Raw genomic sequence first — 57,671 nt, 5'->3', positions numbered from 1 at the left:
TTATTCACTACTTGTAAGTACGGCATGATCATCCTGCTCGGAGCTGTGCTTCTATTCATCACGTTATTTCCCAATACAGCCAGAGCAGCAACCAGTGTATACACGATCTCGGCTTTTACCAATACGAGCGAATCCAATCTGTATATCTACGAATCCTACAATGCGACGAATTACGGTTTGCTTAAAGGGCCTGCCTATACACCCCCGGCCAATCTGATCCGTGATCCCAGCATCATGAAGCATACGGATGGGCTGTATTATGTCGTTTATACTACGAACTGGTCAGGCAATACGATCGGCATTGCATCCAGCCCGGATAAGGTGAACTGGACGTTTGTCCGGAATATTACGCTATCTGCACCCACCACGATTGCACATACCTGGGCACCGGAATGGTTCAAAGACAGTAATGGCAGTCTGAACATCATCGTGTCCATCTCCCCAGGCAACTATGAGAACTTCAAACCTTATGTCATCACGGCCACCAATGCAACGCTGTCTTCCACAACGTGGTCTGCTGCCACAGAGCTTGCAGGCATTGCACCCAACTACATCGATACCTTCATCGTTAAGACCGGCTCAACTTATCACGCATTTACGAAGAATGAGACAACCAAATATATCGAATATGCTACAGCTACTTCTCTCACCGGACCTTACACGTTCAAAGGGACAGGCGATTGGGCCGGCTGGGGCTCATGGGTAGAGGGACCTGCGCTCGTCCAGCTGGATAACGGTTCCTGGCGAATCTATTTTGATGCTTATTCCACGCAAAAATATTATTACAGCGACTCTGCCGACGGGTTCCAGACCTGGAGTACAAAGCAGGAGCTTGCCGGTCTGACCGGATTGGTTCGGCACATGACTGTGTTGAAGGAGACAGGACAGCCAGGCGATATTCGAAGGTTGGAATCGTACAATGTGCCCGGCAGCTATATCCGCCATTACAACTATCAGGCCCAAATTGACACCAATGTCAGCCCCGCGGTGGATTCACAGTTTCGCATCGTTCCTGGATTGGCTGATTCATCAGGGGTATCGTTCGAGTCCATCAATTATCCGGGCTACTTCTTGAGGCATTACAACTATGACATTGTACTTGTGAAAAATGATGGCAGTGCAACCTTCAAAAGTGATGCCACGTTCAAGCGTGTTCATGGTCTTGCCAACTCTTCCTGGACTTCTTATGCATCCTTGAATTACCCTGACCGTTACTTGAGACATGTGAACAGCGTGCTTCGATTGGAACCGATCGTAACGGCAGTTGACAAGTCGGACGCCACCTTCAGGGAGATTGCACAGTAAAGCGTGAAAAGGTTCAATTAAACTCATTTTACTTCTGAAGGAGTGAATCGAATGAAATGGTTGAAACGAATGGCGGCTCTGTTGATGACAGGCAGTTTGCTCACAGGAAGTCTGGGCTTGGGTACGGAAGCATCCGCTGCGGGTTCTTATACAGCCACGGCTGATCCCTCGAAGCAATATCAGACGATCGAAGGTTGGGGAACGTCCCTTGCCTGGTGGGGGAAGGTGGTTGGAGAGTACTCCAATCGGGATGAATATGCGGAAAAGATGTTTAGCCCTACCAACGGGCTCGGTCTGAATGTTCTTCGTTATAACATTGGAGGCGGCGATAATCCTTCATCGAATGTTCTGGAATATCGCAAAGCCGTGCCGGGATATCAGCCTTCCCCGGGCGTGTATGACTGGAATGCAGATGCCAATCAGAGGTATATGCTGCAAGCAGCCAAATCATATGGAGTTAACGTCGTTGAAGCCTTTGCGAATTCTGCACCCTACTGGATGACGATTAGCGGAAGTGTATCCGGTTCGGCGAATGGTGGCAATAATCTCAAGTCGGATTATTATGATGATTTTGCTGATTATCTCACAGAGGTCGTGAAGCATTTCCGGGATAACTGGGGCATCACGTTCGATACGGTAACCCCGCTTAATGAACCGATCTCCACTTGGTGGAAGCTGGGCAATAATCAGGAGGGCATGCACTTTGATCGAGCAGATCAGAACACGATTCTGAGCCAGGTGCAATCTTCACTCACAGCAAAGGGACTGTCAACAAAGCTGAGCGCACCGGAAGAATACAGTCTGGATGACACAACTACTTCCTTCAACAGTTACAGCAGTGCTGTGAAGTCTGCGATCAGTCAGATTAACACACATACCTATGGGGGCAGCAATCGTGCATCGTTGCGGAATACAGCGACTTCAACGGGAAAACATCTCTGGACCTCAGAATATGGAGACGGGGATGCCAGCGGACTAACGATGTCACGCACGATCCTTAAGGATATACGCAACATGGGAGCCAGTGCGTGGGTGTACTGGCAGGCTGTAGATAGTGCGGATGGTTGGGGATTTTTCAAAAACGTACTGAATAACACGCAAACGACCAGCTACACCGTGAATCAGAAATATTATGTCATGGGCAACTACAGCAAGTTTATTCGTCCCGGAACCAAGATCATCGGCATGAGTGATGCCAATACACTTGCCGCCTATGATGCTTCTTCCGGCAAAGTGGTACTGGTGACTACCAATTCGGATTCGAGTGATACAGCGGTGACGTATGATTTGAGTCAGTTTACAAGTGTTGGATCGTCTGCTCAAGTGTATCGGACATCCTCTACGGAGAAGTTGCAGCAATTGACCAACATCAACATTCAGAATAAAAAGTTTACAGCGACCGCCAAGGCGGGCTCGGTTACGACCTATGTCATATCCGGCGCGACGTATAATGGCAGCACAGGATATGAATCCGGGGCGATCTACAAGCTGATCAACCGGAACAGCGGTCTCGCTCTGGATGTCAATGGGGCTTCCACTGTCGGGGGTGCAACGATTATCCAGTGGAACGATAATGGCGCAGCGAACCAGCAATGGAAGTTGGAGTCTGCGGGCAACGGTTATTATAAAATCCGTAACGTAGGCAGTGGTCTGCTGCTGGATGTAAATCAGAGTTCCACGCAGGGTGGAGCTGCATTGATCCAGTGGCAGGATAACGGCGGCAACAATCAGCAGTGGCTGCCCGTGGACGTTGGGGGTTATCTTGTTCTTGTGAACCGCAACAGTGGTCTAACAGTAGATATCAATCAAGGGTCCATGAGTGCGGGAGCTTCAACAATCCAATGGGCTGACAATGGCGGGGCCAATCAGCAATGGAGCCTCGTTAAGGTCAATTAGCTTCTGTCCATGTTTGGAGCAGCGTCAGGAGGTGAGGGAGGGGAGAGGCATCAGCTGAAGCTATGAAAAAGCCGCGGTGCTCCGCGGCTGCATGAAGGCCAATCATGATCCGCCCTGTGTATGAGCAGGCTAACCAGAATGTGCTGGTTAGCCTGCTTCGGTATGTTTGACCTGACTGGTCGACTTGACCGACTTGGTGTGAGCATCCTTCCGTCATCTTCATTCTTCGTTTAATCCGGCTTCCAGCGCCTTACCAATGGCTTCCAGTCTGGACGTGACGCCAAGCTTGCTGTATATGCGATTGATATGCGTTTTTATGGTGCCTGTCCCGATATTCATGCGGCTCGCGATTTCACGGTTTGCATGTCCATGGGACATATGGATCAGTACCAGCCGCTCTTTCGGGGTGAGTGAACCGACGGTTTCCATCAGGTGGGGAGCCGTGGAATCCTGCCCGAAAAGAGGGCGGGGGTTGAAGGCCTCAAGCACCTGCTTCACATAAGAGGTGGACGGTTTATTTCTGATGCTCCATTCATGGCTAGGCTTCAGCTGCATATAGGACTGGATCAACCCGGCTGAGGCGGCGCTCTCCTGCAAAAACAGGGTAATAAAATCTTCGGCTTCTGCCAGATGAAGCGCTTGGCCTATATAGATCAGTGCGGCATCCATTCGTCCCGAGCCGGAGAATGCCAGTGCATGAAGTAGATTAGTTTCAATAGCTTCGATGGGGCGTTTCTCCTGTTCAGTCAGTTGATCAAGCCGTTCAATCAGCGGCAGGGCCTGCTCTGTTTTGCCCATTAGGATGAGAAAGCGTGCCAATTGCAAATAGATATGCAAATGATAGATGGAGATGGGATCTGTGGCAGCAAGTTTCCACCGACCAATCCAGTCGATGGCCTGTCTGGTATCACCATTCATCAGGAGCATGCGAGCGAGCTCTGCCTGCACGTGAATGACGGCATCATCCATCTGCTGCTCTTCCAGTTCAGCCACTGCTTCGTTCAGGTATTGCACCGCTTCTTGATGCCGTTGCTGAAGAGTTAGGCTGCGCGCCATGTAGATCCAGCCGGGAAGGCGGATGCTTGCGCGATGTTGTGTATCTTCAAACAGATCAGCGGCTTCCATGCCCAGTTGAATATAATGCTGTGCTTGGTCCATTTCATTCCAGTGATAGTGCAGCTCGCCGAATCCAATATAGAGCCAAGCCAGCACAGGCTGATTCAGATTGCGCATCAGTTCGATAATGTGCAGCAGAAAGGGCTCTGCGATAGGCTTGGCAAGCTGTCCGAATTGACCGCGGAATGCACCAAGCATGGTAGGATGGGCAGGCCCGTCAAACATACCAAGAATAAAGTTGCCCATATGGGGCAGATGCTCCTGGAACTGCTGAAGATTGTTCAGTGCAGCCAGATTGTTCTGTTCGTTGAACGTCGAGTAGAGCGAACGCATTAGCACCAGATTGCCGGATACCGATTGGCGCTCAGTTTCAGTCCAGTTCGCCCCGTCTGAGGCAAGCCTGCGTTCCATTTTGCGCAGTTCGGATTCAAAGCGTATACTTTGGCGTCCGAATAGGAGCGAGAGCAGATAGGAGAAGTGCAGGGTGGGCCGGGCAAGCAGCACGTATTCAGGCAAAGCCCCCAGCCAGCGGCCAATCGTCGACCATTCACGCATGAGGGTACGATCCGCCATGTTCTCCAGCAGATCGGCCACCTGATCATAGTTGCCTGCGGCTAGCCATTGCTCTATGGCTTCTTCGGGCATGTGCTGCGACATGCACCACTCGGCAGCCCTGCGTCGTCGTTCATTCTCCCTGCCGGGATATAACTTCATGAGCTGAGCGAGCAAAAACGCGGAGAACAGGGGGTGAAAACGATACCAGCCTCCTGCATCATGTAGCGGAATCAGAAACAGGCCTGATTTCTCGGCTTCATCCAGCATAAGTCCGGGCTGTGGGTGCTGGCTGACGGCTCCGCACAGAGCGGCGTTGAAGCGTGGCAACACACTGCAGTCCATCAGAAATTGCTGCATTGCCGGAGCAAGGTCGCGGAATACTTCCTCCAGCAAGTAGGATTCAAACAAGCGAGGGTTACTCGTAAGCTCTTTGAGCACGTGGTATGTGCTATGCTTTTCCATCGCGAGAGCAGCAAGCTTCAATGCAGCAATCCAACCTTCGGTACGATCCACGAAGGAACGTGAGGTCTGTTCGGGCAGCTCCAGTTTCATCAGATCACGGAAAAACATAATTCCTTCCGCCTCCGTAAACCGCATATCATCGGCTTCAATATGGAGCACTGCCTGTTCAAGCTCCAGTTTGGCAAGTGAAAGATCGGGCAGTTCACGGCTGATCAGAATAACATGCAGGCTGGCAGGCATGAATTCAAGGAAATAAGCAAAGGCGTGCCTGATTTCATCCGCCTGAATGAAATGGAAATCGTCCAGCACGATAATCAGCGGCCCAGCCATTCGACTGAGTTCATTCAATAGATATACCGTCGCCATCTCGTTGTCGCCACTGAGGAGCAGGTGATTGAACGCATAGAGCTTCACACCGAATTCAGGCAGGGCGGTTTGAATACCGGCTGCGATATATTGCCAGAATCGGATAAGCTCGTTATCTCCGGCATCTAGTGATATCCACACCAGCGGCTGTGTGATCTGGCTGCACCAGCGGCTGACCAGCGTTGTCTTCCCATATCCGGCAGGCGAAGTGACCAGCGTTAATTTTCGAAAAAGTCCTTCAGCGAGTAGATGATTCAGACGTTCACGCTCCAGTGTGGGAACATGGAGGTAGGGCAAGCTCAGCTTGGATTGAAGGGTCATCAACATATATGTTTCCTTTCCTGATCATTCGGAGTATATCCCCCATAATTCGACAAAAACACAGGAATTCCTCTTCATCTGCTTGTCCTTCCGAATTCGCGCATGCTATATTGGAGAGATGTGAGGAGATGAGGATATGAAGCTGGTGTCCTGGAATGTTAATGGATTACGGGCGTGTGTAACCAAAGGATTCATGGATTATTATGATGAGAGTCAGGCCGATATTTTTTGTTTGCAGGAAACGAAGCTTCAGGCTGGTCAGATCGAGATGGATCTGGGAGAAGACGTGTATCAATACTGGAATTATGCGGTGAAAAAAGGATACTCCGGCACAGCCATATTTACTCGAATCAAGCCGTTATCCGTCTGGTACGGAATAGAGGAAGACAGCGAGCCGGAAGGCCGGATGATTACGCTGGAGTTTGACCATTTTTACCTGATCAATGTGTATACCCCCAACGCAAAGCGGGATCTGACCCGACTTCCTTACCGACTGGAATGGGAGGATCGATTCCGGGAATATGTGCTGCAATTGGAGCAGACCAAGCCGGTGATCATGTGTGGAGACCTGAATGTAGCCCATCAGGAGATCGATCTGAAGAATCCAAAGTCCAATCTGGGCAACTCGGGATTTACGCTCGAAGAGCGAGCCAAGATGACCGATCTGCTGGCCGCAGGGTATGTGGACAGTTTCCGCCATCTGTATCCGGATCGGACGGATGTGTACAGCTGGTGGTCTTATATGCCGAAGGTCAGAGAGCGGAATGTGGGCTGGCGTATCGACTATTTTCTGGTGTCCAATCAACTGACTTCGAAGGTGAAAGACGCACATATCGATTGTCATGTCATGGGTAGTGATCATTGCCCGGTGGGTTTAACACTGGAGCTGTAGCTGCAAGATGGCCCGGGAAGAAGTCGGTTTAAGATCATTAAAAAGTGCTACCGCAAGTTTCCGTCGTCGGAGATTTGCGGTTTTTTGGCATGTTATCCATCCCCGCAGGACAGGAAGGCTTAACATCTTTTTACGCCACAGGTAGGGGAGAGAAACTGGACTTTGGTTGGGGAACGAACTGGACCCTGGATTGTTCCGTTTCCACCAGTTCTTGGGTAGGATTGAACAATACATACATAACAAGATCTTGGGGAGTAAGGGGTAGAGAACCGATGAAGAAGGGATTACGGAGAGGATTAAAAGTATTGGGAGGCCTGATGTTCGCAGCGGGTCTTCTAATGCTTGCAGGTACGGCGTATGAGGCCTATCAATCAACACAGGATATGAAGTCCTATCCTCTGCCAGGCAAGCTGTATGAGGTGAGCGGACGCAATATGCATCTCTACACAACTGGCAGAGGAAAAGCAACGGTGGTGTTGGCTTCAGGCTGGGGGACACCCAATCCCTATGTTGATTTTAGCCCGCTGTATGACAAGTTGAAATCCCAGATGAGGATTGCGGTGTATGACCGATTCGGTTATGGATATAGCGACTACACGGATCGGCCGCGTGATATTGATACCATTACGGAGGAAATCCATCAATTGCTGCAAGCGTCAGGTCAACGCCCTCCTTACATTATGGTTGGTCATTCTCTGGGATCATTGGAAACACTTCGATTTGCACAGATGTATCCGGATGAGGTGGCAGGCATGGTGATGATTGATGGAGGAAGTCCTGAATATTACAACACCGTGAAGATGGATACACCGGAATGGTATTTTGATTCAATCCGTTTTCTGGTAAAAACAGGTGTTGCGCGCACAATGCTGCATTCCGATCGCATGATGGCATCCCTGGTCATTGACCCGGATCTGGTGACGGAATCGATGAAAAAGGCAGTCACCATATCGACTCTGAAGCATGCTTACAATGACAACGTGATGGAAGAAATCCGGAACTCCAAGGTGAACGCAGCCCGTGTGCTTGAGAACAAAACGGAATTCTCCTTTCCGCTAACCATTCTCACAGCCGGTTCAGAGAAGCCAAGCGAAGGCAGTCGAGCGTGGGAGGCAGATCAAGCAGACTTCGCTTCATGGTCGAGACAGGGGATACAGCTGGTTATACCACACGCCGAACACTACATCCATCATAGTCGACCGGGTGTAGTAGCCGATGAAATTCTGAAGATGGCTAAGCCATCCAATGTCATGTGAATAACGTTAGCCGAAATAGCGAACAGGAAGACGAGGGAGATGATAAAGAAGATGGGGGACATCGGCAGATTTCTGTCCTTGTTGTTGGCAAGTTGCCTGTTGTCTTTAATTGTACTGTCAGTGTCCGTTGTATGTATAACGGATAGAGTTGACGCAGCACCTGTTGTTCAATCAGCTGATCGGACAAATTTATCCGCAGCTGAGTTGGAACAGGCTGTCAGCCCGCTGGTATCAGAACAAATCAGAACATTGAAGATCCCGGGAGCTGCTGTTGTCATTACTCAAGGGGAAGATATCATTTTCAGTCAAGGTTACGGTTATGCAAATGTGGAGCAGCAGATCTGGATGGACCCGCAGGACACAAAAGTTCATATTGGTTCACTTACCAAAACAATCACAGCCACTGCTGCAATGCAGCTGGTTGAGCAGGGTGAGATCGAGACGGATGCAGATGTAAATGATTATCTGACCTCGTATCAGCTGGGTACATTTAATCAGCAGCCGATTACGCTTCACCATTTGCTTACACATACGGCTGGACTGGATCAGGTCTTGTATGGTACCGTGGCAGCATCACAAGACGAGTTGGTCGGGGCGGAATCTTTCTTACAGCAGTATGTGAAAAACCAGCCTCCTGTCAGAGAACCAGGTACCAGGTATGAGTACAGCAATGCCGGGCTGGGTCTGGTCGGCAATCTCATTGAACAGGTTCGTGGCCAGTCGCTGGATGAATATATGAAGGAGCATCTCTTTCAGCCACTTGGCATGTCTACAGCCGCGTTGGATATGCCAGATGAGAGTCCGGATCTTCCGTTATCTTACGATGTGGATAAAGAAGGCACATATCATCCGGTCTCATACCAGCATTTTAATATTCCGGGAGCGGGTGGACTTAGTGTAACGCCGAATGAGTTTGCACATTTCATGATCGCTCAATTGAATGAGGGGATGTACAAGGGAAACGCCTTGCTGAAGCCGGAAACTGTATACACGATGCAGCATGAACAGTATACGGATCATCCGGAACTAGACGGGGTGGGATATGGATTTTTTCTCGGCAAACTGTCTAATGCCTTACCGATGGTCTACCACACGGGAGAAGTGGAAGGATTCATATCCAAGATGGTGCTGATCCCTTCCAGACAGATCGGGATATATGTTGTCGTCAATGCAGGGCAGTCCGATGTACAGCTTCATAATCAGGTTGTGGAGTCCATTACGGACCTGCTGGGTCCAGTAAACACAGACACCTCACAGGTTATAATAACGCCACAGAGTGCAGAACAAATGCAGAACTATGAGGGTCATTATATGTTACAGCTCAGTCCACAGCATGGTTGGGGCAGATGGGTCAAGTTTTTTGAAAAAGGTGGTTACACGATTCGGGCAGATGGATACAATCTGATCGTTAGCGGAACGTTTCCAGAAGAAGAAGAAGAGCAGCATAAGCGCTTTGTGCCCATTCAGGAAGGCGTTTTTCAGGAGGAAGGTGCAGGCCGGTTCATATGGTTTCATGAACAGGACGGACAATGGAAGGCAACTGGTTTGAATGGGGTGACTATGTCCCAAACATCCTGGTGGGATACCTCGTTATTTCTGTTGGCTGTGTGTGCGTGCTTCATTTTATTTTGGATTTTCATAGCTATCACATGGCTCATTCGTTACATCATTCGTTGGTTCAGCAGTAACCGACGGCCGGTCTCCAGAATGATCGGGGTGATGGCGGTAATCTATGGAATCGCTGTGCCACTACAGATCGTGTATGGTTTGACTTATATGAGTACTGGATTTCCATTCTGGTATCAATGGGGGCTGTGCTCTCTTCCGTGGATTGCTGCATTGCTTGGGGGGATTCTGCTTCTGCAAAATGTCCGAGGTACCGTAAAAGGGAAAGGCGTATCGATTGGAAGAGGTGCATTAGCCGTGATTGCTTTGGCTTTTACAGCGTATATGGGATATTGGAATATGCTTTCCATTCATTTTTACTGAATAATGGATGAATTTACCTTGCCTTGCATGAAAAGTGGCCCCGATGCCGCCAAATGCAGGTATTTTTATTTCGAACTGGAAACCTGACAAGTTACATGGTATGTTATATCATTATACTAGAGTAGTAGGCAACTATAGATGAAGACAGGAGAGGATTGAACATGATTAAAGTTGGTATCGTAGGGTACGGTAACCTGGGTAAAGGTGTGGAGAAGGCCATTTCACAAAATGAGGATCTGGAACTGGTTGCGGTCTTTACGCGTCGTAATCCGGAGCAGATGGTCGCTGAAGGCACAGAGGTTCGTTTCGAGCATATCTCTGCGGCTGAGCAATACATAGGCAAAATTGATGTCATGATTCTGTGTGGTGGCTCGGCAACGGATCTTCCGGAACAGACGCCTGCCATCGCCAAATTGTTCAATACGGTAGACAGCTTCGATACACATGCCAAAATCCCTGAATTCTATAAGGAAGTTCATACTGCGGCAGAGCAAGGCGGACATGTGAGTGTCATCTCGACAGGATGGGACCCGGGCTTGTTCTCGATGAATCGTCTGCTTGCTCAATCCATTCTGCCAGAAGGCAAAGAATACACATTCTGGGGCAAAGGGGTCAGCCAAGGGCATTCGGATGCCATCCGCCGTGTTCCAGGTGTTAAAGCTGGTGTTCAGTACACCGTACCTGTCGAAGAGGTGATTAACCGCATTCGTGCCGGAGAGACACCTGAACTGTCCACACGCGACAAGCATTTGCGTCAATGCTATGTGGTGGCTGAAGAGGGTGCCAATCAGGATGAGATTCGTGAAACGATTGTATCCATGCCGAACTATTTCTCGGATTACGATACTACGGTGACGTTTATTACTGAAGAGCAGTTAAAGGCTGAGCACGAAGGCATGCCGCATGGCGGGTTTGTCATTCGCAGTGGAGTTACAGGCGCAGGTCAGAAACAAATTATTGAATTTGGTCTGAAGCTGGACAGCAACCCGGAATTCACAGCGAGCGTGCTTGTGGCGTATGCCCGAGCTGCACAGCGTCTGAGCCTGGAAGGGCAGAAGGGTGCGAAGACGGTATTTGATATTCCGCTGGGTCACCTGTCTCCGAAGTCGGCTGAGGACCTTCGCCGCGACCTGTTATAATACGGTAGGTAGTGCAAGTCAACAGGGCATTGCATTTGAATGGCTTTTTATCCTTTGTAAAATAGAAAATAATAGCCCGCCCTTCGCCTAAAGAAGGACGGGCTATTTGCTGTACAATCCTGCTCTACGCGTATTGGCTGAATCATGCCTAAGACCAATGCTCAGGCATATGCAGATGGACGGGCAGCTTGGTGCGGGCGTTGCCCTTAGCTGCATTGATTTGGGATTGTGTCAGGAAAATGCCGCCGGTCAGATCCGCTCCGCCAAGATGGGCATCACGCAAGTCGGCACCAATCCAATCGGCATGTCGCAGGTCCGCATTGCGAAGATCACAAGCAATCATCAGAGCACCCCGGAAGCTCGCGCCTCGCAGATCAACCCCTGTCAGATTCGCTCCTAAGAAGTCTCTTCCCGTACGTTTTTGGCTCTTCGGCTTTCCCTTTCCATGTTCACGACTCGTGGGTGGTGCACTGGCGCGTACCAATGTACTTGCCTTGACCAAAAGCTCGTTCACCATCGCACGATGAGCAGGAATGTCCAGGCGCAGCAGGGCCGATGGCTCCAGATTGGCAAGATGCTGTATCTCCTCATATCTTTCTCGCAGAGCCGCATGAAGTGTAGATGTTTCCGACCGCATCAGCATTTCATTCAGATAACTGAGCAGCTCGTGAAGTTGTCTCAGGGCAGGTAGGCAATCGAACATCTCGCTTGCGGATTCCGGATGATCTCGCCAATCCTTGCCTGCATAGGTTATCTGGGACAGCTTCTGTCCGGCGCCAAAACAGTCATACACGGTACAGCCCTTGAACCCTTTTTGCCGTAGCTGGGTATGTATTCCGCAGCGATGGTCTGTACGCAGGTTGGGACAGGGAGTACCACTGGATTTGTCAAAAGCAAAATCGGATGATTTGCCATAGGGCAAGGCAACACAGCACAGACCGAAACATTGCTCGCAGTCCGCGCTCAAATGAGGACCGGCTGTGGTGGTGTATGGTTGGTTAGACAAAATGCACACTTCCTTTAATAGTAAAAAAAACAGATTGAATCAGTTCAGTACCACTTTACCATTACACTAGGATTCGATCAATTCGAATCAGGAGTTTTGTTATCTCTACCGGGGGGTAGACGCCGGCTTTGCATTTTAATCTTAAAATAGGGTTATTCAATTTGCAGGTACTACACTGCTGGTCATGTGGGGGAGAACAAATGCGGATAAGAAAGACGGGAATTAGTTTGTGGATTGCAGTATTGGTGACAAGTCTGTTGTATGGGTATGGACCGAACGTGCATGCCGACGCCGGTGGTCGAATGTGGGAAGTGGATGTAACCAGATATGACGGGTTTTCGGTCATTGATGCCAAGCCAACGGAGGATGGCGGATATATTTTGGCAGGCAGGAGCGGGAATCAGAGTGCGCTGCTGAAAACGGATGCGGAAGGTAAGGAGTTATGGCGTAAACAGCTGACCGAGGGAACGGAGCCGAGATACGATGTGAGAGCTGTTATTCCGCTGCGGGACAATGAGTACATGTATGCAGCAATCGATAACAATGATCTGAATCAATCCGTCATTGGCAAACTGAATGCAGATCAGGAGATTGCCTTTTCTGTAGTGGTCGAGGGCAGTGTAAGCTCCTTGCTCAAGACAGATCATGAACTGATCCTGTTAACCGGTTATCGGCGTTCTGCAAACGGTGAACTGGACCCAATGGCAGTCATGCTGAATCCAGGAAGCAGTCAGATATTTAATACAACCTATGCGCAGCCCTATAATCAATTTATACACGCCAGCCTTCGCTCCTTTAAGGGCACCCACCTCATTGGAGGTTCGACCCAACAGGATGGAGTCAGCTGGTATACCGATGCGCTCCTGACAGAAGTGAATTTGGCAGGTGTGCAGGTCAATCAGAGAACATATGGTACACCGGATGCAAGCGAAACGATTGAGGCTATGGCACCAGTGAATGATTTTGGGTATATTCTGACGGGAAATGTGGTCATTGGCTCTAAACAGGAGATCATGCTGCTTAAACTGGATGCCAATCTGGACCAAGAGTGGATGAGGACATATCCTGTAGGAAACCATGGTGTGGACGTAAAGCTGGCTTTTGAAGGGGGATATGTGGTATCAGGCACGGATAGCGATCTGAACATGCTTGTATTGAAAACCGATGAAGCAGGCAATATGCAGTGGGTTCACCACCTATCCGAAAAGGGATCAGGTTCAAGCACCAAACAAAACCCTGATGGGAGTTACTCGTTTCTAGGCGGGGACGACAATGGTGGATGGTATGCCCTTCGGGTTGCTGCGCCTGAACAAATTGCCGTGGACGATCTAGCCAATCTTATTGTAGGCACAACACCCGATATGGAGTTTTCAACTAATGCTGGCGTGAGCTATACTTCCTTTGCCGTTGAACCATCACCGACTTTTCCCGGGAATGAAGAGGTGTGGGTAAGGTATCGGAAAGACAGGGAACAAGGTTATGGTGCGGGCCAAGTCCAGGTTCTACAATTTACTGCCAATGCAGCAGATGCCCGTTTGCACAAGCTGGCTATCGATGGATTGCCCTTGACCGGATTCGATCCTGAGCTTGAAGAGTATACGATCCAAGTCTCGAAGGATGCATCATCCATCACGGTAACAGCCAGTACGTATGAACCCGCTGCCAGCCTGCTTCTTGATGGACAGTCTGCACAATCGGGCCAGGGCGTAAATGTGCCTGTAATTGCGCCAACGCAGGACGTCGTTATTGAAGTTACAGCGGCGGACAGGATCAATCAACGAAATTATACCCTACATGTCGTTCAAGAGACTGATCCGGCTACAGGGGAACCGGGAGGACCTGAGAACCCGGAAAACCCGGAAAACCCGGAAAACCCGGGAAATCCAGAGACTCCAGAGGAACCCCCTGTGCAGCCAGAAAATCCATCTGTCCCATTGGTTCCAAGTGTTCCCTCATCTCCAATGGGACAGCAAAGTGCACCGGCTGCACCTGCCATCTCGTCCAACTTAACAGGGCTGAACGTTTCGCCAGGCAAACTTGAACCTGCATTTTCCCCGGAGCAGTTTCGCTACCGGCTAACATTGACAGCAGATACCTCTGCGGTAACCCTGCATTGGCCTGTGATCGGACAAAATATTACGGTGAACGGCTCACCGGCGCAGCAGGGCAATATTACGCTGGTGAACCTGAACCCTGGCAGCAATCCGGTTACGATCGGTGTCAAAGGTTTGGATGACGAGGCCAAGGAATATTACATTGATATCGTTCGGGGTGAGACAGTGTCTTCTGAATCGGAGGAGGGGCCTGCTCTCGGGCAAGATCTCATTGCCATTGAAGGGCAGAGGGATTGGGCAGATCGGGCGATGGCGATTGCGGCTCAAAAGGGCATTGTGCAGGGGTATGGAGATGGCACCTATAGACCGCATGAAATCCTTACCCGGCTGGAATATGCCGTTATGCTGCAACGAATGCTTCAATTGCCTTTGAGGGAAAGAGAGGCAACACAGCGTAGCTTCAAGGATCAGGAGAATATTCCGGCTTGGGGGCTCGAGGCCGTATTAGCGGTAAGTGAAGCAGGCATTATGCAGGGCTATCCGAATGGAAAGTATGCCCCTGATCTTGCCATAACCCGGGCAGAGATGTCTGCCATTGTAGTTAGAGCTTTTCAGTTGAAGAACGAATTGGATTCGGCGAATTCTGCGTTACCGTCTTTCCATGATGTGGATCAGGTGGCCCTGTGGGCACGCCCCTACGTGCAAATCTTGCAACAGCACGGTATTGTCAAAGGCAGAGCCAATAACAGGTTTGCTCCACAGGATAATCTCACCCGTGCTGAGGCGGTAATGGTTCTGCTTCGCATCCAGCAGATGCTGGATTCATAACCAATCACATGTCACATATGAAATGAACATACACTTGTGTTGCATCCTAACGTAATTAACATAAAGGGCAGCTCTCCCCGGGGAGAACTGCCCTTTATTTATCTTAGGAAAAATGTCATTACACTGGCTGGCAAATTCCTGTGGTGAATGGGTTTGCCTAAGTTAGACGATACCTTGCGCGAGCATGGCATCTGCCACTTTCAGGAAGCCAGCGATGTTCGCTCCAGCAAGCAGGTTACCTGCACAGCCATACTCATCCGCTGCCTGAACACAGCTGGTGTAGATGTTAGACATAATGTCATGCAGCTTGGCGTCCACTTCTTCAAATGACCAGGACAACCGCATGCTGTTCTGCGACATTTCAAGTGCGGACACGGCAACTCCGCCAGCATTAGCCGCTTTGGCTGGTCCAAACAGAACGCCTTCTTTATGGAACACATCAATCGCAGCCAAAGTGGAAGGCATATTCGCTCCTTCACCGATCGCTTTAACTCCGCCTTGCACGAGCAATGCAGCAGCCTGTTCGTCGATTTCGTTTTGCGTTGCACAAGGCAGCGCGATATCACAAGGGATAGACCAGATGCCTTCACAGCCTTCGGTATACACGGCATGTGGATGCTCTTTGACATATTCGCTGATCCGCAGACGATCAACCTCTTTTAATCTTTTTACGGTATCTAGATTGATTCCTTGAGCATCATAGATGTAACCACCGGAGTCACTACACGCCACAACATTAGCTCCAAGTTCCTGAGCCTTTTGAATGGCATAGATGGATACATTACCCGAACCGGAGACAACAACCGTGCTGTCCTTGAAGCTCAGTCCTTTGGATGCCAGCATTTCCTTCACAAAGTACACGCATCCGAATCCGGTAGCTTCCTTACGTGCAAGACTTCCTCCGTATAGGAGCCCTTTACCTGTAAGTACGCCGGCTTCATGTCCACCGCTGATACGTTTGTACTGTCCGAACATATAACCGATTTCCCGTGCACCTACACCGATGTCGCCTGCAGGTACGTCCGCATCGGAACCGATATATTTGTACAGTTCAGTCATGAAGCTTTGAGTGAAACGCATAACTTCCAGATCTGATTTTCCTTTTGGATCGAAGTCGGAACCACCTTTACCACCGCCGATTGGCAGACCAGTCAAGGCATTTTTGAAAATCTGCTCGAACCCAAGGAATTTAACGATTCCCGAGTAAACAGAAGGATGGAAGCGAAGTCCGCCTTTGTACGGACCAATTGCGCTGTTGAATTGAACACGGAATCCACGGTTTACTTGTACCTTACCTTGATCATCTACCCAAGGCACGCGGAACGTAATAACACGTTCTGGCTCAACAAGCTGTTCAAGCAAGCCATTCTCCCGATATTTCGGGTGAGCTGCAATGACAGGAATAAGCGAGTCCAGGATCTCTTTGACAGCCTGATGGAATTCACTTTCCTGTGGATTTCTGGCGATAACCGATTCGTAAACGGAATGAACATAATCTGCGGCAGATACTTGAGTTGAATCTTTAGTTATAGTCGACACTTTTTCAATGCACTCCTTTATTGTGTTAAAGTCTTGGGATGGCTATTTGTATAAATTGCATAAAAGTTTGTAGTTAAATATACAGGAAACAAAATAAAAATACGAGATGAAAATCCATAAAATGTTTTTTATGGCGTTATTAAAATCTTCTATGGATCTGTCATACGATGTAAAGGTTAAGTTTGGAAGCCGGGTAGGCTGCCCTTTTATCCTTATACAACGCAAAGTTAACGGAATAGCTGGATTAAAAAAATAGTTTTGGTAAGATGGTAGTAAGACCGCGGGATCCGTGGTTTTTTTATCTATATGAAGGAGGAGAACAACATGATGAAGAAAAACATGCGAATCAACATGGAGAACAGGGCTTGTATAGGAGGTGAGATTTATTATGAACCGTAGGTCCTCCTTTCAAAACTGCAGAGAAATGCTGGTGAACCAGCTCATTATATTCGGTGAAGAGAAAAGAACATTTCTCGACGCCTATTTTGACGTGCGTGATCCGGAACGCTCGCAGATGGAACGGCTGCTCGCGAACTATACGACGTGTGTGGAGAAGCTGCTTCTCGGTGCAGATGAAGCTCTGGACTCGGTGGTACTCATTGGTAGCTTGATCCGGTTTGAATACGTTGATTTTCACACATCCGATTCATTCACCATTGGTATGCCGGATGACGCGGACCCGGATGCGGGGCGTATTTCCTTCCTCTCCCCTGTGGGCCGGCAATTACTGCTTGGACTTAAGGGAGAAATAAGGTCGATTAATATACCAGCTGGCTCCATGCGGGTACGTATTACGGATATTACGTTGAACAATGAATCCTTGAACAGGATGTCTACTGGGGGTGCAGATCATGCACTTTAAAGAGACGGATTTGCCGGGAATTGGACGCAAATACTGGCTGCACACACGCAGCGGTGAGCATTTGGTCATCGTCATCCATAATGATGAGCGACGTGACCTGTTTCACATGGAGTCAGGTGATTCGCCTGAAGAACTGGGAGACATGGTGTCACTGGTCACACTGGATGATGATGAGGCACGTGCGGTAGCGGCTATTGTTGGCGGCATGACGTACAAACCAACGTTTCAGGATGAGCGTGAAGTGATGCTGGAGGGGCTGTTAATTGAATGGCTCCGTATTGAACCGCATTCAGAGAGCATAGGAAGAACGATCGGAGAACTGAATATTCGCCAGGCAACAGGTGCGGTTATTCTGGCTGTGGTCGAGAAGAACAGGATGAAGCAGTTTAATCCGGGTCCGGACTATACCTTTACTGCGGGGGCTACGGTTGTTGTCGCTGGGGAACGGGATCAAATCAAACTGTTAAAACGGTTGTTATCCAATGGACGGCTCTAGCCTATGGATATGCTCATATTCGAAGTGGGAATTGCCGTTGCGCTGATTACACTTACGGGGCTAATATCTGCACGATTACGATTTTCGGTCATACCTTTCTATATCCTGATTGGCATGGCTGTTGGACCGCATGCACCACAGATCGGCATTGTGGATCTGCGTTTTATCGAAAGCTCGTCATTTATTGAATTTATGGGCAGGCTGGGCATTCTGTTTTTACTTTTTTATCTGGGGCTTGAATTCTCGGTATCCCGTCTGCTGAAATCAGGCAAAGCCATTCTAACCGGAGGCATGTTCTACGTTGGACTAAATTTTGCTTCCGGTCTGCTACTGGGTTGGTTTATGGAACTTCCGCTCAAGGAAACGTTGGTAGTCTGTGGCATTATGACGAGTTCTTCCACAGCTATTGTGGCTAAAGTACTCGTCGATTTGAAGCGCACGGCGAACCCGGAGACGGAGATTATTATGGGTATGATCATGTTTGATGATCTGTTCATCGCCATTCATATTTCGATCCTGACGGGACTTGTACTGAGTGGGGCTACCTCATTCCTAAGCGTCTTTCTTGTATCCCTGTCTGCGCTGCTGTTCATTGTACTATTTCTGATTATAGGCAGGAAATGCATCAAGTATATCGATAAAGCACTCAACATCAAATCATCGGAGTTATTTCTGCTCACGGTTATGACGCTGCTCTTTCTGGTGGCGGGTTTCTCGGAAACGCTGCATGTGGCCGAGGCGATTGGGGCTTTGATGATGGGGCTGGTTCTGGGGGAATCGAGACATGCCAGCCGAATTGAGCATCAGATCATGCCGTTCAAAGATTTCTTTGGTGCCATTTTCTTTTTCAGCTTTGGCCTGACCATTGAACCTTCATCCCTCGGGGGTGCCGTTGGCATGACCGTCATTGCCGTGATTCTCACCATTGCCAGCAACTATGGTGCGGGCATGATCGCTGGCAGACTCTCCGGGATGTCTGCACGTGCTTCTCTTAATGTTGGATTCACGCTGGTGTCCCGTGGAGAGTTCTCCATCATTATGGCGAACATCGGCAAGGCCGGAGGTCTGATGGCATCCATTCAGTCTTTTGCCGTGTTATATGTGTTGATTCTGGCAGTGCTTGGCCCGATTCTGACTAAAGAATCGCCATGGATTTACAGTCAATATGCTCGTTTGAGGAAAAGAATGAAACGAAAGGAGACGGGATGAATTGTGCATCTGTTTGCCACGTCTTTACAGCGTAGGTTCGTACACAGATGCAAACACGTATTGAATCCTAATCCACTGATAAACCGTACACGCCACACTGCTTGGAGTAAATTCTCTCCTTGGTGTGGCGTTTATTGTATCGGGGGATGTCCATCCCTTTATTGACAGATGTATGAAGGCTGTTATACAAAGAAGTATACTTATGGACGTATGTTTTAATGAAAGGTCGTGCAATGCACGGCCTTTTTTTGGATATAGGATCACGCTCATGCAATCTGAATGGGACTGATCTATGACAAGAGGAGAATGTACCGCATGGATAATCTGCCTTCATATCATTCAACATATCATTATTGGAAACAGTATCAAGCCTTCTTTCCGGAAGAATTCAGGCTAGGAGATCATGCGAATCCTGAAGAGGAGTGGTGGGAATCGAACGGGGTTCATCTGCACATCGATCGTCTTCCCGTGCCCGAGTCGCCGATCAAAATTCTGTTCATTCACGGAGCCGGAGGCAATGGCAGGTTGCTCGCCCCTTATGCCCGAATGCTGCACCTCCGAGGCTATGAGGTAGTATCGCCAGATCTTCCACCGTATGGGCTAAGCTATGCGTCGTCTGGGACACGTCTCAATTATGACCTGTGGATCAAGCTGCTTGTTTCACTCGCATAAGAAAGACGGCAAGCCGATCGTGGTGTTGGGAAGCAGCATAGGGGGAATGCTGGCGTATCACACGAGTGCACGCAGTGAGCACGTACAAGGCTTAATCGTAACAACCTTTGTGGACACGAGTGATGCTGATATGCGTGACCAGCTTGCGCCAAACCGTGTGATTAGCCGATGGGGCAAACGTATGATGGACCAGTTCCCCGGCCTGCTTGATCGTATCCGCATCTCCGTCAAACAGGTATCACGAATGCAACTGATTACCAATAATTCGGATTTAACCCGACTTATTATGAATGATCCACAAGCGGCAGCGACGCGTGTCCCATTGGAACTGTTAAGAACATTCCTGAATAAGAAGCCGGAGGTAGACCCGGAACAGTTTGATCAATGTCCTGTCCTGCTGGTTCACCCTGAACTGGACCCGATGACACCATTACGGTTCAGCCAATCTTTTTTTGATCGATTGAAAGTGGAAAAGGAATGCGTAGTGTTGGAAGGAGCGGGCCACTTCCCTATAGAACAGCCAGGGCTGAATCAATTGGAGGAAGCCGTGTTACGATTTTTACATAAGATTCAAGCAAAACATTCATGAAAATTGGATTCGAATGTTCTCTATATGAACCGCGACTCCGCCCACTTGAATTTTTGTAATTTCATTGGAAATGTCCAGCGTTAATTTGGCTCGGATCTCCGAGGGACGGTTCAAGATGTATCCTTGTCTAATCGTATAGATTGTATCAATGGGATCTGAAAGTTGGTTGTATTTATGTAAATAACAGAGTAAAGCACCGTTAGATGTACCTGTTGCGCTCTCTTCTGGAATATCGTAAAGGGGAGCAAAATTCCGGCATTCTGCCAGAGCGATCTCTGCATCTGGTTCGAGTGCAAACACGTGATAACCTACGACATGGTTAGCTTTGCTAATTTCAGCGATAAGCTGAAAGTCAGGAATGATTTTTGACAGAACATCAACATGGTTAACCGCAATCAAGATATCTCGTAATCCGGTAGACACGATCTGCACAGGTAATTCGGCGTGCAAATCTTCTGTAGGAATACCCAGAGAATCCGCAATGGTTTGTCGGTCAACAATCTCTCCAAACTCTGGTAGCGCCTGAGACAGATAGACTTCACCATTATTCTGGACAACCACTTCGAGGATTCCGGCCAGTGTCTCCAGTGTGTACATACCTACCTCAACGATATGCTGTGCTTTCATTAAATAAAATAAAGCAATCGTTGCATGCCCGCATAGATTAACTTCATCACTAGGGGTGAAGTAACGAACTTTGAAATCAGCCTGATCCGATGGCATAACAAATGCCGTCTCTGAAAATCCAACTTGTCTGGCAATCTCCTGCATCTGGGATTCGGATAAGTGTCCTGCTTGTAAAACAACTCCTGCAGGGTTTCCGCCTAGAGGTTTATCGGAAAATGCATGTAACGTACTTACTTCAATGTCCACAATGCTACCTCGCTTGTTCGGTTATTTAGGTTCAACAGTTCTACATTATATCATGGTTCGTGATCAGGATTGTGACCCCAAACCTGCTGCGAATTCGTGAATATAGGTCAAGTGCACGATCGGGAAGGGTAATGAAGAAGGAGAGCATAACGATAATCCTATGGAAAGGCTGGTATCTCTAATGAAAGCCATTGTGATTGAAGAGTTCGGTGGAGCGGAACAATTGAAGGAAAAGGAAATGACCAAGCCGACATGTGGAGTGAATCAGGTGCTGATCCGCATTCATGCTACTTCTGTGAACCCGGTGGATTTTAAAATCAGACAAGGTCATATGAAAGAGGCTGCGGATTCTTTCCCACTCATATTGGGCGGGGATGTCGCCGGTACGGTAGAAGAAGCGGGTTCCAATGTGGCGAGGTTCAGAGCGGGAGATCGTGTATTTGCCCGTCCTCGTCATTTCGGAACCTATGCAGAATATGTGGCCGTGGATGCGGACATCATTGCCCGTATTCCAGAGAAACTGAGCTTCGAGGAAGCAGCTGCTATACCATTAGCAGCCATGACGGCCTGGCAGGCACTTGTTGAACATGGACGGCTTGCCAAAGGACAGAAGGTTCTCATTCACGCGGGAGCAGGTGGTGTAGGAACCTATGCCATTCAGATCGCCAAATATCTTGGCGCTGAAGTGGCTTCCACCGCAAGTGAATCGAATGAGGAATTGCTCCGTTCGCTGGGTGTGGATCATTTTATCAATTATAAAAAAGAAGACTTCTCGGAGATTCTCTCCGGTTATGATGTCGTGCTGGACACGATGGGTGGCGACATTCAACGTGATAGCTTCAAGGTATTAAAGCCCGGTGCACGTCTGGTATCGCTTGTGGAACAACCGGATGAAACGCTGGCTAAGGAAGCAGGTGTAACCGCCAACGTGTTCATGATGGAACCCAAAGGAGACCAACTCGATCAGTTGGCTGAGCTCGCTGCTGAGGGCAAGCTGAGACCCATTATTGATGAGACATACCCCTTGAGTGAACAAGGTCTGCGTGAAGCACACGAAAAAAGCGAAACCCATCATACACGCGGAAAACTGGTCATACGAGTAGAATAGATGAGGTTTACCGTTGAATGTTTAAGTTAGCTTTTTGTTCTAACGTACACCTCCTAAAATTGACATTGGACATACCTATATGGGGAACCGGTGAGATTTTAGGAGGTGTATTTTTTATGCGTAAAGAGAGCACACGAATAATATAATTTGAAAGAATGGAATATTACGGTATATACTTGATGTAAGTGTTGAAAGGAATGAGAACGATGTAGTCTATGGAGACTTAGATCCCAAGGCCAGATCTCCGCCTTAATTCAGATATGAGTGAGGTAGGAGTAAATAAACCTTAGGAGGATCTATAATGAAAAATAATATTTGGACAGGTCATAAAGTTAGATTACGTGCAATTCTCCCAACTGATTGGGATAAGTTCCACAATAATGATTCTGATTCTGACTGTGCTAGACTAAATTTCCCAAGATCAGAAGAGGGTACCAAGGCTTGGGCTGAATTCCAGGCATCTCGTGGTTCTGATGGGGATAAAATTATGCTCGCGGTCGAGACTATAGATGGAGTATTAGTAGGAAGTATAAGTTCGAATAACTGTGATACCCGAAATGGAACTTTTACGTACGGTGTTGCTATCTTCAGAGAATTCTGGCGCAATGGTTATGCTTCAGAAGCTGTAAAAATATTGTTGCGATATTACTTTGAGGAGTTACGCTATCAGAAAGTTACCGCACATATTTATGCTTTTAATGAAGGTTCACTAGAACTTCATGAGCGTCTTGGATTTGTCCAAGAAGGGAAACTCAGAAATATGGTATTCACTAATGGACAGCATTACGATGAATATCTCTATGGTTTGACTAAAAGTGAATACTCGAAAATGAAGATATGAGAGTAGGCTACCCTAGTGGTAGCCTTTTTTCAAATAACGGGAAACGATAAATTAAATCTGAGGCGGATGTAGGCTGAATGATTTCTTCAGTTGGTGCCCCGTTTTGATGATGTTCCTTTTCAAATGCAAATCAAGTAGACAATCTGATATTGAAATACAATGGGAGGTTATCTGATGGTTGATGTTTTTGCTGTATCAGACATTATTGTTAAACATATTAAGACTCATTACCCTCAAGACGTTGCAATTGTCGGCTATTACGGATCATATTTGCAGGGGCGAGCGACTGAACGTTCGGATTTGGATTTCTTCTTCATTCCAGCGACGGCCAAGGGTAGAGAAGCGGAGTGCCAGTTTATGATCGACGGTATCAGTTTTGATTTCTGGCCCATCGGATGGGATCGTGCTGAACGGATGGCAACATCTGAAGAATGGAATACGACGATTATAGCAGACTGTGAATTGTTATATGTCCGATCAGATGATGATCTAGTCAGATTCATGGAACTTCGCGAAACAATATCGAACATGGGGAGTAAAGCCAGAACATCGGATATGATCAACAAAGCTGAATCCGCACTAAAGGAATGCTTGATCAGCATAGCTAAAATGCGTCTTTCCAAAAATGCCAAGGATCTTTCCTATTGTCGAACCCAGGCTCAAGAGATTGCGGGAAACATTTTCATGTCGCTTGGCTTTTTAAACCAAATTTACTATAAGCGCAGTTGGGGTCACTATCGTGAGCAAGTTAGAAATCTCCCCATTAAACCGGATCAACTGGACCCATTCCTTGATACCATTATGTTCAGCCTTTCTCCAGATGAAATAATATCAGCGTGCGAGAATCTGACAGCGGATACACTTTGTCTCATATCGGAGCGACAAAACAGCCAAGAAGAGCTTCGCTCTTATAAAGAGCAACTGCGGGGGTACTACGAAGAGGAAAAAGGTATGATAAATAAACTGTTAACCGCGTGCGAAAAAGGCCATTACGAAACAGCTTTCTTCGTTGCTATTGGGGTGCAAGACGGGTTATCCCGAATATTGTACGCGGCAGAAAAGGGACGCTGGCCTGGCATTATTGACATGGGTGAGCATCGCGAGTTTTACGTTAATTATGGGTATCCTGATCTGGTTGCACTGTTAAATCCAAACGATTTTGAACCGTTGCGATTAGCCGTCCTGCAGCTTATAGATCAGTTGGAGAATCAGCTTAAAAGAGAAGGCGTATCTATCAACCAGTTCGACTCTGTTGCTGAGTTCGAATTATTTTACATAAACAGAGTTTGAGGACAGGGAATAATGAGGCGGAATGAATTCCAAAATGGATAATAAGAAGGCAAGTCTGTGTTTAATTATTATCAAATTTAAAAACTTTACTGACGGAAGATGTCAGTAAAGTTTTTTTATAATAGGGGTATCAAATAGAAGGGGAGTGCATTATGCATATCAAAAAAGTGTATCTTTATGTATTTAATACGATGTCAGACTGGGAGGTGGGTTATTTAATTGCTGAACTAAACTCGGGAAGATATTTTAGAAAAGGGCTGAGACCGATAGAGGTGGTTACCGTGGGTGTTGATAAAAGTCCGGTGACTACCATGGGAGGGATGGACATACTGCCTCGCGTTTCTGTGGATGAGTGTATGTTAGAAAGCACGGATGTGTTGGTTCTTCCGGGTGGAGATACTTGGATGGGAACCATTCACGAACCGATATTGAAAAAAGCTGCGACATCATTAGAACAGGGTCATATTGTTGCGGCAATTTGTGGGGCAACCGTTGGACTCGCAAGGATGGGATTGTTAGACTCCAGAAGTCATACAAGCAACGATCTGGACTATTTGAAAATGATTTGTCCTCATTACATGGGAGAAAAATACTATGAGAGGGTACCGGCCGTAACGGATAACAATTTGGTTACTGCATCCGGCATAGCACCGTTGGAATTCGCGATGCATGTATTGAAGGTACTGGATGTATTTACACCGGAGACTTTAGATTCATGGTTCAATCTATATCAGACTCATGATCCAAAATACTTTTTCGAGTTAATGAATTCTATCAAATAGTTGGTATTTCGATATTTTCGCATAGGGTGGAATAAGATATAATAGGAGGAATTTATTCCATTCTATGTATGAGGTGATTCGGATGTCCAATGAGCTCATTCAAGCGATTCAATTATTAAAAGAAAAGAAGTGGGTGGATCTGACTCATACGTTTGGTCCGGAATCTCCACATTTCTCAGCTTTTGCTGCGGCACAATTTGATACGTTGTTTAATCACGATCAAGGCTTCTTTGCCCAGAGTTTCAGGTTTCCCGGACAATATGGTACGCATCTGGATGCACCGATTCACTTTGTGCGTGATACCCGTTATCTGGATGAATTGGGGTTGAAGGAGCTTGTGCTACCACTGGTAGTCATTGATCAATCTGAGGCTGTAGAGAGCAATCCGGATTTCACGCTGGATGTCGAGCATATTCTTGAGTTTGAAAAAGAGCATGGTGTGATTGAAGCTGGCAGCTTTGTAGCACTGCGTACCGATTGGAGCAAACGCTGGCCCAGTCATGAAGCCTTCGACAACAAGGATGCAGAGGGAAATAGTCATGCACCCGGATGGTCAGTCAGTGCGCTAATGTTTTTATTCGAGGAAAGAAAAATACAGGCGATTGGTCATGAAACCTTCGATACCGATTCAGCCGTGGATTATCAAAAGAACGGGTCGCTTCTGGCGGAATATTATGTACTTGCCCAGGATACATATCAGGTAGAGCTGTTAACGAATCTAGATCAGGTGCCGGCCAAAGGTGCGGTGATCTTCAATATCGTACCCAAGGCGGAAAAGGCGTCTGGCTTTCCAGTCCGCTCGTTTGCCATACTGCCGTAAAACAAGGTTGAATATAGGTATATCGAAATTTGACTCACACACAGTTCTTACCCAATGATCCGAATATGTAAATAGCAAGGGAGATGTATCTCTCTTCTGATTGTCGAGAAACCCAGGTCATGTTAAGGACCTTGGGTTTTTCTTGTGTTCAGGCAAGGAGAGCAGATATGAAATACTCAATTCATAGGGGCATTTGGACCGATCTTGTGTTAACATGTGCACTAACTAACCCAATAGCTTGATTGAGAAGGGGATACCATGTCCATTCGAATAAAAATGTTGCTGTCCTTCACGGGAATGCTCGTCATAAGTTTGCTGTTCATCCTGCTTACGGCAAGTCTGTATACAATTGCGGCGACAGGTGATCTGCAGGGTTTTCGCGATATATACAAAGTACATTATCAGGTCAACCCACTCACGGAACAGGGAGAAACGATCTTTCAAGAGATGAAGTTTCTGGCCAAAAATGATCCCGATGAACTGCAAAACAAGGTTTTGCTGCGCGAGTACGATATGAAGCTTCGAGCCGAGAAGTCAGGACTCTACGTCAGACGGGAGAATAGCCAGATCTTCGAATCGCTGACCTTCAACCAGCCAGAACTGAGACAAGCACTGCCTGCCTATGATCTTAACAATTATCAGATTCGCAGTACCTTCAACATAAGTGAGCGATTCTATGCATATGCGAAATTTGATTTTAAATATTCAGATGGGGAACGAGGGAGCATCTTCGTCATTCGAGAGAGAAGTCCTTTTGCGGAACTTACTCGCAAGCTGCTACCTGTGATGTCACTTCTGCTCATCGGTGTCCTCATCATCGCGAATCTGCTCTTATTCCGCTGGATCACTCGCAGCTTTATTAAGCCATTGAATCAACTTCGGAATTCAGCCGAACAGATTAAGGATGGGAATTTGTCCTTCAAGCCTCAAGTTAGCTCCAATGATGAGGTTGGACAACTCAGCGAAGCATTTGAGAGCATGAGGAATCAATTGCAACGCTCCAATGAGTTACGCCAGCAAGACGAAGCGAATCGCAGAGAACTCATCTCCAACATTTCGCATGACCTCCGCACGCCGATCACTAATATTAAAGGTTATATTGAGGGGATTCGGGATGGAGTTGCGAATACTCCGGAAAAAATGGAATCATACGTAAATATTATTCACTCGAAAGCAGTTAGCATGGATAAGTTGGTGGATGAACTATTTCTGTATTCGAAGCTCGACTTGAATCAGGAACCCTTCCATTTCAAAGTGGTAGATCTTGTCGATTTCCTGGAAGACAGCATTGAAGAGTTAAGATACGATCTTGAGGACAAAGGGGTGCTCTTGCATTGGGAAAATCGGGCGTCTGATCCGGTCATGGCTTCTGTGGATCTGGATAAATTAAAACGAACCGTTGTCAATGTAGTGGATAATGCCCTCAAATATATGGAGAATGAACAAAAACGATTCGGCATTACACTTCAAGCAGATGACGAATGGACTACGATAGCCTTTAAGGACAATGGCAGGGGAATACCGGAAGAGGCGCTGCCTTATATATTTGAACGCTTTTATCGAGCGGAGCAATCCCGCAATTCCTCAACAGGAGGAAGTGGATTGGGACTGGCGATAGCCCGCCAAATCATCGATGGACACGGAGGCTACATCTGGGCGAAAAGTAATCCCGATGATGGCACAATCATTTATATCAAACTCAAACGGCTGAATGAAGAGTGGAGGCTAGTTGGTAATGACAAACATCTTGATTATTGAGGACGAAACAACGATTGCGGAATTGGAACGGGACTACTTTGAACTCAACGGGTTTTCGGTGGAGCTCTGCCATAACGGAGATGAAGGGCTAAAGCTGGCTCTGGAGGGAAGTTACAATCTCATTATTGTTGATCTGATGCTTCCGGGACTGGACGGCTTTGAATGTTGCAGGCGCATTCGTGAGGTAAAGGAGGTGCCGATCCTTGTCGTCTCCGCGAAGAAGGAGGAGATCGATAAGATTAGAACGTTCAATTTGGGGGTTGATGATTTTATTACAAAACCGTTTAGTCCAAGTGAGTTGGTTGCAAGAGCAAAGGCTCATTTGACCCGATATGAGAGATTGCTTGGCAAAAGCAAACCAGCCGAACAAGATGAGATCCATATTCGCGGGCTTCATATCGACAAGAGCGCGCGCCGCGTGTTTGCTAATGGCGAAGAGGTAGCAATTACAACCAAGGAATTCGATCTACTCGTATTTCTTGCGAGTCATCCCAATCGGGTATTCAGCAAACCCGATCTTTTCGAGCGGATCTGGAGCATGGATTCCAGCGGAGATATTGCGACGGTTACCGTCCATATTCGCAAACTGCGTGGGAAGCTGGAGGCAGATCCCAAAAATCCGGAGTATATTGAAACCGTCTGGGGTGCGGGTTACCGGTTCACCATATAAGTTTCGAGAAAAATTAGATTCAGTTTATAATTTTTTAATATTTTTGTCCTTGGGAGTTTCTTTTTGTCCTCTATTCTATAGTTACAGGCAACTTCAACCTATAGAGGAGGAATTCAGATATGAATCCTATAACCCGGAAAATGGCTACATTTTTAACGATAACTGCATTAGGCGCTACAGCATTCCCGCTAACTGCCAATCAGGCACAAGCAGCTACATACGTTACTAACGTTGCAACTACTGCGACACAGCTTACTGACCACCAGATTGAGGCTGCCATCAAGAAACTGAACAGCTTGGGGATTATGAATGGATATGCAGATCAATCGATGGGTGAGCGTAGGGCCATTACCCGTGCTGAATTAGCATCATTGGTATTTAAGACGTTTAATCTGGAGGGCAAAACGGGAGAACGTGTAGAATTAACAGACATCAGTCCTAAAGCATGGTATGCGCCGTATGCATCAAAGCTCGTTGAACTTGGTATTATGCAGGCGAACAATGGACAATTTCATGCGCAAAGTCAAGTTACGGATGCAGAACTGGAACAAGTCGTATCCAAAGCGATGCAGCGTGATGTGAAATCCGTTCATCATTGGATGAGTACTTTTTACTCCGAGAACGGTTCGACCACGCGCGGTGAAACGGCGGTGTTGTTGCAAACGGCCCATCAGGCCATTCCTTCGGAGCAGGCTCAAATCCAGAGCGTTAAATCACTGAATGCAATTACCTTAATCGTCACGTTCGATAAGCCCCTGACATCAGCAAATGAAGTGTTTTCCAAGGCACAAACCGATTTTGCGCTTAGTGGTGGATTGACGTTGACCAACATGCCTCGTCTGAAAACAGGGTCCATCGCGACTTACATCGTTCCAACGTCCGTTCAACATGCAGAAGAAGTGTACAGTCTCAGGTATAAAGGTCGGGATGCGGGTACCTTTGAAGGCAGTGGTACAAAATTAAGCATGACAACTGCTAGTCAAATAACGAATGATACATTCGAGATTGAAGCATTACAAGAGGACGGTGTAGTGGATTACGGCTATATCATTTCGGCCTACAGCGGTGGTCGAGGGGCCAATGCGTTTGTATTGAATGACCAAGAACAAGCAGAAGGCAGAACGTTTCAAATTATCTCTTCCATGCAGGTAAGACAAGTCGTGATTACGCCAGAAGGTGGCGAGCCAATCGTTGCCAAATATGTTCCGTTCACGCAATCGACAGATGGCAAACAAGAACCGAAGTTCCGTTTGCCTGAAGGACAAACTTTGCAATCCGGTGTCACGTATACCGTTTCATCTGACTGGGCCAACATCAATAACGCTTCGTTCGTCGCGAGATCGTTTGATGCGCTGAAGGTTGCGAATGCTCAAGCTGTGAGTGAAACTTCAATTGAAGTTTCACTGGCACAAGATCCTGGGGATGAACTCTTCTCTGGTCGAAGTGTAACATTAACTTCACCTAGCGGGGCCGTTGTTACAGCCACTTATAAATATTCAAGCCGGAAAGGTGCAACGGGCTTATTCGATCTTGTTAATGATGACAAGTTGATCCCAGGGATCACCTATACGATAAGTCCAGTTGGCGATTGGAGTGTTGCTTCTTCGGTAACAGTGGCACTGTAATAAAGGAGGCAGTATGAGTAAGTCGCTGATGATGATAATTCTAATAAGCAGTATTTTTGTCGTTCAAGGCTGTGTACCTGAAGTGAGAGATGACTCGATGGTGGAGGAGAAGGCATTGACTTCACCAGATGAACAGCTATTTAAGGCAGCTGAGGGTAGAGACAGCGAAAGTATCGGAAAATGGATTCAAGAAGGCGCCAATATCAATGCTCAAGATCAGAGCGGAAGAACCGCTGCCATGATTGCAACATACAACAATGATCTGGCAACAGCTAAACTGTTGATACAAGCGGGTGCAGATGTTAATGTACAGGATGATATGAAGAATACCCCGTTTTTGTACGCTGGCGCTGAAGGTTACTTGGATATTTTGAAGCTGACAATTGAGGCGGAAGCCGACCCATCGATAACGAATAGATATGGAGGGACGGCACTTATTCCAGCTTCGGAGCACGGCTACGTTGATGTGGTACGAGAACTTCTGACCCAAACCTCAGTAAATGTGAACCATGTTAATCAACTGGGGTGGACAGCCCTGCTGGAAGCAATCATTTTAAACGATGGCAATAAACGGCAACAGGAGACGATTCAATTACTCATTGATCATGGAGCAGATGTGAACCTTATGGATCGTGATGGAATATCACCGCTTATTCATGCGAGGAATAAAGGTTTTAAGGAAATCGAAGAGATTCTAGTCCGCGCTGGTGCGAAATAGAGCATCGTTTGTATTTTGCATCATTCGTTTTAGATGAAGAGGCATACAGATAAATAATAAAGGAGGCATATTCCGCCTCCTTTTTATGTGGTTACTTTTGATCCGATGAGGGATCCTGATTAAACCGTTGTGAAATTTTCTTCTCTGTTTTCTTACGCCGTATCCAGCGCTTGAAAATACCTTCTTCTTTTCTTCCCTGCAGTGTTTCTTTCATGCCTTGGATCATAAATTCGGATCTTCGTCTGTCATCCCGACCAATCTCGCGCAATTCCTTAATAAATTTGTCGTCCATATCTGCCTCTCGCTCATTAAGTATATTTTCATTATACCGAACGTACGTTCTTTTATCAAGTTTTACCATAATCGAATTTTTTGGACGATTCTAGTGAGATAGAGCACAGGATTCAGCCTTCTCCATATGTGAAAATGGAATAGAACTTTCAGTAAAATTTGTATAACATGTCTGGAGGGTGAGGGATGAGGAAGGGTGATGAAGGTGAAAGGAAGCATGAATGTGGACCTGGAAGGTCGTGGGTGCTCATTATTATGCAGGGGTTACTGGGCATTGGTGCGATCATTGGAGGGGGAGCACTCATTATCGATCCATCGGGAAATCTTGTCCATATGCCGGATTCATTGTTAGAGCATTCTCCGTTTGGCAGTTTTTTGATCCCGGGAATTATACTAATGTTGGTTCTTGGCGTTGTGCCACTGATCATTGCCGTTTCACTCATTCGCCGCACTCACTGGAAAATAGGTGAGAAACTGAATCTTTACTCGAATCAATACTGGGGGTGGACGTTCTCGTTATATACGGGATTTACTCTGATCATCTGGATTATGGCTCAGGTATACTGGATACAGCATGTATCTATTATCCATCTAGTCTATTTTGCTTGGGGAGTCGGTATCCAGATCGTCACTCTTCTGCCTGGCGTACAGCGAAAATATCAAGCAGATTGCTCAACAAAAACATTCTCCTTATAAAATAAAACGGCTGTCATCTGGATCTTGGATTGATCCGGGAGACAGCCGTTTGTCTGTATTGTTACTTGGAAGCCTGATAGGCGTTCAAGAATTCTTTCACTTTTGCCGGATCGGACTTCAATTCATTTCCGGTCTGAACAAGTGGGCTTACTGTGGAGTACGCCTTAAGTTTATTGTTTTTGTAGAATTGCAGAATGTCATCCTGATTGATGGAGTACAGTACGGATTTTCTCAGGTCACTGCTCTTGGCAACTTCCCGATTGGCAGTGTTGAACAGCAGATAGGAAACCCCATTGCTCGGAATGCTCTGCAATTGCAATTTGCTGTCACCTTTGATGATGTCATATTTCGTTTCAGGCACCCCGTAGTATAAGTGAATTTCGCTACTGCGAAGAGCAGATAGCGCACTGTCGGCATCCGAGATGAATCGTACATTCACCTGAGAAATCTTGGGTGCATATTCAGAGCCTTTACGGTAGCCGGGATTCTGATAGAATACACCTTCATAATCATTTTTATATGCCAAGATATATGGGCCGCTGGCATACAGGGTGTTGTTGTACGAAGCACCTTCAGTCACGGTATTCTGATCGCCGTAAGGAATGTCTTTATTCACGTCAAACGAAGCTACATCATACGTATTGATGCTCTCCACCTGCTTTTTGGACACAATACCAGCAGATTGGTGAGCCAGATAATTCAATACTTGCGGGAAGGGTTCCGTGGTTGTGAGTTTCACAACTTGATACTTCCCGGCAGCGTTATTGGCTTTGTTTTTGTCCGTGACCAGTTCCGTAATTTTGGTGCCAAGCCCTTGTTCCAATGCTTCTTTAACCGTACCGCTGCCACTGGATTGCTGAATGGATTCCAAGGCGCCCAGATCCGTTACCAACTCGGCCTCCTTGATATGTTCGTGAAGGCTGTATGTCCGGTGATCCGGTACGGAATCTTTGTTTTTGGCGCGATCGAGAGAGAAGATGACGTCATCTGCACCGACTCGTTCACCCGTATCTACAGCCTTTTTATTTTCAATCTTCGCAAAGTTGATATCGTCTCTGAGAATGAAATAATACTCCGAGTTCCCCTCCGCAATGCTGAAATTGTGGGAGAGCGATCCCTCTGCTGTGAGCTGATCGTCATCTGTCAGGTTAACGAGACGTACATACATGTTGGTATTCAATTGGTTGATGGAACCGTCGTTTCCTTTGATCGGGTCAAGGGAAGTCAGGACGGAAGCGGTTTGTGTCAGAATTAAGGGTTCTTTTGTATTTTTGGAGCTGTCTTTGAATTCAATAGGTTCCCATGCCATGGCGCGGGATTTGGACAAGCGAACCGTATCTACATTCAGAATGTCTTTATTCACAGCCTGACTTTTCAGGGAAATGTACAGCGGAGCGATATAGGCTTGATCCGTTACCAAGCGGTCCTCCAATTGTTTATACGTATTCTTGTAGTCATCCGGAGTCTGAGTAGCGGCTTGGTCAATAAGTTTATCGATTTCCTCATCTGCGAGAATGCTGTAATCCCCACCCGTTTTGAAAAGAGAACGGACCGCATAATCCGGGTTTCCAGTTACCGTTGTCCAGCTGGACAACGCAATATCATAATTCCCTGCATCCTGCTGGGATTTGTAGCTGCCGTAATCCGGCTGCAGATTCAGCTTTACATTGAAGCCGTTCTTGGTGAGCTGGTCGCGGATAATATTCACGTCATTTTCGGAAGAGCTCTGAGCCAGTAATTCGATGTCTACCGGTTTTTGGTTTTGCGTGTTCTCCGATTTATCGGATGGCGCAGTCTCGGACTGCGATTCCGTCTTGGTCTTCACATTGCAACCTGAGATTACAAGGACGAGAATCAATAGTAGTGCGATCAACGTACGTTTTTTCATGAAAATACCTCCAGATAAGTTCATAGTTCATAATTATTGTTCCAAATTGAGTTGAAGGCGGTAAGTTAAGCCTTTTCCAGCTTTGGATCAAGCGCATCGCGCAGTCCGTCTCCCAGAAAGTTGAACGAGAGCACGAGCAGAATGATTGCCAGACCTGGATAGATGGCCAGATATGAATGGGTTTCCAGATACGTACTGCCCAGCTTGAGAATGTTGCCCCACTCAGGAATATGCGGCTCCACGCCGAGCCCCAGATAACTTAAACTGCTGGTGGCGATGACTGCCCCGCCGATGGTGAGCGTTGACTTAATAATCATGGGTGCGAGTGAGTTCGGAATAATATGTTTGAAAATAATAGACCGATTGTTGTAACCCAGCGCACGTGCGGCTTCAACAAATTCAAAAGTAGATACATAGAGTACACTGGCTCTCATGGTTCGTGCATAGGTTGGGATCGAGCCCAGACTGAGCGCCAGAATAAGATTGACCGTATTGGCCCCGAACGCCGCAATGATGGCGATAGCGAGCAAAATACCCGGAATGGCATAGAGAATATCCAGCAATCGCATGATAATATTGTCTGTATGTCTTCCATAGAATCCCGAGAATGCTCCGAGAATACCGCCAATGAATACCGGAATCAGAGTTGACATGAAACCCACGATTAACGATATACGGGCACCGAATACAATCCGGGAAAATAAACACCGTCCAAAGTCATCTGTTCCCAAGGGATAGGCGAGCGATGGGGACTGAAGCAAGGCCGAGTAGTTATTTTCTACAGCCATGCTGTAATCAAAAGTAAAGAAGCTGCAAATCGATATCGAGAACAGGAAAATGATAAAAAACAAACCGGACATTGCTGTGACATTCGGAGCGAGACGCTCCCACAGATCATTCCAGAAGTTGGATTTTTGTTTACCCTGTCTGCGAATTCGTCCAATGATGGAAATACCCAGCAGCAGTGCGAACACATTGCCTGTGACCGAAGTCAGGATGAGTATCGTACTTACGCCCAGCATCCAGCGCGGGATGATCGAGGCTGAGGTATATCGGGATACGATAAACAGCACAACCAAATCAATCACCAGGATAAACAGCAGCGCCGCCATGGCTGGCAAAAACGTATCCGCAACATACGGTTTGAATATATTGAGTGCCGAGACCCCAATAACGAACAGCTGGGTCAGCAGCATATACACCGCAAATGTATACTCAATGCTCTTTGTCTTTTTGATCAGGTGAAAAGCGGCCGTTACGATAAAGATATTGCCGGAAACGATACCCAGCAGCTGAACCCAGGCGAGTCTGCGAGTCAGCACAGAGATTGTGCCCTGCCGAATCAGGTCGCTCCGAATTCGGAGCGTAAGCACACTCTGGACCAGCGTGAAAAATAGATAGATTCCGAGTGCTGTCAGCAGAAATGGCCTGAACACCTGGAGGCTCCAGTCATAGATGTTGAATAACAGTAACATCGACAAGAGAAGGGAAGTGACCCAGGCGAAGCTCGCCTGACTGTACTCCTGTGAAGACTTAAGTCGAAAACGCATTTCCTGTGTGAGTGAACCCGATTTTGTCATCATGCACCTGCTTTAATATTGTTTCATCTTGGAACGTACCCGCGGGTCAATAAAAGCGTAGAGAAGATCTACCACCACATTAATAATGGAGATTGTAATCGCTGTGTACACTACTCCGCCCATAATACTCGGAATATCGGGTATAAATTGTTTATCCACAATGTAGCTGCCGAGCCCGCTAATATTAAACACTTTCTCTGTTACTGCCGCCCCTCCAAGCATGCCTCCGAATTGCAGGCCAACCACGGTTACAATTGGAATTAATGCATTACGTACCGCATGTTTCAGCATGACATGTCGTTCGCTTAACCCTTTTGCACGGGCAGTCATCACGTAGTCCTCATGAATAACTTCCAGCGTGGAAGAACGGGTCATACGGGCTACTGCAGCGGTTAATCCGGTTCCGAGAACTATCGTTGGCATAATAATAGAGAGCCAGTTCTGCGGATTGAAGGTAGCGGGAAGCCACTGCAGCTTGATCGAGAAATTCAGGATGAAAATAAGTCCTTGCCAGAAATTCGGAATCGATAATCCAATCAATGCAATAAACATGAATGTGTAATCAAACAGTGAATTGGGCTTGATCGCCGAGATAATCCCAATTGGCAATGCAATGACAAGGGCAAGCAGCAAGGAGATAACGGCCAGTGTTAATGTGATTGGGAACTTTCTGGCGATCGTAGCCGTGACATCTTCATTCCCTGAAAAAGATTTGCCGAGATCAAACAGTGCTACGCCCTTGATATTGTTCCAGAGTTGGACAAGGTAGGGCTGATCCAGGCCATACACATGGTTGAAAGCCGCGATCTGTTCCTGTGTCGCCGTCTCTCCGAGAATGTTGGCCGCCGGATTGAATGGAGACAGGTATAAGATGGTGAATACAAGTGTAGCTACGCCCAGAATGACGAATACCGTCATCAGAATTCTTTCAAATATGTACTTTAGATAAGGATTGCCATACAACAGCATTATGACGTACATCAGACAGCCCGGAATAACCGATGCCGCAAGAAACCACGGTTTATCAATCAGGGATTGGAACGTATCCGCCATCGTCAGGCGCTGTGTCCCCAGTTCCTGAAGCTTGCTGAACGTTCGTTCCTTTAACTCCTTCTGAACGGATTCCTTCAGCCACTCCTCCGCCTGGCGCTCAAACTCAGCCTTACTAACTTGCTGCTGAAAGAAACGGTGTTTACGCCTCAACTGTTCTTCCACGTCCGTCCGAAGTTTATCTCGATAAGAACTGGATAACATATCACGCTCAACAGCCTGTTGAACCAGGGCCCAGCCATCCTTTTTTTTTCTGGATTGCCAGACCAGAAGCACAATCAGATTAACGGGCAGTCCGAGAATAAATAGAACATATCGATAGGAGGGATGAAGCAGCATTTTGCCATAAATAAAACCCAGGGTGTATACAAGCTGTGACATTTTGCTGCCTTTTGCAAGATTCAAACCATGCGAGCCTCCTTTCATTTGATTTTAAATTGCATTATTCCGATTGATATAGTATATATTATTTAGAGTCTATTCAATTGTCAAGGTATGGAAGAGTATACATATGAGCACATGTGAAAATATGGATGAGGCTGGTGATCACATGCAACCTTTGCTAAAAGTAAATGAGTTGTCCGTTTCTTTTCATTCCGGAGAGAGTGAATTTCAGGCGGTGAAGGAAGTCAGTTTTGAAGTGCGGAAAGGGGAAACCCTTGGCATTGTAGGGGAATCCGGCAGTGGGAAGAGTGTGACGGCACGTTCCATTATGAGACTGCTTGCTTCTCCTCCTTCGCAGATGAAAAAGGGTGAGATCCTGTTTAAAGGAGTAGATCTGGTCCATAAAACGCAAAAAGAGATGGAGAGCATCCGTGGCCGTGACATCGGCATGATCTTTCAGGACCCTATGAGCTCTCTTAATCCGACCATTAAAATAGGGAAACAGATTACCGAAAGTCTGATTAAACATCAGAAGCTATCCAGAGGAGAAGCGAAGAAGCAGGCGATCGCCATGCTGGAGCTGGTTGGTATCACCCGGAGTGAAATACGTTTCAATCAGTATCCACATGAATTTTCCGGAGGTATGCGTCAGCGGGTGATGATTGCCATTGCTCTTGCTTGCCGGCCTGAATTGCTGATCGCAGATGAACCCACAACTGCGCTTGATGTAACCATTCAGGCCCAAATTCTTAATTTGATGAAAGATATGCAAGCACGGCTGGGCACTTCCATTATTCTGATTACCCATGATCTCGGCGTAGTGGCAGGCATGTGTGATCGGGTCGTGGTCATGAAAGACGGGCAGATTGTGGAATCCGGGACAACTACAGAGATTTTTGCATATCCGAAGCATCCATATACGTCCAGACTGCTAAATGCATTGCCTCGATTAGATGAGAAGAAAAAGCCGAAACTCGTTTCGTTGGTGCCACGCGATCTGGAGGATGATCAGCCTCTGTTGGAGGTGAAGTCCCTCAGGCAGTACTTTAATCTGGGCAAAGGCAACACCTTAAAAGCTGTGAACGATATCAGTTTCGAGATTCGCCGGGGGGAGACACTTGGGGTCGTGGGCGAATCGGGCAGCGGGAAATCGACTACAGGTCGAGCCATTCTTCGACTGCATGAGCCTACAGGTGGGGACGTCCTGTTTAAGGGAGTACCACTCAATCGCCTTTCTGCCTCAGAGATGAAAACGATGAGGCGGCATATGCAGATTATTTTCCAGGACCCGTATGCGTCGCTTAATCCGAAATTTAGAATCATGGACATTATTGGGGAAGCCTTGGATATTCACGGTCTTGCCGGCAGTCCCGCTGAACGGGAAAAGCGTGTGGAGGAATTGCTGGAGATGGTCGGCCTCGATCCGGCTCATGCCCAGCGTTATCCTCATGAATTTTCAGGTGGACAACGGCAACGGATCGGAATCGCTCGTGCGCTGGCCGTGGAACCTGAATTTATTGTATGTGACGAGCCGTTGTCTGCGCTGGATGTGTCCATTCAGGCCCAGATTGTACAGCTGCTTGAAGAGTTGCAGCAGCGACTTGGTCTTACATACCTGTTTATCGCACATGACCTGTCCATGGTGAAACATATCAGTGATCATGTTGCTGTCATGTATAACGGGAAGATTGTGGAGTTAGCAGAAAGTGAGGAGCTCTATTCGAACCCCCAGCATGCATACACAAAGGCATTGTTGTCGGCCATCCCGGTTCCGGACCCGGCTGTGGAGGCGATGAAAAAACGTCATCCTGTGAGTGAAACACCGAGAGAAACGGTAGAAGTAGAAGATCGCTATAATCTGGAGCAGTCCAGGTGGGTGGAAGTAAAAGAGGGACATTGGGTGGCGATTTCCGGATAAGGTGAAACATTCAACTTCACTACAAAATGAACCCCGGCAGTGATCTGTGGAAGATCATTGCGCGGGGTTCTATTCCATGCCCGGCAGGCACAGTGGATATATTACTTGAACTGAACGGATTTCTTAATGGTATCGATCTCGGCCTTCGATGTGTCATCCAGATATGTGAAGATGAAGTTAAACGCATAACCTTCAATAATCGTACTGTAGTAATCTTGCGTAATGGTTGAACCATTGCCCGCATCCATCGTGATTTGCATCAGGTCCATCTCTTTGCCACCGATGGTTTCGGTTGTGAATTCTTTGTATTCATAAGGGAACTGGCTGTTCACCATAAATTTCTTCGTTGCTTCCAGATAATCTTTACCTGTGCGAATGCCTTGCAGCAGGCTTACTTTTTCAGCAATCGCCATAGCGGAAGGACCAACCTGTCCTCCATCCAATGGATATTGTGAAGCCATCAACAGGTTCAGTGTTTTGGCCTGAGACAGTTCAATTTGTTTTTTCTTCGTTTCATCGTCTCCAGCAATAGCCTCAGAGGAAGCGCTCGTCAGCTCGTTCATGCCGTCTGCATCCTGGAACTCCCAAGCTTCCGGGAATTTCAGTGATACACCGAAATAGTCATTGTTATAAGAGCCTTTTTCCGTAGTTCCCAATTCAACTTCTTTGGAGTTATCTGTTTCCTTGGACTCGGAAGTGGATGCTTCAGAGCTTTCTGTGTTTTCCGTATCTTCCGTCTTGGCTGTGTCTGTATCTGTGCCGGTAGTGGTTTCCGTTGTAGTGGATTCATTCGTTTTGGCGTTGTTATCCGCTTTGTCGCCGCAGGCTGAAGCAACCAACAAAATCATAATCAACATGGAAAACAATGAAGCTTTTTTTGGAATAGACATATTACCCTCCTGGAAATGTGTGTGTGTTCTCTTTGTCTCTCTGTAATCGTGCGTACCTAAAAAGCTTAGCACAGATGTTCGTGTTTACCACCTATAGGAATCTATAGGGGTACCTTTATAGATAAGACAGACGGCTGGCAATTGAAACAGCTTCGGTGCTGGATTGTACACCTAATTTGTTAAAAATCACTTTTTTATGATGATTTACGGTACATTCCTTGATTTTTAATTTCAAAGCAATCGCTTTAACCGTTAGTCCGTTAGAAATCATTTTCAGGATGGTTAACTGGCGTTTGGTGAACTCTACCGATTGCGGTTCTTCGACCGACGCGGCAAGGTTACACTGATAACGATTTTGCATATGAGCCGGGATCAACTTGGCGATTGCAATCAGTTCGCTCTGCATGTCCGCATTAATCGTCGAGACGTCCAGATAGCCGACATGTTGAAGTCCAACAGACAAAGGTGCAGCATAACAGTGCCAGCTACGAAAAAGAGGATTCTCATGCTGCTCAGGTTGCAGCTGGACAGCTCCATGTGTGTCCATTGATTCGGATATGGCATTGACGCCACAGCTTCTGGCCGTAAAGATCATACCCGGACGGATGGGTGACTGCTTCACCACCTGTTCCAAATCAGGGCTGTAATCCATGGCAAGCAGGACCCCATGCGAGTCGGTGAGCAGAAAGAGATACGTGCTGGACAGATTTTCTTTGATATCCGATAGACTTTGCTGGAAGGCACTAATCAGAAAATGATTGATTTTACGAATCCTGTCCAGATTGGCTTTCGTTACATATTGAATATGTGCCGTACCGGGAGCAACTCGTTCGCTCTCGGACCAGCTCTTTCGTAAGGCAGATGTTCGTGCAGACATAAGGTGTCCTCCTTGGCTATCCATTTTCCCAATAAACATTTAAAATTAAGTCTACCTTTTCCGGAATCGGTTTCAAGCGGCTTAAGGATGAATTGCTTATCGTAGGACTTGGGGGTTACGATGTCTATTTCAGGGCGGGAATTTACATGAGTATGAAAGAGTTATATCGAACGCCCTAAGAGCAGCGATTATATGTATGCCTCAATAAGTTCAAACGGATCAGTGAGTGGATGGAGTGGAAAGTTGATTTTGCAAAATAGATATGTTACGCTTACATTACAAGAGAAAAACAACAGAATACGCAATAACATCTTTTGATGGATTGTAACTGTGAAGACAGGCAAAACCTAAACTGATGGTGAAATGAAGGCTCTTTTTTTGCGAGCTATTTTACCTTGAGTTTAGGTTTTTCTTGTTTTTTGGCTTGAAATACAGCCACTTTATCCCGGAAAAACCCAAATAAAATTCGAAAAGAGGTTGTTCGTTATGACCACGGCAAAAAAAGGATTCCCCGAAAACTTCCTGTGGGGAGGCGCTACAGCTGCCAACCAATTGGAAGGTGCATTCGATCAGGACGGCAAAGGTCTCTCTACTGCGGATATGATTGCGCATGTTCCCAAAGAGAAGCGTACAGGTGGACATGCCATGGAAATCTCCTCTACACGAATTGAAGAGATCCTCTCCGGCAAAATTGAAGAACGTTTCCCTAAACGTTTTGGTATTGATTTCTATCATCACTATAAAGAAGATATCGCATTGTTTGCCGAAATGGGCTTCAAGGTATTCCGTTTGTCCATTCACTGGGCTCGTATTTTCCCGAACGGTTATGATCAAGAGCCGAACGAAGCTGGCCTGAAATTCTATGACAACGTCTTCGACGAACTGTTGAAATACGGAATTGAACCACTTGTGACGTTGTCTCACTATGAAACTCCGCTGGGTCTGACACAGAAATACAATGGCTGGGCAGGCCGTGAAGTGATCGGGCACTATGTGAGATATGCAGAAACCGTGTTCAATCGTTATAAAAATAAAGTGAAATACTGGCTGACGTTCAATGAAATTAACGTTATGCTATTTAGCCCATACACTGGCGGCGGTATCCTGATCGATAAAGTGGACAACCAATTGCAAACGACGTATCAAGCACTGCATCACCAATTTGTAGCAAGTGCGCTGGTAACCAAGCTTGCTCATGAGATTATTCCTGATTCCCAAGTGGGCTGTATGCTCGCACGTATGGAAACGTACCCGGCGACCTGTAACCCGGTAGATGTTCGACTGGCGCAACATGAAAATCAGATTAACCTCTTCTTCACGGATATGCATGCTCGTGGTCAATACCCGAACTACATGGCTCGTTATTTTGAAGAAAACAACATCGTGATTCAGAAAGAAGCAGGCGATGATGAAATTTTGCTCAACAACACAGTGGATTTCATCTCCTTCAGCTATTACATGTCCGTAACTAAATCTGCATCCGCAGACAAAGAAGAAACAACGGGTAACCTGACTGGTGGCGTCAAAAACCCTTATCTCGAAGCTTCCGATTGGGGTTGGGAGATTGATCCAATTGGTCTGCGCGTAACGTTGAATAACTTCTGGGATCGTTACCAAAAACCATTGTTTATTGTTGAGAATGGTCTGGGTGCATATGATCGCGTGGAAGAGGATGGTTCCATTCATGACTCCTACCGCGTGGATTATCTGAAAAAACATATTGAACAAATGAAAGAAGCGATCAAGGACGGTGTAGATCTGATTGGATTTACAGCATGGGGCCCGATTGACCTCGTGAGCATGTCCACGTCAGAAATGTCCAAACGTTATGGATTCATCTATGTGGATCTGGATGACGAAGGTAATGGAACACTTAAACGTTCGAAAAAAGATTCGTTTGACTGGTACAAAAATGTAATAGCCAGCAATGGTGAGCAGCTGTAATTGGCCTGATTCCTGTATCTTATCTTGAACCCGGATTGCTTCATATCATTAGGCTATTCGGGATTGTTACCGCATAAGCGGGCAAAACCCAACATTAAAGCAGGCTATCGGTAGCTGATCTGATCTGAAGCCCTTTAAGTTGGTGCATTGTCCGCTTTTTGATGTGATCACGGGCATAGGGGCAACTGTTTTAACAAAGAATGAACATAACGTAACCAGAGAGGATGACAGAGATGACAACACCATTTCCGAAGGATTTTCTATGGGGCGGCGCAGTCGCAGCCAATCAGCTCGAAGGAGCATACAATACGGATGGCAAAGGCCTGTCTGTTCAGGATGTAATGCCGCATGGGATTACGACGCCAAGAACGGAAGGACCGACAGAGGATAACTTGAAATTGATCGGTATCGATTTCTACAATCGTTACAAAGAGGACGTTAAGTTGTTTGCTGAGATGGGATTCAAAGTGTTCCGTACCTCCATCGCCTGGTCCCGTATTTTCCCTAAAGGTGATGAGTTGGAGCCAAACGAAAAAGGTTTGCAGTTCTACGATGATCTGTTTGACGAATGCCACAAATACGGGATTGAACCGCTCGTAACGATCTCTCATTATGAGACACCACTGCACTTGTCCAAAACATATGACGGCTGGGTTAACCGTAAAATGATCGAGTTCTACGAGCGTTATGTAACCGTCCTGTTTAACCGTTTCAAAGGCAAAGTGAAGTACTGGCTGACGTTCAATGAAATTAACTCCATTCTGGAGGAGCCATTCATGAGCGGCGGGATTTACACGCCCAAATCCGAACTCTCCAAACAGGATCTGTATCAGGCAATCCACCATGAGCTGGTGGCAAGTGCGCTGGCTGTCAAACTGGGACATGAGATCATGCCTGGAGCGAAAATTGGCTGTATGGTACTCAGCATGCCAACCTATCCGCTGACACCAAATCCGGATGATGTGGTAGCTGCAATGCATGCGGAACAGCGCAATGACATCTTTGCCGATATTCATGCACGTGGCTATTATCCGAAATACATCAATCGTTACTTCAAAGCGAATAATATCAACATCAAGTTTGAAGATGGCGATGCTGAAATCCTGAAACATACGGTGGACTTCATCTCGTTCAGTTACTATGTAAGTATTTGTGAGACAGGTGACCCACAGAAGCGTGTTGAAGGCAAAGGGAATTTGTTTGCAGGTGTACAGAACCCTTATCTCAAAGCAAGTGAATGGGGTTGGCAGATTGATCCGCAAGGCCTGCGCGTGACGCTGAATAAATACTGGGACCGTTATCAAAAACCGTTGTTTATTGTCGAAAATGGTTTGGGTGCAGCAGATGAGCTGATCACAGACGAAAATGGCAATAAAACGGTGAATGATGATTACCGGATTCAATATCTGAATGATCACTTGGTACAAGTGGGAGAAGCGATTGAAGACGGCGTTGAAGTTATGGGTTATACCTCATGGGGCTGCATCGATCTGGTGAGTGCATCCACAGCAGAGATGAAGAAACGTTATGGCTTTATCTATGTGGATCGCAATAACGATGGAACGGGTACACTGAATCGTTACAAGAAAAAATCATTCCATTGGTACAAAGAAGTTATTGGTACAAACGGCGCAAGTCTAAAATCCGATAACCATTAATTTCTAGTTCTAAAGACATATGTGGGTAGCATCTTCTTGTGTCGTATTTAAGCACATTAACCGCTTTCACAAAAACATTGTCAGATAGATAATTATATGGTAAGATGGGCCTAAGGCTAATGAATACTGGATTGTTACTGTTCAATCAGGCAAAACCAGAAGCGGGCATGTGTTTTATGACCTGTTTTGGTTTTGCCTTTTACTACTTTGACGGTGCAAGGTGATGTGAAGAAATGAAAATTGAGAAGGTGCTGAACAACAACGTAGTTACTGTGATTGATCCGGGAGGAAACGAACTGGTCGTCATGGGACGAGGCATAGCCTTCAAAAAGCATACTGGTGAAACGATAGACGACAGTCTGGTCGAAAAAATATTCTCATTGGAAAGCAAGGAAGTATCGCAGAAACTGAAAACGCTTCTGTCTGATATTCCAGTTGAATATGTTGAATGCTCGGATGAGATTATCCGTTACGCCGAGACCGTGTTGGGTGAGAAGCTTCATGAGAGCATCTACATTTCACTAACGGATCATATTCATTTTGCCATTGACCGGCATCGTCAGGGCTTGCAGATTCGTAACGCATTGTTCTGGGAGATTAAGCGCATGTACCGCAAGGAATATGTTATTGGACTCAAGGCGCTGCAGATTATTGAAGAAACATTGGGCGTCCTGCTTCCCGAAGACGAATGCGCATTCATCGCCATGCATCTGGTAAATGCACAGATGAATGGCGAGATGAGGGAAACCATCAGTATTACGAATATCGTTAAAGATATACTCAACATCGTACGACGCAGCTTTGTCATTGAACTGGATGAGGATTCACTGAGTTATTATCGATTCCTGACGCATTTGAAGTTCTTTGCTCAGCGCGTATTGCATGGTACAGCGATTGAAGATAAGGAAGCAGATAATCCGCTTCATGATCTGGTGAGCAAACAATATCCTGAGGCACATGCTTGTGCTGTTAAGATTAACGATTACACCCGCAAGATCTATAACCGGATCTTGTCCAAGGAAGAAATTCTATATCTGACGATTCACATTGAACGTGTTGTCAGAACGGAACAAACAATCGAATAGTATGGGATTGTTACTGCAAAAAAGGCAAAACCTAAACGTTGAATAATGATAAGCTGAAACTGCTTTGTCATTATTCAGTGTTTAGGTTTTTTTTTAACCTTCATTACACATAAAAGGAGCAAAACACAATGGATAAACAACAATTGTCCAAGGATATTCTGAAGCTTGTTGGTGGCGAAGAGAACATTGATCAAGTCACGCACTGTATGACAAGACTCCGGTTCAACCTGAATGACAACAAAAAAGCGGACAAAGCGACGCTGAAAAATACACCTGGCGTTATGGGCGTTATGGAGAATGGCGGCCAGTTCCAGGTTATTATCGGGAACGATGTGCCTGTTGTATATAATGCACTTGTAGGCAACATGTCCAAATCACCGAATGCAAACGCTGAATCAACCGGTGCTTCGGCTGAGAAGAAAAAGAAAAATCCGATAAGTGCATTGTTTGACTTTATTTCTGGAGTGTTTACGCCAATCCTGCCTGCGATTACGGGTGCAGGTATGATCAAAGGGATCGTGGCAATCCTGGTAGCTTTAGGTTGGTTGTCTGATACAAGCTCAACCTATATCATTTTGTCTGCGATCGGTGATGGCGCATTTTACTTCCTGCCGATCATTCTAGCAATCAGTGCCGCACGTAAGCTCGGTAGCAATATGTATATTGCTGCAGCACTGGCAGCGGGGATTATGCATCCGACGATTACAGCCTTGCTTGCCAATGGCGACACCACATTTGTGGGTATTAAGGTTATAGCAGCAACCTATTCTTCTACGGTTATTCCGATTATTCTCGCCATCTGGATTGCTTCCTATGTAGAGAAAGCGGTTGATCGTGTTACACATGCTTCGCTTAAGCTTTTGATTGTTCCAACGGTTACCCTGTTAGTTATGGTTCCTCTGACCTTGATGACGGTTGGACCATTGGGTACAGTGCTTGGTAATGGCTTGTCAGGTGGTATTTCCTGGTTGTTCGACAATATGTCTATATTCGCAAGTATCTTGATTGGTGGTACGATGTCACTACTGATTATTACAGGTATGCACTATGCACTGTTGCCAATCATCGTTGGTTCGATGACTTCACTCGGTTACGATTTTATTATTCCACTGATGTTTGCAGCTAACCTGGCACAAGGTGGTGCAGCACTTGGTGTTGGTCTTAGATCGAAAAATGCTAAAACTAAATCGCTTGCTTATTCCACAGGTCTTACGGCTGTTATGGGGATTACGGAACCGGCAATGTACGGGATCAATATGAAATTCAAAAAACCATTTATTGCAGCCCTGATCGGTGGAGCTGTTGCAGGTGGATTCATGGGTATCGTCAATGTTAAAGCTTATGTACTTACAGGTCTGGTGGGTCTGCCAAGTATCGCAGCATTTATCAGTCCGGCAATTAGCACGCTCATTTACGCTCTGGTTGGTGGTGCGATTGCAATCATCGCTGCAGCGGTACTGACGTACATCCTTGGTTTCCAAGAAGACAGTGCTCCACAATCGGCTGAAGCCGCACCAGCTGCTGAGCCTGCAACACCAGCAGCAACGACTTCTGCTTCCGCAGTAATTGAAGAAACCAAAGCACTGGATCAAGACGTATTTAGCCCAATTACTGGTGAAGTTAAATCGCTGAGCGAAGTTCCAGACCCTGCATTCTCGGAAGAGATTATGGGTAGAGGTTTTGCAATTCAGCCATCCGAAGGTCGTGTGGTTTCTCCAATCAACGGAACGGTATTCTCGCTGTCCAAGAGTGGACATGCTATCGGTTTGGTCAGCGACAATGGTGCTGAGATGCTGATTCATATCGGGATTGATACCGTGAAACTGAAAGGTCAATTCTTCTCCCCTAAAGTTCAAGCTGGAGCGAAGGTTGCCGTTGGTGATATACTCATGGAATTCGATCGGGAAGAAATTGAAAAAGCTGGCTACACAACGATCACTCCGGTAATCGTTACGAACATGCATCAATACAATTCAATTGAATCTGCCGGACGTACAGAGATTAAAGAACAAGAATTGTTGTTCACGGCAAAAGCTTAACGAGCATCAAAACAAAGCAGCAGTCTCTCCGGAGGGAATTCCGGTAAGGCTGCTGCTTTGTTATGGGTATAGGCGATATCTTCCATGGCTGATATCTGCTGTATCCTAAACCGAGCGAGAAGGCAGAAGCTCCCGAACCAATTGCACAAAGTGCTGCGCAGGTTTGGACAGATGACGATTGCGATGCCATACAAGCGCAGAATCTACAGTGGATTGCGCATCCTGGATACGATAAACATGGAACGGATGCTCATGATATAACTGCAATACCGTATGGGGCACGATAGAGCTTGCAAAACCGAGTCTTACCAGTTCCAGCAACATGTTAATATCCGAGCATTCGCCCGCGATGGAAGGATTTACGTGATGCTCACGGAATTTCTGCAGTATCAGTTCGAACATCCCGAGTCCTTCCGTACTGGGAAGCAGGAGAGGGATGTCAGCCAGCTTTTGAAAATAAATCCCGCTCTCATCCGCTGATTTCAGCGGTGTGGAAGAAATATAAAAGAGAGCTTCCTGAGGTAGATGCAGCACTTCATATTGCTCTGTATGGACAGGCATTCGTACACAAGCGAGCTCAATTTTGCCTTCGCCCAAGAGCTGGCAGAGCTGCGCAGATTCATTTTGCTGAATTTTATAGGTCACCTGGGGGTGTGTTGTCCGAAATTGCTGGAGCGCTTGCGGAATCAAACGATCAGAAATGGTATTAATGCCAAGCGACAGCTTACCGCGAATGCCATAGCGGAAGCTCTGCATCTCCATGACAGCTTCCTCCATGTATTTGGTCATCGTCACCGCATAATCATAGAAGCTTCGACCGGCCTGCGTCAGCTCCATACTGCGTCCTTTGCGTTCAAACAAAGCCACGCCAAGCTCATCTTCCATCAGCTTGAGCTGCTGGCTTAGAGGAGGCTGGGCCATGTGTAATCTGCGCGCTGCAGCCGTGATCTGTCTCTCCTCGGCAATCGCGATGAAATAGCGACATTGTTTGATATCCACGTGTGTTCTCCTTATGTGCAGCAATATGTTTTTCGTATGGGAAACCAACAAAACATGTATTTTTATTATACTTCCATCCTATGTTACCATACATAAGATTTAAACACTTCAAATCACACATATGGATTATGATCTAAAGAATATATGCCGTGAGGATGACGACGAATTGGGGGTCAAGGTTCGATGCTGAACACAATACATGCGGCTGCGGAAGCTGGACATACAGATGATGTGCTGCGATTTATCGCACAAGGAGCCGGATTGAATGACCGGGATACACGCGGACGGACGGCTCTGATGGCGGCGGTACATGGCAACAAGCCAGAAACCGCAAGGTTGCTTATTGAAGCCGGAGCGGATGTCAACATCCAGGATCAACGACTGGACAACATGTTACTGTATGCCAGTGCGGAAGGCTTGCGGGAACTGGTGGAACTGGCTATAAAAGCTGGTGCCGATACCCGGCTTACGAATCGGTTTGGAGGTACAGCACTGATTCCTGCTGCAGATCGAGGCCATGTCGATATTGTGGAAATACTCCTGACAAGCACGGATGTGGATGTAAATCATATCAACAATCTGGGCTGGACAGCCTTGCTGGAAGCGGTCATTCTGGGGGATGGCGGCACTCGTCACCAGCAGATTGTAGCATTGCTTTTGCAGTATGGTGCAGATCCTCTCATTGCTGACCGGGATGGAGTTACAGCACTTGCGCATGCCCGCAGGAATCATTATATAGAAATGGAGCGAATGTTAACCCAATCATGAACAGACATCAAGAGCAATCTTTGCAAAATCATATAAAGGGCGCGTCATCGCTTGCATTGGCAGGCATTCAGTGGTTCTTCTTCCTGTTTACCAACACGGTGGTGGTGCCGTTATCTATCGGACATAATTTCCAGCTTTCACCGGAGGTCATTGCTGCATCGATGCAGCATGCCTTTTTGCTTACCGGGGCGGTGTGTATATTACAGGCGTTCTTCGGACATCGTTATGCCGTAATGGATGGTCCCTCGGGATTATGGTGGGGACTGACGCTAAGCTTAACGGCCTCAGCTTCATCGGCAGGCATGAGTTTGGAGCGTATTGGAGGAGGATTGGCTGCGGGTTTTCTGTTAGCTGGTCTGACGATGATGATCCTTGGCTGGCTTGGAGCGGCGCATGTGCTTCAGAAGCTGTTTACACCTATGGTCAAGAGTGCGATGTTATTCCTGATGACGATTCAATTGACCATGAATTTCTTCAAAGGCATGATTGGATATACTGAGTTTGGCACATTCAACCTGCCTGTAGCGGCGTTGTCCGTTGCGATTGCGTTTCTTGTAGCCTTGATTCAGCTTAAGGGAAGAGGCAAGCTCGGAAACTACTCTATCCTGATTGGTATTGTGACGGGGTGGATTGCCTACAGTCTTGTGTTCCCTGGGCAGCATACGAGCGTATCCGGGCATCATGAGGTAAGCCTGTTTTCCTGGTTTCCTTGGGGGATGCCAAAATGGGAGCCGGGCATTGTCATCACAGCTTTTTTTGTCGGGCTGGTGAATATGACGAACTCCATTACCACGTTAAGCTCCGTCGAAAAGATATATGGAGTGCAGACGACCAACCAACAATATAAACGATCATACACACTCACGGGATTGTTCACCATGTTATCTTCTTGTGTAGGGGTGCTGCCTTTCGGTTTATTCGCTTCTTCGATTGGTTTTCTGGAGAGCACCCGTATTCTGAAACGGGCTGCGTTTGTGGTTGGAGCAGGCATGTTATGTATTTTGGGACTCACACCTTCAGTGACCGCCTTTTTCGCACAAATTCCTCCAAGTGTAGGGAGTGCCGTGCTATTTGTAGCTTATTTGCAGATGTTCGGGACGGCTCTGAGAACACTTGAAGGCACCACCTTTAATTCGAAAACAATCTATCGTGTGGCGCTTCCGGTTCTAACAGGTGTTGCTGTAATGAACATTCCTGCTGAAGCCTTTCATGCTTTGCCTATGTATCTTATTCCGATCATTAGTAATGGACTCGTCATCGGGGTTGTGGTGTCACTTTTGCTCGAAACTACGGTAGATTGGTCCAAGATGGACAATACAACTTCTGCTTCCAAAGCAGCCTAAATACTTGAAATATGGAAACAGTCCGGTTTGTCGGGCTGTTTTTTTGTTAGGTTGGTACTCCCCCGGTTACTTCACCATAATTTTGCCTTGTCCCGCCAGCATCCTCATTTCTCTGAATAAACGCTCATGATTGCCTTGCTGGATCTCCAGCTGTACGCCGTAGTGCCATCGGTTATTCTCTTCATTGCCCCAACGCAGTGTTCCTTCCAAATATAAGGGATCTTCAAAAAGCAGCAAATTCATGCCGATTCGGATGGTATTGGACTCCACATGCAGATTTAACGGAAATGAAAGCTGACAGCCGGATCGGCTGATATCGCATAATTCAGCTTGAATGGGTTTGGGTGGTGCAGAGGCGCCGTTAATGCTGAGAATAAAAATTTCGAACGATATTGGTTCCTTTAAAGTATAGCGAAAGGGTTCTCTTCTAAGGTTGATAGCCATGGTTTCCTCCACAAAATCACAAAAAGTCAGTTATGGTTATATCGTCATTTTTGCTAAAAAAATGAAGAGATTAATCTTGTTTGTTAACGCCTTAATTATCTACAAGTACAACAAGATCACAGATAGCTCCGAGGTTCCTTTAACCCAGGTGTATGGCTTGATATAATGGTAGGATATGGTTCTAATCTTCTCTGTTGGATGAGAGGGGAAAGGGTGCGGGGGTTTATTTGAAATAAGAAAGGAAGACGGAAAATGAACGGGAAATTCCAAGTGGTTACGGATACAGCAGCACTGTGCTTGTATGATCTGGCGGCACTGAAGCATCGAATGGAAGACACGCCGGACTGGTGGTCCATTCCCGAAGATGAACTGGCGGAAGTAAATGCAGGCAACGGTTTGTTTCTGAACTTGGGTGAAGATGGACAGTATGAGGTGCATTGGAGTCTGGATGATTCGGTGAAGGAAGTGGAGACAGCACGGGTGTATCATTTACGTGTTCCCTCTGGTACCGTGTATCTGGGAGCTGCCGATGATGTCACCGGAGGCGAGCTGGAGCCCGATGAGTCATGCGGGGGTATGCTGCTCCAGTTGGAACCCGGAAACTATGCGTGCAGGGTAATGAAGGAAGATAATCAAATTTCAATTGCCATGAAGCCTAGTTTGCAAAGCGAGAACAGCTTAAGTGATTTGATTCGAATTTAGCGTATAGATATGCGATTGAGGGAGGCTTATGGACTTGTACAAGGCCCAGTTGGAACGCATACAGGAAAAGCTGGACAAGCTCCAAGCTCTGGACCCGGAACGGAATCTGTTTGGGGCGGAAAATCATCAATATGAGTTGGCTCCCGTATGGACATTGGACGAGATTAAGGTTGGGATGTTGACTGGTACGATGACAGCAAGGAAGAGGACGAGTGGGCAGCGCTTGAACATGAGTATTATGATCCGAAATGGGAGGTGCCGTGTGGGCTGGGAATATGGCATTAGAACAACCAAACCTGCAATTTTACCTGAGGTTGTGAAGAGACTGGGGGATGCCTTAACTTTCTCCGAAATGTATAGGCTGGAGCATTATGAAGATGGTTTTGTATTGCTTCAGGAGGGTTCTTCCTGGCCTGAAGCTCTACAAGTCTCGATTGAAGTGGCATCGGGAATGGATGAGATTGTAGAGGGAGAGTTATACATATATTGTCTGTTTCATGTAGGAGGTGAATTCGCGGCAGATTGGCTGAGAGAGATGAAAACGGCTGCGAACAGGGATGACTGCGCATTGGAATGGTTTGAACTTTAACAGAGATGTGGATTGTCAATACAGAGCCTCTTCGTGATTAGATGGGGCTTTTTTTGCTGAGAAATAAATAAAACCGTTTGGATTGTTCGCCCGTCTTATACCACAGAACGAGAGAGAGGGAGGGGGGTTGCGGGGTGGAAACCAAAGCCGAGATGAAAAAGATGCTGTTCGTACAGAGCGAAGATGAGACAGCATTTGTCCAGTCCATCATGGAGCATCAGGACACACTGATCTCCATTGCCTACAGTTATCTGCGCAATCGTCATGATGCACTCGAAGCGGTGCAGGAAATGACATGCCGGGCCTGGATTAAACGTCGTTCTCTGAAAAATGAGAAGGCGTTCAAATCGTGGATTATTCGTATTCTGATCTACGTATGCATTGATGAACAAAGGCGTCGTAAGCGGGCGACACCACTGCCCAACGAAGGGGTGGAGGAGGAGATATCCGAGTCTGCTATTACAGGATTCAATGATAACAAACTTGCGATGTGGTCCATGCTTGAGAAAATCAAACCGAAATACCGCCATGTGCTACTGCTGAAATACTATAACGACATGACATTGATTGAGATCGCCTCCATTCTCGGCAAACCGGAAGGCACCATCAAGACCTGGCAGCATAAAGGGTTGGAACTGTTACGGAAGCAAATGAAGAACAGGGGGGATTGGTATGAGAACTAGTCCGGAGGAACAGGCACTTTTGGCAGATGCTTCCCAGGCTAAGCTGGAGAGACAACAGCTGAATCCGGCGGACACGGCATTTGCGATTCAGCGAGGTCTGGCACAGGCCAGAACCCGGCGAATGACAGGTCATGTACAATTAAAGTGGATTACGGCAGTGTTGGTAACGGCTCTGGCAGCCGGTTGGCTGATAATGGGTCCACTTGTCGGTTCTACACCACAACAGGCAATGTACAGCCCGCCTGCACAGAATTGGGGAGTTCTTGAACCTTTTCGGGAGTTGGTTGGAAAAGATGTAGACGGCAATACGATTTCATCCGCAATTAACAATGGTTATGTGCAACTCGTGAATCGTTCTGTGAAATCAGGAATATATCAGTTAACCGTCAATGCAGTGATGGCGGATGAAAACAAGATGATCGTATTGTACACAGCCCAGACGGAAACTTCCCAGGAGATATATTCAGTTCCCAAAACGAATATGCTCAATGGCATGACGAACCAATCGCTTGGCAATGGCGGTATAAGCAGCCTGTACACCCCAAATGGTAAGTATACACTTTACGGAAGTAGCACCGTTGAGATGGATGGGAATACACCGCTTCCTGAACAAGTGAAGTTCGATTTTCGCATTTCATCTGTAGTTCCTGAGCTGTTGGCTGACACGAATAAGGTTAAAAAAGATACCAAATACCAATTTTCGAAACCGATGAACGTTTCCTTCAAGCTTGACCCTAAATTTTCGCTGGCTAAGACGGAGAAGATTGAACCTAATCAGTTATTTACGATTGGGGGGTATGAGGTGATGTTATCTGAAGTAGAGATATCCCCACTGGTAATACGAGCAAGATTTATCTATGAACCTAATCAAAAGATTGATTATAAAACCAAACTCTCCGTCAGTGATGTGGTTAACCCTACCGAGATTGTCTCTACAACCAAGGATGGGAAGCAGACAAAACTATCCTCGGTGTCAGGTAGCGGAACGGAAGACGGTATGATCTATTCCTTCAGCAGTAATCTGCTGGATGACCCACAATCTCTGGTATTAAAACTTCGCGGTGAACCGGGCAAAGTATACAATGATTTACAGGAAGCCGAGAAACATAAGCTGGAGCTGAAAATTAAATAGCATTTCAAAAGGAAGGGCGATATAAAGTCATGGTTTATGCAGATGACTTTTGTATCGTCTTTTCATTTTTCTCATACGGGGCCTGATGTTGCAAAAAAATAAAAATTAAGACTAAAATGCAATTTTTGTATTGTCACATCCGATGTTACACGATATAATCTACTTGTCTCACAGGATAAAATTATAAAGGATGGTGAAATTTTGAAGAAATTCTCGATTCTTTTACTCGCTGTAACGCTGTTATTGTTGACAGTCTCCACAGTCTCTACGGTGCCCGCTACATATGGTGCGGCCAGTTATCCCAACACAGGTACGAATGGTTTAGCGGGTTTTGCAGGTAACGCAAAAAATGAAAGTGGGGTGTCCAAATCAGCCACGACCGGTGGCAAAAATGGTCAGGTCATTTACATCAGCAATTTGAACGATCTGAGAACACATATGGCTGGCACTGCGGCAAAAATACTGGTCATTGAACAAAATATTTCTTCCTCTACATTGCAAAAAGTCGAATTTGGATCGAACAAAACGTTGGTAGGCTCCTTTGATAAACACACGCTAACGAACATTCATTTCAGATCCACATCCAGCTCAAGCAATGTCATTTTTCAGAACCTGACTTTTGAACACGCTTCCAATATCAACGCCAACGATGATATCCAGATGTATATTACATCAGGCTCCAACTACTGGATCGATCATGTGACGTTCTCGGGCCACAGCTACAGCTCCAGCGGCAGTGATCTGGACAAGCTTCTGTATATTGGGGATCGTGCAGATTATATTACGATTAGTAATTCCAAATTTGCAAACCACAAATACGGAATTATTCTCGGGTATCCGAATGATGGCAACAGCAGCTATAATGGTGTACCTCATGTAACCATGGCAAATAACTATTTTGAAAACCTGTATGTACGTGGTCCTGGTCTCATGAGATACGGTTATTTCCATATCAAAAACAATTACGCCAACAACTTTAACCAGGCCATTACGATAGGTGAAAAAGCACGCATTTATTCTGAAAACAATTACTTTGGTGCAGGCGCTGAAAAAGGCGGCATTCTGGATGATAAAGGGAAAGGTGAATTTACGGATACAGGCAGTACACCTGCGTTAAGCAGTCCATCCTCTCCTCAAACGAGCTGGAGACCAAGCAACAACTACAGCTATGAAGTTCAGACAGCCAGTTACGCACGTGAATTTGTCACCAAGTATGCAGGTTCGTCTAACACCACGCTTGTATTCGGCAAATAAGCTGGATAGTCATAAAAAGCCCGTATCACTGATACGGGCTTTTTTGGACAGGCTCGTGAGAACGGCTATCTGCTGCATGAGAGTGCTGGTGCTGCGCAGTTCAAGCGCAACCGTGGCGCTGTGTCGGATTTCGAATATTCCGCCGTGTATGAGCGCCATCTGCCCTTGGGAAGACGCTGGTGCTGGCTGCTGCTTGAACGGTTTTTGAATCGCGTGGGTGTGCCACTGATGCGTCGGATGAAGCTGTAAACATGCAAAATCAGCGCACGAACGCTGTCTTATACGGGGTGTGCGTGCAGAGTTGGCTCCCCACACAACAGGTCAGTCATCGTGAAGCGTACACTTATTTAGACGCGCCTCCCTACATAAAGGTGCCTGATCAGATATGTTCGGCCAGCTGCACTTCGAAGCCATCCGGGTCGGTAATGTAAATAAACCTCAGATGCGGATTGGGTTGGACGGGGCCACGTGCAATCGGGATGCCTAATGCGGCGAGCTGCTCCATGGCTTCGTCCAGTGACCTTACCTCATAGCCGATCGACACACCGGCCTCTGGCTTGAGGAGGGTATCGCTGCCTTGGATTAGTTCCAGCTTCGTTTCATTTTCCGGACCTAGCATGGCAATCTGCCGTCCCCGGCTTTCGAATCTGCGCTGGATCGGAAGTCCGAGCATGCCGTGGTAGAAACGGAGCGATGCTTCCAGATCGCGTACCCGAAGTGTAATCCAGTTTAATCTGATCAACATAGGTGAATCTCTCCTTTTGGCGTCATATTCATTAACGTTATGTTTATTATACGATAAGCTTGTGTATGGGCCTATAATGGCAACGAAAGGTTTAAGCAGTTGAGTTCTTCCACGCAATGAGGATTACGAGCGGCCAGAATCAGAACTTCCCGAGAGAAGTTGCATGTAAAAGTGAATTCGAAAAAAACTGCCCGAGAATATTCTCGGGCAGTTTTACGGAGCGTACCGTTCAATGAACGGGCTCTTTTTTTATTTAATCAGGTCAATCGCATCCTGTGGAACAAAGGCTTCTACGCCATTGTAGACAATTACGCCATCCAGGGTAGTCTTTTTGCCATTAACGAGCGCGACATTTTTGTAGATTTGCAGTTCAAGCTTGGTGCTGCCCTTGGTTACGAGGATTTTCGGATTTTTGGCATCCGTCAAATCCAGCTTGTACGTTGCCCCTTTGGCAGTGAAAGCCTTTTTCGCGGGTACAAACAATTGTTTGCTCACGCTATCGAGATCAAGGTTCATCACACGTGCCATGTATTTGGCTACGTCCGTATTGTCGATGACACCGAAAGGTCGATCATTATTTGGAGCGTACGTATACAGGACAACATCTCCGCCTGTGTGACCGCCAGTGGTCCAGCCAATGCCGGAACGTTTGCTGATCATCGGTCCAACCGTATAATTGAGGCTGCCCGGGCTGGCCGCTTTAATGGCAGCGATTTCCTCGGAAGTCAGGTCGGTAATGCCATAGTATTGCTTCATCACCGCTTTGATGTTGGTACGTTTGGCATTCAGCTTGGATTCCAAACCTTCACCTGTTAGCTTGGCCTTTTTCAGAGGTCCGATAAAGGTAGACAGCTGCTCTTTATCATAAGTGCCTGTAGTTGAGGCGTTACCAATAGTCAATCCACCGTTTTGGTGGTCCGTAACAGCGACAACGACGGTTTCTTTATCTTTTTTGGCAAAATCCATGGCTACTTTAACAGCATCGTCAAATGCCAGCACATCACTGATAATGCCGACTGGATCGTTGGCATGCGCTGCCCAGTCCACTTTGCTGCCTTCGACCATCAGGAAGAAGCCGTCTTCGTCTTTGGAGAGAACTTCAATGGCTTTAGAAGTCATCTCGGCGAGGCTTGGTTGCTTCGCTGGATCACGATCCATGTTATAGGCCATGCCTGCCGGTGCAAACATACCCCACAGCTTGCCTGATGTGGAAGCTTTCATCGCTGCCGGAGTCGTTACGTAATCATAGCCCAGTGCTTTGATAGATGAGACGAGATTCTCGCCATCCTTGCGTCCCGCAGGCTCCAAATAACTGCTTCCTCCGCCAAGCACAACATCCATACCGTTATAAACCTGTTGTTTGCTCAGTGCATCATAGTTTTTGCGATCCGGATAGTGAGCCGAGAAGTCAGCTGGTGTGGCGTGCATAATTTCGGATGTCGCAATAATGCCCGTTGCTTTGCCTGCCAGTCTCGATGCTTCCAGGATGGAAGCGACCGGTTTCTTGGCATCTCCCGGGGCGATGGCCTTTTGTCCAGGCATTGTCGCTTTATCCGGCAGTACACCGACATATCCTGTATGTGATTTGTGACCTGTAGCAAAGGCTGTTCCCGCAGGTGCCGAGTCCGCAATCGGCGCATCCGCAGAGTGTGTACGAACCATGCCACTGGCCATG

At 46.8% G+C, this 57,671-nt stretch carries 48 protein-coding genes (2 of these 48 only partly in view); 34 read left to right on the top strand and 14 right to left on the bottom strand.

Features of this window, described 5'->3' with window-relative positions:
* Positions 1-1,305, top strand: partial view of a glycoside hydrolase family 43 protein gene (locus Q0V21_RS06920; protein ID WP_079350510.1) — the 3' portion only. Its footprint begins 30 nt before the window's first position; only the last 1,305 of its 1,335 coding nucleotides appear in the window; its start codon lies beyond the left edge, outside the window; the stop codon is at positions 1,303-1,305.
* Between the two features lie 51 nt (positions 1,306-1,356).
* Positions 1,357-3,201, top strand: a complete 1,845-nt coding sequence (locus Q0V21_RS06915; RefSeq protein WP_079350509.1) for an RICIN domain-containing protein — start codon at positions 1,357-1,359, stop codon at positions 3,199-3,201.
* A 219-nt stretch (positions 3,202-3,420) separates the two neighbouring features.
* On the opposite strand, the gene Q0V21_RS06910 is transcribed toward Q0V21_RS06915, so the two are convergent.
* Positions 3,421-6,027 carry a winged helix-turn-helix domain-containing protein gene (locus tag Q0V21_RS06910; protein WP_079350508.1) on the bottom strand — a complete coding sequence of 869 codons (2,607 nt, stop codon included), beginning with the start codon at positions 6,025-6,027 and terminating at the stop codon, positions 3,421-3,423.
* A gap of 130 nt (positions 6,028-6,157) precedes the next feature.
* Between Q0V21_RS06910 and Q0V21_RS06905 the strand changes: the two genes are divergently transcribed.
* The 4 genes from Q0V21_RS06905 (at position 6,158) to Q0V21_RS06890 (ending at position 11,297) form a co-directional block, all read left to right on the top strand.
* Positions 6,158-6,913, top strand: coding sequence for an exodeoxyribonuclease III (locus Q0V21_RS06905; RefSeq protein ID WP_079350507.1), 756 nt, complete (start codon positions 6,158-6,160; stop codon positions 6,911-6,913).
* 272 nt (positions 6,914-7,185) lie between these two features.
* Positions 7,186-8,169 (top strand): alpha/beta hydrolase, encoded by a 984-nt coding sequence (locus Q0V21_RS06900; RefSeq protein WP_301878169.1) that lies wholly within the window; start codon positions 7,186-7,188, stop codon positions 8,167-8,169.
* 39 nt (positions 8,170-8,208) lie between these two features.
* Complete coding sequence (locus Q0V21_RS06895; protein ID WP_301878167.1) at positions 8,209-10,158, top strand: serine hydrolase domain-containing protein; 1,950 nt, start codon at positions 8,209-8,211, stop codon at positions 10,156-10,158.
* Between the two features lie 161 nt (positions 10,159-10,319).
* Positions 10,320-11,297, top strand: a complete 978-nt coding sequence (locus Q0V21_RS06890) for a diaminopimelate dehydrogenase (protein ID WP_443145446.1) — start codon at positions 10,320-10,322, stop codon at positions 11,295-11,297.
* A 148-nt stretch (positions 11,298-11,445) separates the two neighbouring features.
* On the opposite strand, the gene Q0V21_RS06885 is transcribed toward Q0V21_RS06890, so the two are convergent.
* A complete protein-coding gene (locus Q0V21_RS06885) occupies positions 11,446-12,303 on the bottom strand; it encodes a pentapeptide repeat-containing protein (protein ID WP_079350503.1) in 858 nt (285 codons plus the stop codon).
* A gap of 200 nt (positions 12,304-12,503) precedes the next feature.
* Here Q0V21_RS06885 and Q0V21_RS06880 point away from each other — a divergent pair, with 200 nt between their 5' ends.
* A complete protein-coding gene (locus tag Q0V21_RS06880) occupies positions 12,504-15,185 on the top strand; it encodes an S-layer homology domain-containing protein (protein WP_301878166.1) in 2,682 nt (893 codons plus the stop codon).
* Between the two features lie 162 nt (positions 15,186-15,347).
* Here the strand turns inward: Q0V21_RS06880 and gdhA are convergent, their stop codons facing one another.
* On the bottom strand, positions 15,348-16,724 hold the full coding sequence (gene gdhA, locus Q0V21_RS06875) for an NADP-specific glutamate dehydrogenase (protein WP_079350501.1): 1,377 nt from the start codon (positions 16,722-16,724) through the stop codon (positions 15,348-15,350).
* Between the two features lie 388 nt (positions 16,725-17,112).
* On the opposite strand from gdhA, the gene Q0V21_RS06870 reads away from it, so the two are divergent.
* The 5 genes from Q0V21_RS06870 to Q0V21_RS06850 all read left to right on the top strand — a co-directional run bounded on the left by Q0V21_RS06870 (position 17,113) and on the right by Q0V21_RS06850 (position 20,552).
* Positions 17,113-17,586, top strand: a complete 474-nt coding sequence (locus Q0V21_RS06870) for a GreA/GreB family elongation factor (protein WP_301878164.1) — start codon at positions 17,113-17,115, stop codon at positions 17,584-17,586.
* A complete protein-coding gene (locus Q0V21_RS06865) occupies positions 17,576-18,082 on the top strand; it encodes a cation:proton antiporter regulatory subunit (protein ID WP_079350499.1) in 507 nt (168 codons plus the stop codon). The genes Q0V21_RS06870 and Q0V21_RS06865 overlap by 11 nt, the downstream gene beginning before the upstream one ends.
* 3 nt (positions 18,083-18,085) lie before the next feature.
* On the top strand, positions 18,086-19,291 hold the full coding sequence (locus Q0V21_RS06860; protein ID WP_079350498.1) for a cation:proton antiporter: 1,206 nt from the start codon (positions 18,086-18,088) through the stop codon (positions 19,289-19,291).
* A 315-nt stretch (positions 19,292-19,606) separates the two neighbouring features.
* Positions 19,607-19,963 (top strand): alpha/beta fold hydrolase, encoded by a 357-nt coding sequence (locus Q0V21_RS06855; protein ID WP_301878163.1) that lies wholly within the window; start codon positions 19,607-19,609, stop codon positions 19,961-19,963.
* Entirely contained in the window at positions 19,947-20,552 is a 606-nt protein-coding gene (locus tag Q0V21_RS06850) for an alpha/beta hydrolase (RefSeq protein ID WP_301878162.1), read from the top strand. The genes Q0V21_RS06855 and Q0V21_RS06850 overlap by 17 nt, the downstream gene beginning before the upstream one ends.
* Here Q0V21_RS06850 and Q0V21_RS06845 read toward each other — a convergent pair.
* A complete protein-coding gene (locus tag Q0V21_RS06845; protein ID WP_079350497.1) occupies positions 20,547-21,425 on the bottom strand; it encodes a PhzF family phenazine biosynthesis protein in 879 nt (292 codons plus the stop codon). The genes Q0V21_RS06850 and Q0V21_RS06845 overlap by 6 nt on opposite strands.
* A 181-nt stretch (positions 21,426-21,606) precedes the next feature.
* Here Q0V21_RS06845 and Q0V21_RS06840 point away from each other — a divergent pair, with 181 nt between their 5' ends.
* The 9 genes from Q0V21_RS06840 to Q0V21_RS06800 all read left to right on the top strand — a co-directional run bounded on the left by Q0V21_RS06840 (position 21,607) and on the right by Q0V21_RS06800 (position 31,037).
* Positions 21,607-22,533: an NADP-dependent oxidoreductase gene (locus Q0V21_RS06840; RefSeq protein ID WP_301878160.1), complete on the top strand. Its 927-nt coding sequence runs from the start codon at positions 21,607-21,609 to the stop codon at positions 22,531-22,533.
* 301 nt (positions 22,534-22,834) lie between these two features.
* Positions 22,835-23,374: a GNAT family N-acetyltransferase gene (locus Q0V21_RS06835; RefSeq protein ID WP_301878159.1), complete on the top strand. Its 540-nt coding sequence runs from the start codon at positions 22,835-22,837 to the stop codon at positions 23,372-23,374.
* A 174-nt stretch (positions 23,375-23,548) separates the two neighbouring features.
* Positions 23,549-24,664, top strand: coding sequence for a hypothetical protein (locus Q0V21_RS06830; protein WP_301878158.1), 1,116 nt, complete (start codon positions 23,549-23,551; stop codon positions 24,662-24,664).
* A gap of 152 nt (positions 24,665-24,816) precedes the next feature.
* Complete coding sequence (locus Q0V21_RS06825; RefSeq protein ID WP_301878157.1) at positions 24,817-25,446, top strand: type 1 glutamine amidotransferase family protein; 630 nt, start codon at positions 24,817-24,819, stop codon at positions 25,444-25,446.
* An 82-nt stretch (positions 25,447-25,528) separates the two neighbouring features.
* Positions 25,529-26,266 carry a cyclase family protein gene (locus Q0V21_RS06820; protein ID WP_301878155.1) on the top strand — a complete coding sequence of 246 codons (738 nt, stop codon included), beginning with the start codon at positions 25,529-25,531 and terminating at the stop codon, positions 26,264-26,266.
* Positions 26,267-26,524: 258 nt separating this feature from the next.
* Positions 26,525-28,024: a sensor histidine kinase gene (locus tag Q0V21_RS06815; RefSeq protein ID WP_079351153.1), complete on the top strand. Its 1,500-nt coding sequence runs from the start codon at positions 26,525-26,527 to the stop codon at positions 28,022-28,024.
* Complete coding sequence (locus Q0V21_RS06810; protein ID WP_079351154.1) at positions 28,002-28,694, top strand: response regulator transcription factor; 693 nt, start codon at positions 28,002-28,004, stop codon at positions 28,692-28,694. The genes Q0V21_RS06815 and Q0V21_RS06810 overlap by 23 nt, the downstream gene beginning before the upstream one ends.
* A gap of 119 nt (positions 28,695-28,813) precedes the next feature.
* Positions 28,814-30,319 carry an S-layer homology domain-containing protein gene (locus tag Q0V21_RS06805; protein WP_301878153.1) on the top strand — a complete coding sequence of 502 codons (1,506 nt, stop codon included), beginning with the start codon at positions 28,814-28,816 and terminating at the stop codon, positions 30,317-30,319.
* Between the two features lie 13 nt (positions 30,320-30,332).
* Positions 30,333-31,037 (top strand): ankyrin repeat domain-containing protein, encoded by a 705-nt coding sequence (locus Q0V21_RS06800; RefSeq protein WP_301878152.1) that lies wholly within the window; start codon positions 30,333-30,335, stop codon positions 31,035-31,037.
* A gap of 91 nt (positions 31,038-31,128) precedes the next feature.
* Here the strand turns inward: Q0V21_RS06800 and Q0V21_RS06795 are convergent, their stop codons facing one another.
* Positions 31,129-31,329, bottom strand: coding sequence for a hypothetical protein (locus tag Q0V21_RS06795; RefSeq protein WP_094936863.1), 201 nt, complete (start codon positions 31,327-31,329; stop codon positions 31,129-31,131).
* A gap of 185 nt (positions 31,330-31,514) precedes the next feature.
* On the opposite strand from Q0V21_RS06795, the gene Q0V21_RS06790 reads away from it, so the two are divergent.
* Positions 31,515-32,024, top strand: a complete 510-nt coding sequence (locus tag Q0V21_RS06790; protein WP_301878150.1) for a hypothetical protein — start codon at positions 31,515-31,517, stop codon at positions 32,022-32,024.
* Positions 32,025-32,085: 61 nt separating this feature from the next.
* Here the strand turns inward: Q0V21_RS06790 and Q0V21_RS06785 are convergent, their stop codons facing one another.
* From Q0V21_RS06785 to Q0V21_RS06775, 3 genes are all read right to left on the bottom strand, one after another.
* Positions 32,086-33,912, bottom strand: a complete 1,827-nt coding sequence (locus Q0V21_RS06785) for an ABC transporter substrate-binding protein (RefSeq protein ID WP_301878149.1) — start codon at positions 33,910-33,912, stop codon at positions 32,086-32,088.
* A gap of 65 nt (positions 33,913-33,977) precedes the next feature.
* Positions 33,978-35,492, bottom strand: coding sequence for an ABC transporter permease (locus tag Q0V21_RS06780; RefSeq protein ID WP_301878444.1), 1,515 nt, complete (start codon positions 35,490-35,492; stop codon positions 33,978-33,980).
* A 12-nt stretch (positions 35,493-35,504) separates the two neighbouring features.
* The gene (locus tag Q0V21_RS06775) at positions 35,505-36,947 is read right to left on the bottom strand and encodes an ABC transporter permease subunit (protein ID WP_301878148.1); all 1,443 of its coding nucleotides are present in this window, start codon (positions 36,945-36,947) and stop codon (positions 35,505-35,507) included.
* 145 nt (positions 36,948-37,092) lie between these two features.
* On the opposite strand from Q0V21_RS06775, the gene Q0V21_RS06770 reads away from it, so the two are divergent.
* Positions 37,093-38,844, top strand: coding sequence for an ABC transporter ATP-binding protein (locus Q0V21_RS06770; protein ID WP_301878442.1), 1,752 nt, complete (start codon positions 37,093-37,095; stop codon positions 38,842-38,844).
* A 101-nt stretch (positions 38,845-38,945) separates the two neighbouring features.
* Here the strand turns inward: Q0V21_RS06770 and Q0V21_RS06765 are convergent, their stop codons facing one another.
* A complete protein-coding gene (locus Q0V21_RS06765; protein WP_301878147.1) occupies positions 38,946-39,734 on the bottom strand; it encodes a hypothetical protein in 789 nt (262 codons plus the stop codon).
* A gap of 115 nt (positions 39,735-39,849) precedes the next feature.
* Positions 39,850-40,611, bottom strand: coding sequence for a LuxR C-terminal-related transcriptional regulator (locus Q0V21_RS06760; RefSeq protein WP_301878146.1), 762 nt, complete (start codon positions 40,609-40,611; stop codon positions 39,850-39,852).
* A 486-nt stretch (positions 40,612-41,097) separates the two neighbouring features.
* Here Q0V21_RS06760 and Q0V21_RS06755 point away from each other — a divergent pair, with 486 nt between their 5' ends.
* From Q0V21_RS06755 to Q0V21_RS06740, 4 genes are all read left to right on the top strand, one after another.
* Positions 41,098-42,555, top strand: a complete 1,458-nt coding sequence (locus tag Q0V21_RS06755) for a glycoside hydrolase family 1 protein (protein ID WP_301878145.1) — start codon at positions 41,098-41,100, stop codon at positions 42,553-42,555.
* 233 nt (positions 42,556-42,788) lie between these two features.
* Positions 42,789-44,213 (top strand): glycoside hydrolase family 1 protein, encoded by a 1,425-nt coding sequence (locus tag Q0V21_RS06750; RefSeq protein ID WP_301878144.1) that lies wholly within the window; start codon positions 42,789-42,791, stop codon positions 44,211-44,213.
* 233 nt (positions 44,214-44,446) lie between these two features.
* Positions 44,447-45,298, top strand: a complete 852-nt coding sequence (licT, locus tag Q0V21_RS06745) for a BglG family transcription antiterminator LicT (RefSeq protein WP_301878143.1) — start codon at positions 44,447-44,449, stop codon at positions 45,296-45,298.
* 128 nt (positions 45,299-45,426) lie between these two features.
* Positions 45,427-47,337, top strand: coding sequence for a beta-glucoside-specific PTS transporter subunit IIABC (locus tag Q0V21_RS06740; RefSeq protein WP_301878142.1), 1,911 nt, complete (start codon positions 45,427-45,429; stop codon positions 47,335-47,337).
* Between the two features lie 105 nt (positions 47,338-47,442).
* On the opposite strand, the gene Q0V21_RS06735 is transcribed toward Q0V21_RS06740, so the two are convergent.
* A complete protein-coding gene (locus Q0V21_RS06735; protein WP_301878141.1) occupies positions 47,443-48,336 on the bottom strand; it encodes a LysR family transcriptional regulator in 894 nt (297 codons plus the stop codon).
* A 183-nt stretch (positions 48,337-48,519) separates the two neighbouring features.
* Between Q0V21_RS06735 and Q0V21_RS06730 the strand changes: the two genes are divergently transcribed.
* Both Q0V21_RS06730 and Q0V21_RS06725 read left to right on the top strand, forming a co-directional pair.
* Positions 48,520-49,104 (top strand): ankyrin repeat domain-containing protein, encoded by a 585-nt coding sequence (locus Q0V21_RS06730; protein ID WP_301878140.1) that lies wholly within the window; start codon positions 48,520-48,522, stop codon positions 49,102-49,104.
* On the top strand, positions 49,101-50,447 hold the full coding sequence (locus Q0V21_RS06725; protein ID WP_079351166.1) for a uracil/xanthine transporter: 1,347 nt from the start codon (positions 49,101-49,103) through the stop codon (positions 50,445-50,447). Before Q0V21_RS06730 ends, Q0V21_RS06725 begins: the two co-directional genes overlap by 4 nt.
* Positions 50,448-50,513: 66 nt before the next feature.
* Here the strand turns inward: Q0V21_RS06725 and Q0V21_RS06720 are convergent, their stop codons facing one another.
* Positions 50,514-50,891: a PilZ domain-containing protein gene (locus Q0V21_RS06720; RefSeq protein WP_079351167.1), complete on the bottom strand. Its 378-nt coding sequence runs from the start codon at positions 50,889-50,891 to the stop codon at positions 50,514-50,516.
* A 252-nt stretch (positions 50,892-51,143) separates the two neighbouring features.
* Between Q0V21_RS06720 and Q0V21_RS06715 the strand changes: the two genes are divergently transcribed.
* The 5 genes from Q0V21_RS06715 to Q0V21_RS06695 all read left to right on the top strand — a co-directional run bounded on the left by Q0V21_RS06715 (position 51,144) and on the right by Q0V21_RS06695 (position 55,251).
* Positions 51,144-51,593: a DUF6386 family protein gene (locus Q0V21_RS06715; RefSeq protein WP_301878139.1), complete on the top strand. Its 450-nt coding sequence runs from the start codon at positions 51,144-51,146 to the stop codon at positions 51,591-51,593.
* A 28-nt stretch (positions 51,594-51,621) separates the two neighbouring features.
* Positions 51,622-52,182, top strand: coding sequence for a hypothetical protein (locus Q0V21_RS06710; protein WP_301878138.1), 561 nt, complete (start codon positions 51,622-51,624; stop codon positions 52,180-52,182).
* A gap of 134 nt (positions 52,183-52,316) precedes the next feature.
* The gene (locus Q0V21_RS06705) at positions 52,317-52,865 is read left to right on the top strand and encodes an RNA polymerase sigma factor (RefSeq protein WP_301878137.1); all 549 of its coding nucleotides are present in this window, start codon (positions 52,317-52,319) and stop codon (positions 52,863-52,865) included.
* Positions 52,855-53,997: a DUF4179 domain-containing protein gene (locus tag Q0V21_RS06700; RefSeq protein ID WP_301878136.1), complete on the top strand. Its 1,143-nt coding sequence runs from the start codon at positions 52,855-52,857 to the stop codon at positions 53,995-53,997. The genes Q0V21_RS06705 and Q0V21_RS06700 overlap by 11 nt, the downstream gene beginning before the upstream one ends.
* Before the next feature lie 201 nt (positions 53,998-54,198).
* Positions 54,199-55,251: a pectate lyase family protein gene (locus Q0V21_RS06695; protein WP_443145455.1), complete on the top strand. Its 1,053-nt coding sequence runs from the start codon at positions 54,199-54,201 to the stop codon at positions 55,249-55,251.
* 379 nt (positions 55,252-55,630) lie between these two features.
* On the opposite strand, the gene Q0V21_RS06685 is transcribed toward Q0V21_RS06695, so the two are convergent.
* Together Q0V21_RS06685 and Q0V21_RS06680 are read right to left on the bottom strand one after the other, a co-directional pair.
* The gene (locus tag Q0V21_RS06685) at positions 55,631-55,996 is read right to left on the bottom strand and encodes a VOC family protein (RefSeq protein ID WP_301878135.1); all 366 of its coding nucleotides are present in this window, start codon (positions 55,994-55,996) and stop codon (positions 55,631-55,633) included.
* A 249-nt stretch (positions 55,997-56,245) separates the two neighbouring features.
* Positions 56,246-57,671, bottom strand: partial view of an alkaline phosphatase gene (locus tag Q0V21_RS06680; protein ID WP_079351174.1) — the 3' portion only. The gene runs 221 nt beyond the window's last position; the window shows 1,426 of its 1,647 coding nt (coding positions 222-1,647); the start codon falls outside the window, past its right edge — the gene reads right to left on this strand; it ends in the stop codon at positions 56,246-56,248.

The sequence above is a fragment of the Paenibacillus sp. 11B genome, from assembly GCF_030487755.1.
Taxonomy (GTDB): domain Bacteria; phylum Bacillota; class Bacilli; order Paenibacillales; family Paenibacillaceae; genus Paenibacillus; species Paenibacillus vandeheii.
Note: the sequence above shows the minus strand (reverse complement) of the source record. Positions and strands in the feature narration are given on the sequence as shown.

Coding starts and splice junctions, on each gene's coding strand:
- Q0V21_RS06915 (WP_079350509.1), top strand. CDS start 1,357: ATGAAATGGTTGAAACGAATGGCGGCTCTGTTGATGACAGGCAGTTTG.
- Q0V21_RS06910 (WP_079350508.1), bottom strand. CDS start 6,027: ATGTTGATGACCCTTCAATCCAAGCTGAGCTTGCCCTACCTCCATGTT.
- Q0V21_RS06905 (WP_079350507.1), top strand. CDS start 6,158: ATGAAGCTGGTGTCCTGGAATGTTAATGGATTACGGGCGTGTGTAACC.
- Q0V21_RS06900 (WP_301878169.1), top strand. CDS start 7,186: ATGAAGAAGGGATTACGGAGAGGATTAAAAGTATTGGGAGGCCTGATG.
- Q0V21_RS06895 (WP_301878167.1), top strand. CDS start 8,209: ATGATAAAGAAGATGGGGGACATCGGCAGATTTCTGTCCTTGTTGTTG.
- Q0V21_RS06890 (WP_443145446.1), top strand. CDS start 10,320: ATGATTAAAGTTGGTATCGTAGGGTACGGTAACCTGGGTAAAGGTGTG.
- Q0V21_RS06880 (WP_301878166.1), top strand. CDS start 12,504: ATGCGGATAAGAAAGACGGGAATTAGTTTGTGGATTGCAGTATTGGTG.
- Q0V21_RS06870 (WP_301878164.1), top strand. CDS start 17,113: ATGAACCGTAGGTCCTCCTTTCAAAACTGCAGAGAAATGCTGGTGAAC.
- Q0V21_RS06865 (WP_079350499.1), top strand. CDS start 17,576: ATGCACTTTAAAGAGACGGATTTGCCGGGAATTGGACGCAAATACTGG.
- Q0V21_RS06860 (WP_079350498.1), top strand. CDS start 18,086: ATGGATATGCTCATATTCGAAGTGGGAATTGCCGTTGCGCTGATTACA.
- Q0V21_RS06855 (WP_301878163.1), top strand. CDS start 19,607: ATGGATAATCTGCCTTCATATCATTCAACATATCATTATTGGAAACAG.
- Q0V21_RS06840 (WP_301878160.1), top strand. CDS start 21,607: ATGAAAGCCATTGTGATTGAAGAGTTCGGTGGAGCGGAACAATTGAAG.
- Q0V21_RS06835 (WP_301878159.1), top strand. CDS start 22,835: ATGAAAAATAATATTTGGACAGGTCATAAAGTTAGATTACGTGCAATT.
- Q0V21_RS06830 (WP_301878158.1), top strand. CDS start 23,549: ATGGTTGATGTTTTTGCTGTATCAGACATTATTGTTAAACATATTAAG.
- Q0V21_RS06825 (WP_301878157.1), top strand. CDS start 24,817: ATGCATATCAAAAAAGTGTATCTTTATGTATTTAATACGATGTCAGAC.
- Q0V21_RS06820 (WP_301878155.1), top strand. CDS start 25,529: ATGTCCAATGAGCTCATTCAAGCGATTCAATTATTAAAAGAAAAGAAG.
- Q0V21_RS06815 (WP_079351153.1), top strand. CDS start 26,525: ATGTCCATTCGAATAAAAATGTTGCTGTCCTTCACGGGAATGCTCGTC.
- Q0V21_RS06810 (WP_079351154.1), top strand. CDS start 28,002: ATGACAAACATCTTGATTATTGAGGACGAAACAACGATTGCGGAATTG.
- Q0V21_RS06805 (WP_301878153.1), top strand. CDS start 28,814: ATGAATCCTATAACCCGGAAAATGGCTACATTTTTAACGATAACTGCA.
- Q0V21_RS06800 (WP_301878152.1), top strand. CDS start 30,333: ATGAGTAAGTCGCTGATGATGATAATTCTAATAAGCAGTATTTTTGTC.
- Q0V21_RS06795 (WP_094936863.1), bottom strand. CDS start 31,329: ATGGACGACAAATTTATTAAGGAATTGCGCGAGATTGGTCGGGATGAC.
- Q0V21_RS06790 (WP_301878150.1), top strand. CDS start 31,515: ATGAGGAAGGGTGATGAAGGTGAAAGGAAGCATGAATGTGGACCTGGA.
- Q0V21_RS06785 (WP_301878149.1), bottom strand. CDS start 33,912: ATGAAAAAACGTACGTTGATCGCACTACTATTGATTCTCGTCCTTGTA.
- Q0V21_RS06780 (WP_301878444.1), bottom strand. CDS start 35,492: ATGACAAAATCGGGTTCACTCACACAGGAAATGCGTTTTCGACTTAAG.
- Q0V21_RS06770 (WP_301878442.1), top strand. CDS start 37,093: ATGCAACCTTTGCTAAAAGTAAATGAGTTGTCCGTTTCTTTTCATTCC.
- Q0V21_RS06765 (WP_301878147.1), bottom strand. CDS start 39,734: ATGTCTATTCCAAAAAAAGCTTCATTGTTTTCCATGTTGATTATGATT.
- Q0V21_RS06760 (WP_301878146.1), bottom strand. CDS start 40,611: ATGTCTGCACGAACATCTGCCTTACGAAAGAGCTGGTCCGAGAGCGAA.
- Q0V21_RS06755 (WP_301878145.1), top strand. CDS start 41,098: ATGACCACGGCAAAAAAAGGATTCCCCGAAAACTTCCTGTGGGGAGGC.
- Q0V21_RS06750 (WP_301878144.1), top strand. CDS start 42,789: ATGACAACACCATTTCCGAAGGATTTTCTATGGGGCGGCGCAGTCGCA.
- licT (WP_301878143.1), top strand. CDS start 44,447: ATGAAAATTGAGAAGGTGCTGAACAACAACGTAGTTACTGTGATTGAT.
- Q0V21_RS06740 (WP_301878142.1), top strand. CDS start 45,427: ATGGATAAACAACAATTGTCCAAGGATATTCTGAAGCTTGTTGGTGGC.
- Q0V21_RS06730 (WP_301878140.1), top strand. CDS start 48,520: ATGCTGAACACAATACATGCGGCTGCGGAAGCTGGACATACAGATGAT.
- Q0V21_RS06725 (WP_079351166.1), top strand. CDS start 49,101: ATGAACAGACATCAAGAGCAATCTTTGCAAAATCATATAAAGGGCGCG.
- Q0V21_RS06720 (WP_079351167.1), bottom strand. CDS start 50,891: ATGGCTATCAACCTTAGAAGAGAACCCTTTCGCTATACTTTAAAGGAA.
- Q0V21_RS06715 (WP_301878139.1), top strand. CDS start 51,144: ATGAACGGGAAATTCCAAGTGGTTACGGATACAGCAGCACTGTGCTTG.
- Q0V21_RS06710 (WP_301878138.1), top strand. CDS start 51,622: ATGGACTTGTACAAGGCCCAGTTGGAACGCATACAGGAAAAGCTGGAC.
- Q0V21_RS06700 (WP_301878136.1), top strand. CDS start 52,855: ATGAGAACTAGTCCGGAGGAACAGGCACTTTTGGCAGATGCTTCCCAG.
- Q0V21_RS06685 (WP_301878135.1), bottom strand. CDS start 55,996: ATGTTGATCAGATTAAACTGGATTACACTTCGGGTACGCGATCTGGAA.